Here is a 56,956-nt window from a genome sequence, read left to right on the forward strand (position 1 = left end):
GTGATAAGTGCCGGCCGCCCGTCGACAAGTTCTCCGCATCTCGATTACTATTTATTAATGATAATGGTAATCATTCCTAACGGGTTGCCGACTGGTGTGGTGCGTGAGTGGGAAGCCTCCGTGCGGTGGAGATGGCTCGGCTTGCGTGTTGACAACTGACCTTGGCGACGGTGAGCCGCATGCAGGTGAGGATCGTGTCAGCGGCGACAGGGGGATTGTGTTGCAGCGCCACATGCCGCTACCGGTATCGCCGTCGGGCGCTGCTATCAACGCAGCGGGGGAGTTGCTTCGCGCCATCGCGGCCCCCGTGCGAATCGCAATTGTGTTGCAACTCAACGAATCCCCATGTTGTGTGCACGAGCTCGTTGATGCGCTGCAAACGCCGCAGTCGCTGGTGAGTCAGCATCTGCGGATCCTCAAAGCCGCCAGGGTTGTCGCCGGTGAACGTGCCGGGCGGGAAGTGGTGTATCGCTTAGTGGACGATCATCTGGCCCGTATCGTGGTCGCCGCGGTGGTTCATGCGGCCGAGGATCCGGCGATCAGGTGAGCTGCTGGTGGGGCCCATGTGCGGGGCCACTTGCCGACCGGGGAATAGACACCGTCCTACCCCTGCTGCGCGACCTCGCCATCGTGGCTGTTTCCCCGCAGCACTGTGCGGTGTAGGGCACGCACGGGGCGCACCCACAGTGCCGCGATCACGACCAGACCGACGGCGGTGATCGCCACGGTCGGGCCGGCGGGCAGTCCGGCGTGATAGCTGACGAGCAGCCCGACGGTGCCGGCGCAGACCCCTGAACCGATCGCGATGAGCAGCATGGTGTCCAGTGACCGGGCGAGCAACCGTGCGGTGACCGCGGGTGCGATGACGAGTGTCACCGCCATCAACACCCCGACCGTTACCATTCCGGCGACCACGGTCAGCGACAGGATAACCAGCAGTGTGGAGTCGACCAATCCGACGCGGATGCCCACGGTCCGCGCATGCACGGCGTCAAATGTGGTGGCCAGCAGCACCGGTCGCAGTGCGGTGACCGCGAGTACGACAATCAGTGCCAGTGCGGCATCGATGACCACGTCCGTGCGGGTGACGGTGAGCGGGTTGCCGAACAGGATGTGGGCGAGTGCCCGGGGATCACTTTGCAGCGATACTCCGATCACGCCGAGTGCAAAGAGTCCTTGCCCGACAACGCCGATTGCCCCGTCCTCGGGTATATGTGCCCGCACGACCAGTACCGAGACGATCAATGCCATCGCCACGGCGGCGACCAGTCCACCCAGCAGGAGGCTGCCGCCGATGATCGACGCAGCGGCCACACCTGCCAGGATGCCGTGACTCATCGCATCGGTCAGGTACACCAGCCGGCGTGACAGCGCCCATATTCCGCACATCGGTGCCGCGATGCACACCGCGAGGGTGGCTATCGTTGCACGCACCATGAAGTCGTAGCTGAACGGGTCGGCAAGCCACGACCACCAGTTCACGCGGTCGCCCGGCGGGTGAAGATGTGGTCGACACCTTCAGTGCTGAGCACCTCCGCGGTGACACCGCCGGCGAGCACGGTTCCCTGTGCCAGGGCCACCGTCTTGGTGAACGACGTTCGCGCGACATCAATCTCGTGCAGCGCGCACACGAGCGCCCCGCCAGCGCGGGTGAATGCTCCGAGTAGTTCCATTACTGCCTCGGCGGTGGTGAGGTCCAGCCCGGTCAGCGGCTCGTCCAAGATCATGATGTCGGGCTGTTGCACCAGTGCCCGGGCCAGCAGCACCCGTTGCGCCTGGCCGCCGGACAGCTCGGTGACGGGCCGCTTCGCGAGGTTCGACAGGTCGACGGCCGCCAGTGCCGCGGCGACGGCGTCACGGTCGCGCCGACCGGGGCGTTGCCACCACCATCGGTGGGGACGTCCCGCCGCCACGACATCGCCGATGGTGAACGGCAGATCCCATCGGGCGTGTGATCGTTGTGGTACGTAAGCGATTTCGATGGTCGTTCGCCGGTGGTGGCAAGCTTCGGCGTGCAGGATGACTTCACCGCCCGCCGATGGCTCCAGGCCGGCCAGGGCCCGCAGCAGCGAGGACTTGCCGCTGCCGTTGTGGCCCACAACGGCGAGGGATTCGCCGGGGGCGACGGTCAGGTCGGTAGGCTTCAGCGCTTGTCGCTCACCGTACGTAACGGTGAGAGCCCGAGTCTCGATCAGCGGCATCACGATCGAGTTGGGGCGGGTATGTGGGCGACGACGGTGGCGTCGGACCAGCCGGCGAGCAACCGGCCGGTAGCGTCCCAGCAGATCGCTGTGGCCGGGGCCTGTTCACTGAGAGCGTCCAGTGCCGCCAGCGGGCAACCCGGCAGACCGCGGCGAGGTTCCCATATCGCCACTTGACCGTCGCCTGCGGCGGCCGCGAGCAAGTCGCCGCGAGGAGACCACGCCAGGGCGGTGACGGTGTCGTGGTGTGCCCGCAGAATCCGCGGTGTGCGGCCTCGCGGGCCGGGGCCAGTGAAGTCCCAGACGGTCACATCCGTTCCACCGCCCGAGGCAAGCAACGAGGAGTCGGGCGAAAATTCGAGGGTGCTGATTTTCGTTGGGTAGCCCGACATTTCGAGTTCGTCGTTGCTCCGGCCGATCCGCCATACGTGTAGCGTCGCGTCCTGGTTTCCGCTGGCTGCCCACCGCCGATCCGGGCTGATGGCCAGGGCCAGAAGCGATCCGGTGAACGGCAGAACGTCCGATGGCCCGGCCGAGGACGTGTGATACACGTGCACCCCGCCGTATGCGGCGGTCGCGACGCGCCGGTTGATCCAGGAGACGGCGGTCACCGTGCTGTCGCGTTCGGCGCTGAACAGCTCGTTGCCGTTGGCGTCGAAGATCACCACGCGGCGCCCCACCCCGGCGGACAGGCGGGATCCGTCGAAGCTCCACGCGACCGATGCGCACCAGCCGCGCCGCTGGCTGCCGATGACCGTGCCGTCGGCGTCGAGGATATCGACACCGTGGATCGATCCGACCGCGATCCGGTCCCCGGCGGGTGACCACTCCACCGCCAAACAGCCCAGCGAGAGATCTCGTCGGCGTTCGACAATGCCTTGTGCCGAGAGCAGCACGACAGACCCTTCGGCGCCTGCAACGGCGACTCGGCCGTCGGGTGCCGCCGACAGGGCCACGACCGCGTCATCGACGTTGATCCGCCACGAATACGCCGGCAGGACTGTCGCGTTCATCGCGCCGGCACCAGGCACTGCCGGAAACTGGACTCAAGTTCGGCACGGTCCAGGTTGCGACCGATGAACACCAACCGGTTGCTGCGAGGTTCTTCGTCATGCCAGCGCCGGCCTACATCGCCGTTGAAAAGCATGTGTACGCCTTGGAAGACATACTGCCGCGGCTCCTCGTCCAGAGCGAGAATCCCCTTGCTGCGGAATATGTCCACCCCTTTTGTCGCCAAGAGTTCACCCAGCCATGCGTTGAGCTTGTCGATATCGACCTCACCGTCGATGTGGATACCGACCGACGTCACGGTTACGTCGTGTTGGTGGTCGGCCTGTTCCAGGAAAGCGGGGTCGTCGGTAAGCACTCGCTGTAGGTCGAAGGCACCCACGTCAAGGATGCGGTTGAGGTCCACCTTGGCATCCTGGGCCCGCACGATCTCGGCGCCGCGGTTAATGCCGCGCAACCGGTTCTCGACGGTGGCGAGATGCTCCGCGGAGACCAGGTCGACCTTGTTGAGGATCATCCGGTCGGCGAAAGCCACCTGCTCGACCGCCTCATTCTCGACACCCTGAGGCTTGTCCTCGTCGAGATGGTCGAGTACGTGGGCGGCGTCGACCACGGTGACGATCGCATCCAACCGCAACTGGCTGCGCATCTCGTCGTCGACGAAGAACGTCTGGGCGACCGGCGCCGGATCGGCCAATCCGGTGGTCTCGATGAGGATGTGGTCGAAGCGGTCCCGGCGGTGCATCAACGCGCCGAGGATCCGGATGAGGTCACCACGCACCGTGCAGCAGATGCAGCCGTTGTTCATCTCAAAGATTTCTTCTTCGGCGTCGAGAACGAGCGCGTCGTCGATGCCGACCTCGCCGAATTCGTTCTCGATCACCGCGATCCGTTTGCCGTGCTGCTCGGTGAGGATTCGATTGAGCAAAGTGGTCTTGCCCGCGCCGAGGAACCCGGTGATCACCGTTACCGGCACGCGGTCGTCAGTCATGGTCGTCTCCGTGGGGGTGGTTGAGGAGCTCGGCGCGCAACTCCGCAGCCGAGATGTCGATGGTCGGTTTGGGGAACTTCCAGGTCCGCCGCGGCGGACCGAGTACGGCGACGACAGTCTCCACCGGTGGACAGCCCGGCTCGGCGCACGCCAGCTGCTGTACCAGCACGGGCGCCGCGGCCTCGAGCTGTGCGACCGCGCGCACGACGTCCTTCAGCCGAGTGATGTGCTCTGAGCTTGGTGGGAAAGCCGCTGCGCCACCGAGGTTTATGAGCCCGCGCATTGCAGGCCCTTCTCCAGACGATCCAGGTTTGCCCGCATCACGGTGACGTAATCCTGATCGGGGCCCAGTGAGCCCCGAGGGTCGAACTCCAATGCCGAGAGCAGGCTGACCTGCGCCCCGATCTCGTCCGCAACCGTCTGAGACAGGTTCTTGGGCAACGCGTCCTCGAAGAACACCGTCGTGACGTGGCGTTGCCGGGCCACTTCGGCGATCGAACGCAGCGTCTGCGGGTCGGGTTCGTCCTCGGGAGTCACTCCGGCGATCGGCACCTGCTCAAGCCCGTATTCGTGGGCCAAATACCCGAAGGCGGCATGGCTGGTGACCAGCACCGGTGTGGCACACCCCGTGAGTCCATGGCGGTAGTCGGTGTCGAGGCCACGCAAGGCCTGTTGTACCTGCGGCAATGCCGTCTCGATGCGACCGTGTAATTGCGGGGCGCCGGAGATGATCGCGGCCGCCGCCGCGTCGGCCATCGCGATCATCTCGGCCGGAGACAACCACACGTGCGGATCCTTATTGCCGGCCAAGGCTTCCTTGCCGATATTGTCGGCGGTCAGCAGCTCGACACCGGGCGCGGTGAGCAGGTCCAGCGTGGTGACATCCGGGCTGAGCTGTGCGACCGCCCGCTGGACGTCGGGCTGGAAATCGGCGCCCAGGTACAGCACGACATCAGCTCTGCCAAGAGCCTTCTGCCCGTTCGCATCGACGGCGAGATCGTGTGGCTCGGTGCCCTCCGGAGTGAGCGAGACAACCTCGGCGTCACCACCGGTGAGTGCCGTCGCCAGCCACTGAATCGGATAGAAGTTCGTCACGATAACCGGCTTGACCTGCTGCGCCGAGTGTCCGCCGTCGGTGTCGCCGTCAGACGAACATCCAACCGCGGAACACAACATCGCAGTCGTGAGTATCGCGACGATACCCCGTGTCACCATGAACACCCCTTCTTGAAAATGATTTTCAATAAGGTAACACAGCGGTGTGTTCAAAGCGATGCGCTTGGACGCGCATGCCAAGGGCTAGCGACAACCGAATTCAGGGTCTGCCCGATGTATTCAGAGAGAGCCTGTGATCTAGGGAAACCGTCGATTTACCACGGCATCGGGTTGTAGAGATCACGGGCGTAGTCGTCGCCGAAATGGTCGTGCAGTTTGCGCAGCACTGCCGCGCATGCGGCTCGTTCGTCGGCGTCGATGCTGTCGAGCACGCGGGTCAGCTCCCGACGGCGCCGGGTGCTGACCCGCCTGACCAGCTTGCGGCCCTGAGTGGTGAGCTCGAGTGTGACGATGCTGCGGTTGGTCGGATCGGTGCCGCGGACCAGGTGCCCGGAGCTGTGGAGCCGGTCGGCCAGGCGGGTGACCGACGAGCCGGCGACTCCGAGCGCCCGTGCGCAGTCCGACGATGTGGATCGGCCGATCTCGGAGAGTGTCAGCAGCAGTCGGAACTGCGGTAGGGAAACCTCGAGTTGCTCGACGCTGCGCAGTGCCACACCTACCAGGTCCCGCGTGGCGACCTCGAATGCGACGAGCTCGTCGACCGGTGTCTTCGTTGACGCAACCTCATTCGCCGTGGCCATGACAGAAAGTATCCCACGCCCGCGGCAGTTGGAGGCCGTCCGACTTCCGCGGACCAAATGATTTGCATAGCACAAGACTTGCATTATGCAAGAAAACGGCGGAGTCTGGGAGACAACAGATCCCACGGATGGGAGGGAGGCGCGGTATGACGCTTTGGCGGGACGAGTTGCGGGCGGCTGGGTTGCGGGTGACCGAGGCGCGGCTCGCGGTGCTCGCCGAGGTGGGTGAGTCGCCACACGCCGCCGTCGACGAGATCATCGCCGGCGCGCGTGACCGCATCGGATCGCTGTCGGTACAGGCCGGATACAACGTGGTGTATGCGCTGACGAAGGCGGGTCTGCTGCGCCGGATCGAACCGGCCGGCTCGCCCGCGCGCTACGAAATTGAGACCAACGACAACCACCACCACGTGGTGTGCCGTCAGTGCGGCGCGATCGTAGACATCGAATGCGCTGTTGCGAGCGCGCCGTGCCTGCGCATCGACGCCGAGATCGGCTTCGTGATCGACGAGGCCGAAGTGACTTTTTGGGGCACGTGTCCCGAATGCCAAGTCGGTAACAGCACCACTGATCGGAGATTCGCATGACCGCAACAGAATCCACGGGCTCGACCACCGGCACCGGTGCTCCGGCCGCGAGTGATCGCAACTCACTGACCGTCGGATCCAACGGCCCGATTGTGCTGCACGATGTGCACTTCCTGGAGCAGATGGCGCATTTCAACCGGGAACGTGTGCCTGAGCGCAGCCCGCACGCCAAGGGTTCGGGCGCTTTCGGCGTCCTCGAGGTCACCGAGGATGTCTCGCAGTACACCAAGGCCGCCCTGTTCCAGAAGGGTGCCAACACCGACCTGCTGGTCCGCTTCTCTACCGTCGCCGGCGAGCAAGGCAGTCCGGACACGTGGCGCGACGTCCGTGGCTACGCGATGAAGTTCTACACGTCCGAAGGTAACTACGACATTGTCGGCAACAACACCCCGGTGTTCTTCCTGCGCGACCCGATCAAGTTCCCACACTTCATCCGCAGCCAGAAACGTCTGCCGGATTCAGGGTTGCGCTCGGCCCAGATGCAGTGGGACTTCTGGACGTTGAACCCCGAATCCGCCCACCAGGTCACCTATCTCATGGGCCGCCGCGGGCTGCCCAGGACGTGGCGGCATATGAACGGCTACGGCTCACACACCTATATGTGGGTCAACGCGGCAGGCGAGAAATTCTGGGTCAAGTATCACTTCCACACCCATCAGGGCGAAGAGTTCCTCACCAACGCCGAGGCCGCGGCCTTGTCGGGTGCAGATGCCGACTTCCACCGCCGGGATCTGTTCGACGCCATCGCCCGGGGTGACTACCCGAGTTGGCGGGTCTCGGTACAGGTGATGCCCTACGCCGAAGCGGCCGACTACCGGTTCAATCCGTTCGATCTGACCAAGGTGTGGCCGCACGCCGACTACCCGTTGATCCCGCTGGGCATCTACACGCTCAACCGCAACCCGGAGAACTTCTTCGCCCAGATCGAACAGGCCGCATTCTCGCCGGGTAACACCGTGCCCGGTACCGGACTGTCGCCGGACAAGATGCTGCTCGGCCGGGCCTTCGCTTATGCAGACGCCCAGCGGAACCGGATCGGTACCAACTTCCACCAGCTACCGGTGAACCAGCCACGTGCAGGCGTGCCAGTCAACACCTATCTATTCGACGGTCAGATGACCTACCACCACTGCGGTGCGGCAGCGGTATATGCGCCGAACAGCATCGGGCGCCCCTGGTCGGACGATACCGGCCCGGCCGAGGACGGCTGGGAGGCTGACGGCGAGCTGTTGCGCGCGGCATACGCACTGCATGCGGAGGATGACGACTTCGGCCAGGCCGGCACCTTGGTGCGGCAGGTCTGGGACGACGCACAGCGGGATGCGGCCGTGAGTCAGGTGGCCGGCGCGCTGGGGGCGGTCACCGGTGAGGTGCTCGACCGAGCGCTGCAGTACTGGCGCAACATTGACAGCGAGCTGGGTGCGCGCATCGAGAAGGCTGTGCGCCAAGGGGACTGATCTCATCGGCTCGTGGCGCGTGAGCCTCCTTCAGTTTTTGCCGCGTCCGCCCTCGGGGTGTGGGCATCCCGTCGTAGCCTGGTGCCATCTTCGGAACCGGAGGGGACGTGGCCGAACTGACCCGAGTCCGCGCCGACGAACTGGCTGCCCTGGAGTTCTTCTCCGACTGTCGGCCAGCGGATCTGATACCGCTGGCCGCGCAGTTGCGGCCGCTGGCGGCGGTGCCCGGTGAGGTCCTGATGAGGCAGGGCGAGCGTGCCGTGTCTTTCCTGGCGATCCGCGTCGGGCACACAGATGTCGTTCACACCGGTGATGACGGGACGACGACGGTTGTCCAGATCGGTCCGGGTCTGATCGTCGGGGAAATCGCCCTGCTGCGTGACTCGCCGCGAACCGCTACGGTCCTGGCCGCCGAGCCGTTGCTCGGGTGGGTTGGGGACAGGGAAGCGTTCGCCACCCTGCTCGAACTTCCCGGCATGCTCGACAAGCTGGTGCGGATCGCGCGGCAGCGGCTGGCGGCGTTCATCACCCCGATCCCGGTGCAGGTGCGGAGTGGGGACTGGTTCTATTTACGCCCCGTCCTGCCCGGTGATGTCGAACGCACCATGAACGGGCCTGTCGAGTTCTCCGGCGAAACCCTCTACCGGCGGTTCCAATCGGTGCGCAAGCCGACCAAGGCGCTGTTGGAGTATCTGTTTGAGGTGGATTACGCCGATCACTTCGTCTGGGTGATGACCGAAGGGGCCCTCGGTCCTGTGATCGCCGACGCTCGGTTCGTGCGGGACGAACACGATTCGACGACGGCGGAGGTGGCGTTCACCGTCGGTGACGACTATCAGGGTCGTGGCATCGGCACCTTCCTGATGTACGCGCTGGTGGTGTCGGCGGAATATCTTGGTGTTCAACGCTTTACCGCTCGCGTGCTGAGTGATAACTACGCCATGCGACACATACTCGACCGGCTCGGAGCCGACTGGCATCGCGACGACCTGGGTGTGGTGAGCACCGAAGTGGTTGTGCCGACCCCGGATACGTTACCGTTCCCGTCAACGCTCATCGGGCAGATCCGTGACGCCACATGTCAGGTCATCCGGGCGGTGAGCCAGTGATGACGGCCGATTCCGGTAGCGGGACGCCGCTGAATCGGCGGCGAGCCGTCGCGATCAGGGCGTGATGGTGGTCTGCTCGTCGATCACGGCGGTGGCATCGAGCAGCGCACCCATCTGGTCTTCAAGCCCATCTGCGTTGAGCTGCAACACATACAGGCCATCCTGGCCGGGGATCACCACGGTCTTCTGGGCGACCACCCGCTTGACGCCCTCGCGCACGTAGCCGCCGCCGAACTGGAACGCTTGGAACCCGCCGAGGGTGCTGCTGGAGCCGTCGCCCAGTGCCTCGTAGCCGGGCAGGTTTTTGATCTCGTTCGGCGCGTACTCAAGGATCTTCGCGGGGTCGACGTTGCCGGTCAGCCTGGACATCAGTGCGATGACCGACGGCGGATCTGCCGCGAACTCTGGGTCGTCGGAGACGATCGCGTCCCAAGCCCATTCCGGCGTCTTGTCACCGGCCGGCGACCAACCGGGCGGAACCGGCAGATCCAGTGCCGGCGTGCCCGGATCACCGCGGTGGACCGCAGTTTGGACCAGATTGTTGTCCCGGATGTAGTCGACGATGGTGTAGTTGGGGCCAGCGGAGGCTGCTGGCGACGGTTCGCCGCTTGGGCCCTGCTTGTCCGGCGTCGTTGTCGCGGTGCTGCTTTCAGTAGACGTCGACTTGCTGGTGTCCTGCGACTTGTTGCCGGAACCGCAGCCGGCTAGCGAGATGGCGAGCGCGACAGCGGCGATGGCGATGCCGCCAGACCGCAGGGACTGCGAAATCGAGGTCATCAGGTCTCCGATCGGTTGGTCGGCACGGTTTCGGCAGGCACGCGCGGTGGTCGCCCGTTGAAATCGGATTGGAACACACAGCGGCTTGCCACGCGGCAGCATTCGACATTTGCCGGAGTGGCAGTTTCTGGGCTGCGCTTGCGTTATCAAGGATTTCTCGTTGTGAAATCAAGAAACATTCCAGTTGCGCTCCCATGGCCTGGCCTCGTATGGGCGTCAGCACCTGGCGGTGAGCAGCACCATCGGTCTCATCACGGGTAACGGTTGCACCGAATTCACCGTGCATCGCTCCAGCGGAGCGGCGCCCTGTCCGGTCACCACCACCTGGTAGCCGTCGTGCTCCAACTCGGCCATGGTGTCCTGCGCTGACCCCACACCCGATGGTGAAGCCATTGCCGGCGCTGCGAGACCGAGCGTGAACGCGGACAGCGCGCCCCCGGCGATCGTCGCATATGCCAACCCATGCACTGTCTTGCCTTCCTGAGTGTTGTCGTCGATTGAGGGTTTACATGTTCAAACCGAGGGTCCCGGAGTTTAATTCCACTGAATCCCAACAGTTGTCAAATGATTGGCGACTGAAAATCGGTTGACAGTCGTGCTAGACAGGTGGTCGTGCGGAAAGCGGCGGCCGCATTGGCCATGACGTGGGGTGTGACGGCGTGTGCTGGACCGCCTGCACCGAGCACGGTGCCCACGTCGTTAACGACCGTCGGCCCGGCCATGATGAATCCGGCGAGGATCGACCGAGTGCGCCAGAATCTGCCCACCGGCTATGAGATCGCCGCGATTGACAAGCGCGTCACACCGATGGCCCTTTGGGGATTCGGCTCACAGTGGACGGCCGATCCGCCGCAGTGCGCGGCGTTGGCAGCACCGGCGGTGGATCCGGCCACCGCACGCGGTTGGTCGGGTTCGGGTCCGGGCGGAATCGTCTATGCCGTCGTGGCGCGGACAACGGCGCAACAGGATCCGGCTCTCGGCGAACAGTGCGAAGAGTGGTCTGTCAGCGGCGGCCACAGCAACGGCACGGTGATGACCGTTGCCGCACCAGCCATCCCCGATGCCCGCACCACCGGCATGACGACCGCGATCTCGACCGTCGTCGAGGGTGGCAACGAAACCCGTTCGCACGCCGACACGTTCACCGCCGATCTGGGTGAGTTTCACTGCTTCGTCACCGTCGTCGCCGACCCGGGCTCGCCGTCCCCGCCACTCGGCGCGGACTTCGCTGCGGACCTGTTGGTGAAAACGGTGTCGGCGATGCGTGGCTGAGCCGGTAGCTCCCGGTAAGTTGGCAGCGATGCCGAACCGGAACGTGCTACCTGTCATCGCAGGCACCGTCGTCAGTGCCTGCACTTTGGTGGCCTGCAGTCACTCGGACAAGCAGGCGTATCCCAATGCCGACATCGCCAACGTGACCCAGGTGAAGACGGATTTTGGGCCCGAGTTCAAGGTGACGGACATCGCGCCCACGGGGATCGATCCGAAAATACTTGCGCCACAGAAGATCCCGCCAGGAATGGCCTTTGAGCCCGCTGACTGCTCGAAATTCGCCGAAGGGCAGACTTTTCCCCCCGGGCTCAAGGGCAATATGGCCGCCTCGGTGGCCGAGGGGGCCGGTCAGCGGTTCATCGTGCTCGCCGTGGAAACCTCCGAGCCGATCCCGGTGAACCACCCCGGTGACGAGTGTAAGCAGGTGAAGTTCGCCGGACCGGGTTCGCGCGGGCAGGTGGACGTGGTCGAGGCGCCGAAGATCGACGGCGTACCCACTCTCGGCACGCACCGGGTGGTGCAGACCTGGGTTCAGGGGCATTCCCGGACCGGCGAGCTGTACAACTACGTGGCGAGCTTCGGGCCCTACCTCGTGATCGTCACCGCCAACCCGCTGGTGCTGCCCGAGAAGCCGGTGACGCCCGTCGATACCGGAAAGGCGCGTGACCTGCTGACCGCCGCGGTCGCCGCGGTTAAGGGCTGATCCGCCGGTCAGCGCACGCCGTGCGGCCGGAACTGGATGCTGATCCGCGGACCGACCAGCCTGCTGGTCTTCGGTATCGAATGCTCCCAGGTGCGCTGGCATGAGCCACCCATGACCAGCAGGTCGCCGTGCCGGTGCTGTAACCGCAGTGCATGCCCGCCACCGCGTGGGCGCAGCGCGAAAACCCTTGTCGCACCGAGGCATACGATGGCCACCATGGTGTCCTCGGTGCGCCCGCGGCCGATGGTGTCCCCATGCCATGCCACGCTGTCGTTGCCGTCGCGGTACATGCACAGCCCGGCGGTCGTGAACGGTTCGCCGAGCTCACCGCCGTAGGTGTCGTTGAGCCGGCGCCGGATCTGCTTGAGCCGGGGATGCGGCACCGGTTCGTTGACCAGATGGTGAAAGCTGACCAGCCGAGGTACGTCGACCACCCGGTCGTACATCTCGCGCTGCTCGGCGCGCCATGGGATGGTGTCCATCAGGTCCTCGAACAGCGAATCAGCGTCGGGCAGCCAACCGGAACGCAGCTCCACCCAGGCCCCATTGCCGAGTCTGCGACGTTCCGCGTGCTCGAACAGCGAGCCTTGCAGCGCCAGCTCCATGGCCGCGAGTGTATCGCACAGACGTTCGATACGTCAGAGGCGAGAGGCTCCCGGGCCCTGCCCGGCCAACACGTCCCCGGGGTTGGTCAGCAGGCAGGTTTTCAGGCTCAGGCAGCCGCAGCCGATGCAGCCGGTCAGATTGTCCCGCAAACGTTGTAGATGCAGGATGCGGTCGTCGAGATCCTGCCGCCAGCCCGCCGAAAGTTTGGCCCAGTCCTTGCTGGTCGGTACCCGGTCGGTGGGCAGGGTGGCGAGCGCTTCGCGGATCCGGGCCAGCGGGATGCCGAGGCGCTGTGACATTCGGATGAACGCCACCCGGCGCAGTGTCTCGCGGGCGTATCGGCGCTGGTTGCCTGACGTGCGACGGCTGTTGATGAGCCCTTCGCGTTCGTAGAAGTGCAGAGCTGAGACCGCCACGCCGCTCCGGCGGGCCAGCTCGCCCGGAGTCAGCTCGTGCGTGTCCATGACACCTAAACCCTACTTGAGGTGATGCTTAGGGTTACCGTTCTCGTTGTGGCTGACGTTGTGCTGGGCTCCAACTCCGAGGTTGGCACGCTGCGGGTTGCTATTTTGCATCGCCCGGGGCCTGAACTGCAGCGACTGACGCCGCGCAACAACGATGCCCTGCTGTTCGACGGCCTGCCGTGGGTCTCCAAGGCGCAGCAGGAACATGACGCTTTCGCCGAGCTGCTGCGCTCGCGCGGCGTCGAGGTGCTGTTGCTGGCCGACCTGCTCACCGAGGCGCTTGCCAGCGGTGCGGCCCGGATGCACGGCATATCGGCTGCAGTGGACGGGCGCCGCCTGGGTCTGCCTCTGGCGCAGGAACTCTCGGTTTACCTGCGGACTCTGGGGCCCACCGCGCTGGCGCACGTGCTGATGGCAGGCATGACGTTCAACGAATTGCCGTTCAGTGGTTCGGAGATCTCGCTGGTGCGGCGAATGCACCACGGCGGCGACTTCGTCATCGACCCACTGCCGAACCTGCTGTTCACCCGCGACTCGTCGATCTGGATCGGGCCGCGCGTGGCCATTCCGTCGCTGGCCCTGCCCGCGCGGGTGCGGGAGACCTCGCTCACCGACCTGATCTACGCCCACCATCCACGATTCCTCGGGGTCCGGCGAGCCTACGAATCTCGGTCGGCCCCGGTCGAGGGTGGCGATGTGCTGCTGTTGGCCCCCGGTGTCATCGCGGTGGGAGTGGGGGAGCGTACGACGCCCGCCGGCGCGGAAGCCTTGGCGCGCAGCCTGTTCGATGACGATCTCGCCCACACGGTCCTCGCGGTGCCGATCGCCCAGGAGCGGGCCCAGATGCACCTGGACACCGTCTGCACGATGGTCGACGTCGATGCCGTGGTGATGTACCCGAACATTGTGGATTCGTTGTCTGCGTTCACCATTCACCGTGAAGACCGTGGCGTGCGGATCGACGACGCAGTGCCGTTCGTCCGCGCCGCCGCCGAGGCGATGGGCATCGACAAGCTGCGGGTGATCGACACCGGGCTGGACCCTGTCACCGCCGAACGTGAGCAGTGGGACGATGGCAACAACACCCTGGCGGTCGCGCCGGGTGTGGTGGTCGCCTACGAGCGCAATGCCCAAACCAACGCGCGGCTTGCCGATTCCGGTATCGAGGTGCTGGCGATCGCGGCCTCGGAGCTGGGCACCGGACGCGGCGGGCCGCGCTGCATGTCGTGCCCGGCCGCTCGGGACCCGCTCTAGGCTGTTTCGGCGTCGAGATTGCGCTCACGGCTGTGATCGATGCGAATTTACGACCCTCTGCGCAATCTCAACGCTTCGCGGACCCTGTGCAGAATGAATGCGCGGCTATGCTCGGCCACCACGTGGATGTCGATCCAGCCTTCACGGGCCACGAGTTCGTTGCGGCCGATGTCGTGGACATAGCGGGGGCGCTCCGTGGCGTGGTGTTTACCGTCATAGTCGACCCCGACCATCGGCTCGTCGTACCCCATGTCGATGAATGCTTCGTTGAAGCCGTCGGTCACTCGAATCTGCGTGCGTGGTCGCGGTAGGCCGTCATCGATCAAGATGAGCCGTGTTCGGGTTTCCTGGGGTGACTCGGCACCGCCGTCCATCAAATCCAGTGCGACCTCAGCCCGCCGCAATCCGCGTGCCCGTGGGTAGCGTTCGGCGAGCCGAAGAGCGTCCAGCGCCTTGACGTCAGTAGCCCGGGCGAGTGCGTCAAGATGTCTCACGGCCGTGTTCCGGTGTAGGTGACGCGCGAGATCCAGCGCGGTTCGCTGGGGCGTCGTCACTGGTAGGCCCGAGATTTCGACAATCTCGTCGGCGTCGATGCGCTCGTTGCGTACGACAATCCCCGATGGTGGGCGGCCGCCAGCGCCAGATAGACGTCGGGAAAGATCGCGGTGTAGTTCCATCGCAGGGCACTGCGAGTGAGGGCACCACGTTTGAGCATCTCGCTGCCGATGAAAACCTCTTGCATGTCGTGATGGTGGGATGCGAGACCGACAAATACTGGTGTCAACGTTGAAATTGCGCCCAGGGCTGTGGATAACTCGAAATCACGACCCTGAACGCAATTTCAAAACACGAAACCCACCTACCGCCAACTCGGCAGCACGATCTCCAGGTTCCACGTGCCCTGGGAGATCGGCAGCCCGGTGAGAATCGGGTACATCCACGCGAAGTTGGTGATGACCAGCGCAACATAGCCGCACACCACCATCAGGCCCAGCGTTCGGCGCTCGGGGTTCTGGTGTGGCTTGTACAGGATGTCGCCGAGGATCAGTGCGATGGCCAGCACCATGAACGGCGCCATCACCACGGCGTAGAAGAAGTACATCTGCCGGTCGATATCGGCGAACCAGGGCAGAAAACCCGCCGCGTAGCCGACAAGCACCACGGCGTAGCGCCAGTCGCGGCGGATGACGGCCCGCCACAACGCCCAGCCGATGACCGGCACCGCGATGAACCACATGGCCGGGGTGCCCGCGAGCATCACCGCCTTGACGCACGACTGCGCTCCGCAGCCCGGCACATCGTGGTTGTCGATCGCGTACAGCACGGGCCGTAGCGACATCGGCCAGGTCCACGGCTTGGATTCCCAGGGATGGTGGTTGCCCGCGGCATTCGTCAGCCCGGCGTGGAAGTGGTAGACCGTGTACGTGTAATGCCACAGTGAGCGGATCGCATCGGGCAACGGCAGCAGCGAATCCGGGCCGATCGACTGTCCGACCTCGTGGCGATCGACGGCGGTCTCGGAAGCGAACCACGGCCCGTACGAAGCGAAGTACACCCCGAACGGGATGAGGCCCAGCGCGTACACCGCCGGCCCCAGATCGCGTCGCAGCACGCCCTGCCACGGTTGTGGCACCTTGTACTGCCTGCGCGCGACGACGTCGAGCGCCAGCGTCATCACACCGAAGAACATCACGTAGTACAGCCCGGACCACTTCGTGGCGCAGGCCAGACCTAGCAGGACCCCTGCGCCGAACCGCCACCACCGGACTCCCAGGCGCGGGCCCCATGGCGTCTCGGCGATCCGGCCCTCGGCATAGGCGATGTACATGCGTTCCCGCACCTGATCGCGGTCGACCATGAGGGCGCCGAAGGCCGCGACCACGAACAGCACTTGGAATCCGTCCAGCAGCGCGGTGCGGGACGCGACGAAGGTGGCCCCGTCTGCGATCAGCAGCAGGCCGGCGATCCCGCCGACCAGCGTCGAACGGCTGATCCGCCGCGCAATCCGGGCCACGAGAACCACGAGGATCACCCCGCACACCGCGCCCGAGAAACGCCACCCCACGCCGTTGTAGCCGAACAGCGCCTCACCGAGGGCGATCAACTGCTTGCCGACCGGAGGGTGGACCACCAGGCCGTAGCCAGGATTGTCCTCGACCCCGTGGTTGAACAGCATCTGCCAGGCCTGCGGCGCGTAGTGCTTCTCGTCGAAGATCGGCGTGCCGGCGTCGGTCGGCGAGCCGAGGTTCAAGAACCGGCTGACCGCGGCCAGCGCGGCGATCACGGCCGTCATCGCCCAACCCTGCAGCCGGTCGACCGGCCCGAAATCGGCGGGCGGAATCAGCGGCGCCGGGCTTATGAGCGGAACCGCGTCCTGCGCCGTCGGGGTCTCGGTGGCGGTGGCGGTCACGCAAGCGATCGTAGGCTGTCGGGCGTGACACCCGGGAAACTGCTGATCGGCGCGACGCCGTTGGGCCAGCCATCGGATGCCTCCGCCCGGCTGGTTGCGGCGCTGGCAGACGCGGATATCGTGGCCGCTGAGGACACCCGCCGGATCCGCGTGCTGGCGCAGGCGCTGGGCGTCACACCCAAAGGGCGGGTGCTGAGTTTCTTCGACCAGAACGAGGCCGGCCGGGTGCCGGGCCTGGTCGAGGAGATCGCCGCAGGGGCGACGGTGCTGGTGGTCAGTGACGCCGGGATGCCGTTGATCAACGATCCGGGCTACCGGCTGGTGGCCGCGTGTATAGAAGCTGGGTGGCCCGTGTCTTGCCTGCCGGGCCCGTCGGCCGTGACGACCGCGCTGGCGGTGTCTGGGCTGGCGTCCGACCGGTTCTGCTTCGAGGGTTTCGCGCCGCGCAAGCAGGCCGCCCGCATGGCGTGGCTGCGCAGCTTGGCCGGCGAGCTGCGCACCTGCGTGTTCTTCGAATCCCCCCGCCGACTCGCCGACACCCTGCGCGATGCTGTCGAAATGCTGGGTCCGCAGCGACGCGTCGTCGTGTGCCGTGAACTCACCAAGACCCACGAGGAGATCAAGCGAGGCACACTGGCCGAGCTTGCCGAGTGGGCCGTCGACGGCGTGCTGGGGGAGATCACGGTGGTGCTCGCCGGTGCCACACCGAGCGCTGACCTACCCACCCTGATCGCCGAAGTCGAAGAGCTGGTCGACGCCGGAGCCCGGGTCAAGGATGCCTGCGCCGAGGTGATCGCGGCTCATCCGGGCGCACCGTCACGACGTGAGCTCTACGACGCCGTGCTGCGGGCCCGGGGCTGAGGTAGGGCCGGCATGACGATCGACGCAGCCTTGTGCAGGCACTCCTCCCATTCCCGGTCGGGATCGGAATCCGCGGTGATGCCGCCGCCGACGCCGAGCACAGCAGACCCGTCGGCGCCGAACTCGACGGTCCGGATCGCCACGTTGAGTTCGCAGCCCGCCACGGGAGACGCCAAACCGACTGTGCCGCAATAGACTCCGCGTCGCGTCGGCTCCCATTGCCGCAGCAGTTGACGGGCCCGGGCCTTGGGGGTGCCGGTCACCGATGCGGGCGGGAAGGTGGCCTGCAGCAATCGCGCCATCGGTACCTCGACGGGCACCTCGGCCGCGACCGTCGACACCAGATGCCAGACGCCGGGCGCGGGCTGCACCGACAGCAGTTCGGGCACAGTCACGGTGCCGATGGCGGCGACCCGGCCGAGGTCGTTGCGGACCAGATCGACGATCATGATGTTCTCGGCGACGTCTTTGACCGAGGCCAACAGATCCGCCGGATTCGCAGACCGGGGCAGCGTGCCCTTGATGGGGCTGGACGTGACATCGGTGCCACGGCGACGCAGGAACAGCTCCGGCGACAACGACGCGACCGCACCCCACGCGCCGGACAGGTAGGCCGCGCGGGAGGGCACGGTCCTGGCTGTCGCGTCGGCGAAGAAGTCCAGCGGATCCCCGTCGAGCTGTCCGGTGAAACGCGTGCACACACAGGCCTGGTACACCTCGCCCGCGGCGATTGCGTCGAGACATGCCAACACGCCGTTCCGGTGGACATCCCGGTCGGGTGGCGCCCAGTGCAGGGCATAGGGGCTCGCCTCCGGCGTCGGCAACACCGTCAACCAATCGGGAAGTACTGCGCCGGTGAGGCTTTCGTACCACCACCGGCCGTCGGAGTCCTGGCGCAGCACACAGTCCGACCAGCCGCCGGCTGCCTCGGGGATGCGTGGTGGCAGCTCGTCGGCCCCGGGATCCGGGTAGGCCAGATAGCCGAACCAGCCGCCGCCGATCTCCGGGCCGGCCGTGGTGGGATTCGGAGCCAACGGGAACGCCGAGACCGTTGGGACCGGCGCCGCCGCGAGTGACGGGGCGATCACGGCGCGGGAACCGAACCAGTCGCCGATCAGCGCCGCGGGTCCGGGCAGCCCGGCGCGGGCAGCCGCGGCGGCGACGGCCCGCAACACCACCGCGGGATCGCCCAGAGCGCCGAGCCGCTCGATCCGCATGCCACCAGCGTGGCAGAGCCTCAGCGGCTGATCGCCCGCGGGATGTCGATGCCCGTCAGCTTGTCCGGATTGCGCATGGCGTAGAAGTGCGTGATCTTGCCGTCGACGATCTCGATGGTGAACACACCCTCCAACCCGGCGTCGCTGTGAATGATGAACGCGGGTGCGTTGTTGAACACGGCTGTCTCGAACTGCAGACCCGGGATTCGCTCGGCGACCCGGAACAGGCCGGTCAGCATCGTCGCGACCTTCTGCGCTCCGACCACGGGCCGGCGGGCGGCGCTGGCCTTGCCGCCGCTGTCGGCCGTGTAGACGGCGTCCGGCGCAAGGAGCGCCAGTAGGCCGTCGACGTCGCCGGTGGCCGCGGAGTCGAGGAATTGTTGGGTGATACGGGTGGACTCGGCGATGTCGACGGGAGCGAACCGTTTACGCCGCGACTGCACGTGTTGGCGGGAGCGGTGCGCCATCTGCCGCACGGCGCTCACGGATTTGCCTACGGTCGAGGCGATTTCGTCGTAACCGAAGCCGAACACCTCGCGCAGGACGAACACCGCTCGCTCGTCGGGGCTCAGGGTCTCCAGCACCACGAGCATCGCCATCGACACCGACTCGGCCAGTACCACGTCTGCCGCACCGTCGCGGATTTCCAGCAATAGCGGCTCGGGCAGCCATGGGCCGACGTAGTCCTCGCGTCTGCGGGACTGAGCACGCAGCGCGTTGAGTGCCTGCCGGGTGACCAACTGGGCCAGATAGGCTTTGGTATCGGTCACGCTCGCCAGGTCGACCTCGGCCCAGCGCAGGTAGCTCTCCTGTAGCACGTCGTCGGATTCCGTTGCCGTGCCCAATATTTCGTAGGCGATGGTGAACAGCAACGGCCGCAGCATCGTGAACCGTTCGGCGTGCTCGGTCGAGTTCCCTGCGTTCGGTGTGTTCATGAGATGGTCCCGCTCCTCACGTCCCCACCGACCAGTGTCTCCTGGCGAGCGGCGGCGAGCTGAAGCTGCCTGTTGTCACCGCGGAACCAGAAGTACGAGCCCGGTTTCGCCGCTTCATGGCGGATCGCCCACAGCGTGGCCCGGCACACCTGCTCTTTGAGGTAGGCGCCGGTACGGCCGCCGAGGTAGACCTTCCGCGGGCTGTCGTCGGAGTGGCAGAGCTGCACGGTGCCGAGATTGCGCCCGACGCTTACGCATTGCCCGGCGAATGCCTGGTTGATCACCGCGGGCTCGGTTCCCGCGATGCGCGCCAGCACGGTGTTGGCCGCCTGGATGCCCAGCGGCCCAGCCGCCTGGCAGCTCATCCGCAGCGGGATGCCCGACGGGGAGGCGGCGTCACCTGCCGCCACGATGCGCGGATCGTCCACGCTGGTCAGGGTTTCGTCGGTGTGTAGCCTGCCGAGCTGATCGGTCGTCAGGCCGCTGGCAGCAGCCAAGCCGGGCGCCCTGAAGCCGGTGGTCCACACCGTTACCGCACTAGGTAGTCGGTTGCCGTCGGCCATGACCACCGCGTCGGTCTCGACGGCAGCGACCAGGATGTCGGGCCCGTCGATGATCGAGACCCCGAGCCGGGTCAGCCCTTTGACCACCGAACGGCGTGCGCCCTCGCCGAGGGAGGCGCCGACGACATCGGTCACCAGAGTGACGCGGCGCCCGGCCGCGGCGAACTCCGCAGCCGCTTCGATACCGGTCAGCCCGCCGCCCACGACGACCACCGGCGCGCCGAGCGCGACATCCCGGAGTCGGTTGCGCAGCCGGGTGGCCTGCTCGAATTCGCTTATCGGATAAGCGAATTCGGCAGCGCCCAGCACCGAATCCGGCACGCTCCCGGTGCTGCCGACGGCGTACAGGAGGTAGTCGTAGTCGAGCGTGTCGCCGGAGCCAAGGTGCACGCGCCGCGCCGCGGCATCGATGCGCTCGGCACCGTCGACCAGCAGCCGCACCCGGTCGCCCAGCAACGTGTCGTACGCCTCGGTGGCGTCGTCGTTGCCGGCGGCCAGTTGGTGCAGGCGAATTCGCTCGACGAACCGCGGCCGCGGGTTGACCAGCGTCACGGTGACGCCCGCGGCTCCCTGCAGCCGATTGGCGGCCAGCACTCCGGCGTAGCCACCGCCGATCACGGTGACACGAATGCTCTGCCCGGTCATGGTGTCTCCTTTCAATGGGCTTGTGCCCTCGAGACACCACGCGCGACCGGTTTGTGACACCACCGGCGACCAACGGGTTCGAATGTGGCTCAGATCACGTGTTACACCAACCCGAGCGCGAGCATGGAATCGGCGACCCGGATGAACCCGGCGATATTGGCCCCGGCCACGTAGTTGCCGGGTTGGCCGTACTCGTCGGCGGTGGTCAGGCAGCGGTCGTGGATGCGTCCCATGATCTCGGCCAGCCGCGCCTCGGTGTCCTCGAATGTCCACGAATCGCGCGACGCGTTCTGCTGCATCTCCAGGGCACTGGTGGCGACCCCGCCGGCGTTGGCGGCCTTGCCGGGCGCGAAGATGACGCCGGCTTCAGCGAAGAGCTTCACCGCCTCTGGCGTGCACGGCATGTTGGCACCCTCGGCGACGATCCGGCAGCCCGAGTTGATCAACAGCGCGGCGTCGGCTCCGGAGACCTCGTTCTGGGTGGCGCAGGGTAGTGCGATGTCGCAGGGCACCTCCCAGATGGTGCGGCCTTCGACGAACTGAGCTGCACCGGCGCGGGCTTCGACGTAGTCGGTGATCCGCCCGCGCTTGACCTCTTTGACCTCCTTGAGGACGTCGAGGTCGATGCCCTTCTCGTCGACCACGTAACCGCTGGAGTCCGAACACGCGACCACGGTGCCGCCCAGGGCGTGCACCTTCTCGATCGCGTAGATCGCGACGTTGCCCGAACCCGACAGGACCACTCGTTTGCCATCGAAGGAATCGTTTGCGGCACGCAGGATTTCGTCGACGAAGAACACCGTGCCGTAACCGGTGGCCTCGGTACGCACCTGGGATCCACCCCAGGTCAGGCCCTTGCCGGTGAGCACACCGGACTCGTAGCGGTTGGTGATCCGCTTGTACTGGCCGAACAGGTAGCCGATCTCGCGGCTGCCCACGCCGATGTCACCGGCGGGCACGTCGGTGTATTCACCGATGTGCCGGTACAACTCGGTCATGAAGGACTGACAGAACCGCATCACCTCGTTGTCAGAGCGGCCCTTCGGATCGAAGTCCGAGCCACCCTTGCCGCCGCCGATCGGCAGGCCGGTGAGCGAGTTCTTGAAGATCTGCTCGAAGCCGAGGAACTTCACGATGCCCAGGTACACCGACGGGTGGAAGCGCAGCCCACCCTTGAACGGGCCGAGCGCGGAGTTGAACTCGACGCGGAAACCGCGGTTGATCTGGACATTGTTGTTGTCGTCGAGCCACGGCACGCGGAAGATGATCTGCCGCTCAGGTTCGCACAACCGCCGGATCACTGCGTTGTCGGCGAACTCGGGGTGTTTGTCGACGACCGGCCCGAGGCTGGTCAGCACCTCGTAGACAGCTTGGTGGAATTCCTTCTCGCCGGCATTGCGCCGGGCCACTTCCTCATAGATGTCGTGCAGTTTGGGGTGTAATTCGCTCACGTCAATCCACCTGATATCGCGGGAACACTGCCGCGGGTGCGGGCAGCGTGACACCTGGCTTGAGCCGGGTGCTGATGGCGGCGAGGGCTCGCTCGCCGGCCGGCTGGCCGAGCAGGTCGAGCATCTTGCCCATCGATTCTGGCATCACCGGCTGGGTCAGCAGTGCGGCGATGCGCACTGTCTCCAGCGTGGTGTAGAGCACCGTACGGAAGCGCTGTTGGTCGCCCGCCTCGGCGGACTTGCGCAACACCCACGGTTCCTGTGCCGAGAAATACCGGTTGGCCGCACCGAGCACCGACCAGATCGCTTCCAGCGCAAGGTGCATGGCGGGTTCGGCGTAGTGTGCCCGCACCCGTTCCAGCAGCCCGTCGGCCGCCGCCAGCAGGGCGGTGTCGTCATCGGTGAACTCACCGGGATCGGGCACCACACCGTCGAGGTTCTTGTTGACCATCGACAGGGACCGCTGCGCCAGGTTGCCCAGTTCGTTGGCGAGGTCGGCGTTGATCCTGCCGATGATGGCCTCTTCGCTGTAGCTGCCGTCCTGGCCGAACGGCACCTCCCGCAGGAAGAAGTAACGCACCGGGTCGACGCCGAAGGTGTCGATGAGCGCCATCGGGTCGATCACGTTGCCCACGGACTTGCTCATCTTCTCGCCCTTGACGTTGATGAAGCCGTGGGCGAAGACCCTCCGTGGAAGCTCGATTCCGGCCGACATCAGGAACGCGGGCCAGTACACGGCGTGGAATCGGATGATGTCCTTGCCGATCACGTGCAGATCGGCGGGCCAGTATCGGCGGAAGTTCGCCGACGAGGTGTCCGGGAAACCCGCGCCGGTCAGATAGTTCGTCAGCGCGTCGACCCACACGTACATGACGTGATCGGGGTGGTCGGGGACGGGCACACCCCAGTCGAAGGTGGTCCGTGAGATCGACAGGTCCTTGAGGCCGCCGGATACGAAGCTGACGACCTCGTTGCGGCGGGCGTCGGGTCCGATGAACTCGGGGTTGTCCCGGTAGTGCGCGAGGAGACGATCGGCGTAGGCCGACAGCCGGAAGAAGTACGTCTGCTCCTCGGTCCACGTCACCGGGGTGCCGGTCTCGGTCGCGATGCGTGACCCGTCGTCCTTGACCTCCGTCTCATCCTCGGAGAAGAAGCGTTCGTCGCGCACCGAATACCAACCCTGGTAGCTGCCCAGGTAAATGTCACCGGAGTCGTTCATCCGGCGCCAGATCTCCTTGGAAGCCTCGAGGTGGTCGGCGTCGCTGGTGCGGATGAACCGGTCGAAGGAACTACCCAGCCGCTCCTGCATCCGCTGGAACACGTCCGAGTTCCGGTTGGCGAGCTCTGCGGTGGTGACGCCCTCTGCGGCAGCGGTCTCGGCCATCTTGAGCCCGTGCACGTCGGTGCCCGTCAGGAAGAGCACATCGAAGCCGTCGAGGCGTTTGAACCGGGCGATGGCGTCGGCGGCGGCTTTCTCGTACGCATGCCCGATGTGCGGCGACCCGTTCGGGTAGTCGATCGCAGTGGTGATGTAGTACGGCGTCTTGCTCATCGGGGGATCACTTTATGGTGTTGCAATGAGTTCCAAACGCTCAGGCAGGGGTAAGCCGCCCGCCCCGGAACCTTTGGCGCCGCTCGTCGATGCCCATACCCATCTCCATTCATGTGGCGCCGACACCGCCGACGACATCCACGCCATCGTCGATCGCGCGGCGGCGGTCGGCGTGGGGCGGGTGGTCACGGTCGCCGACGATCTGGCTGCCGCGCACTGGGCCGCCGGTGCCGCGGAGGCCGACGACCGGGTGTACGCGGCGGTCGCGCTGCATCCCACACGTGCCAATGCACTGGACGACGCGGCGAAAGCCGATCTGGAGCGGCTGGCTGCCCGTCCCCGCGTGGTTGCGGTGGGTGAGACGGGGATCGATCTGTACTGGCCGGAGAGGCTGGACGGCTGCGCCACGCCCGCGGAGCAGCGGGACGGCTTCGCCTGGCACATCGACCTGGCGAAACGGACCGGCAAGCCGTTGATGATCCACAATCGCGATGCCGACGCCGCGGTTCTCGACGTCCTGGCCGCCGAAGGTGCGCCAGAAACTGTGATCTTCCACTGTTTTTCGTCGGGTCCGGAGATGGCACGAATGTGTATCGATGCGGGCTGGATTCTGAGCCTGTCCGGCACGGTCAGCTTCAAAAATGCGGTTGACCTGCAGGAAGCCGCTCGGCTGATCCCGCCGGGGCAGCTGCTGGTGGAGACCGACGCGCCGTTTCTGACCCCACATCCGTATCGCGGAGCGCCGAACGAACCGTATTGCCTGCCATACACTGTCCGGGCACTGGCAAATTTGCTTGACCGGCCCGAGCAGGACCTGGCGGCCGAGACGGCAACCACTGCGGCTCGAGTGTACGGGCTGGACGAAAGTTGCCGTATGTAGGCCTTTTCGTTACCGTCTTGTGATCAACCGCTTGACGTGCAGTCGGTGAACTATGCCGTCAGTACCGGGAAGAGACGAATTTCGTATGGATGCGCTGAACAAACTTCATGAATCGCGCTCGCCGTTGCTCCGAGGTGTGGTCGGCGCGTTGCTGGTCACGCTGACCGCAGCGGGCGGCTACGCGGTCTCGACGCACAAGACCGTGACGCTCGACGTCGACGGGACGGCGATGACGGTGAGCACCATGAAGTCCAGGGTGATCGACGTCGTCGAAGAGAACGGCTTCGATGTCGGCGACCGAGACGACCTGTATCCCGCCGCGGATCAGCCGGTCCAGGATGCCGGGAACATCGTGCTGCACCGCAGCCGCCCGCTGGAGGTCTCCCTCGACGGTCAAAGCACCCAGCAGGTGTGGACCACCGCCTCGACCGTCGATGAGGCGTTGGCGCAGCTGCAGATGACGGACAAAGCTCCCGCGGCGGCCTCTCGCGGCACCCGCGTTCCGCTGGGCGGGATGGCACTTCCCGTCGTGAGTGCCAAGACGGTTCAGATCGACGACGGCGGCACAGTCTCGACCGTGCACCTGGCCGCCCCGAACGTGGCCGGCCTGCTCGAGGCGGCGGGAGCGCCGCTGCAGCAGAACGACACCGTCGTTCCCACGGCGGCTACGCCGGTGACCGAGGGCATGCACGTCCAGGTGACCCGGATGCGGATCGAAAAGGTCACCGAGCGGGTACCGCTGCAGCCGGACAACAAGCGCATCGAGGACACCTCGATAAACATGAGTCGTCAGGTCGTCGAGGACCCGGGCGCGCCGGGAACTCAGGACGTGACCTTCGCCGTGGCCAAGGTGAACGGAGTGGAAACAGGCAGGCTGCCAGTAGCCAATGTCGTCATTGCACCGGCCCGTGACGGTGTGCTCCGCGTCGGCGCCAAGCCTGGAACCGAAGTTCCACCTATTGCGAATGGAAGCACCTGGGATGCTTTGGCGCAGTGCGAAGCCGGAGGTAACTGGGGGATAAACACAGGTAACGGTTTCTACGGCGGCGTGCAATTCGATCAAAACACTTGGGAGCGGCAGGGCGGTTTGCGGTATGCTGCGAGGGCCGATTTGGCGACCAGGGAAGAGCAGATTGCGATTGCTACGGTGACGCAGGCACGGCAAGGATGGGGAGCTTGGCCAGTGTGTAGCGGGAGGATTGGGGCGCGCTGACTATTCGACTGCTCGGGCGGACCGAGATAAGACGCCTGGCCAAGGAGATCGACTTTCGGCCACGCAAGTCATTCGGACAGAACTTCGTGCACGACGCGAACACTGTCCGCCGTATCGTGTCGGCTTCAGGTATCCATCGCCATGACCACGTGCTTGAGGTCGGACCAGGCCTCGGTTCGCTGACGCTGGCTCTGCTGGACCGTGGGGCGCAGGTGACCGCAGTGGAGATCGATCCGCTGCTGGCGCGACAGCTGCCCACGACCATCGCCGATCATTCGCACAGCGAGATCAACCGGCTCACGGTGCTCAACCGCGACATCCTGACGCTGATGCCGGCTGATCTCACCGAGCAGCCGACCGCACTGGTGGCGAACCTGCCGTACAACGTGGCGGTGCCCGCACTGCTGCATCTGATGGCCGAGTTCCCGACCATCCGGACGGTGATGGTCATGGTGCAGGCCGAGGTCGCCGAACGACTGGCCGCCGAGCCCGGTGGCAAGGACTACGGGGTGCCCAGCGCCAAGGTGCGGTTTTACGGCAACGTGCGTCGCCACGGCATGGTGTCGCCGACGGTGTTCTGGCCGATTCCGCGGGTGTACTCGGGGCTAGTGCGCATCGATCGGCACGAGACGTCACCGTGGCCCACCGACGAGGCGTTCCGCGACGAAGTGTTCAACCTCATCGACATCGGGTTCGCGCAGCGTCGTAAGACGTCGCGCAATGCCTTCGCGGACTGGGCCGGCTCGGGCAACGAGTCGGCGGAGCGGTTGCTGGCCGCGAGCATCGACCCGTCCCGACGTGGTGAGACATTGGCCATCGCCGACTTCGTGCGGCTGCTGCAGCGCTCGAAGGAGGCTGCGCTGGAGGCCGTCGACGAGCAGGAACAGGTCCGCGCCACCTAGGTTTCACCGAGATCGACAAAAGGGTCGCTCACCGCGAAGGTGAGCGACCCTTTTGTCGATCTCGCCAGTCAGCGAAGTGCCCGCGTGATCAGTTTCATGAACTCTGTGCACGAGTCGTAGCGCATCTCTGGTCTTTTGGCCATCGCTTTGGTGACGATGGAGTCAACGGCACGTGGGATCCCGGAGATATATCTGGAGATCTTCGGTGGCGCGGAGTGCAGTTGATGCTCTATCAGTCCTGTGGCGGTGCTTGCGGTAAAGGGTGGTGAGCCGGTCATCAACTCAACGGCGGTGCAGGCCAACGAATATTGGTCGGTAGCAGCCGAGGGTGCTCGGCCGCTGAGGAGCTCGGGAGACGAGTAGGGCAGTGAGGCCTGGACCTGGGCCCGTGGCTCATGAGATGAGCGGGTTATTCGTCTGGCCGGGTCGAGGGTCAGGCGGCCGGTGTCGTGGGCGAGTCGGATGGCCACGTCTTCGGAGACCGAATGTGCGACCCCGAAATCGATCAGCACTGCTCTTGAAAAGGGCTTGTCGACCAGAATATTGGCCGGCTTGACATCGCAGTGCACGATTCCGTGCCGGTGCGAGTGGTCGAGTGCGCCGGCGATTTGGGTCAAAGCCGTGAGCTTGTCGGTCAGCGCCGCGAGCCCGCTGACCGTGCCGCCATCGATGAACTCCATGGCCAGCCAGGCCGGGCCGGCGTCGTAGACCGTGATGATGCTGGGGTGCGCGAGGCGGCGGGCGAAGTTGAACTCCCGCCGCAGCCGCGCCAGCTGATCGGGTTTGCGGTGCGATTCGTTGAGGACCTTGAGCGCGACAACGCGGCCATCGGAAGCGTGAGCGCGGTACACGACGGCCCAGCCTCCGCGGCCGAGGACCTCGTCGATCTCGAATTCCGCGGCGAACCCCTCACCGGGTGACACCACTGTCACAGCATAGGTTCGGTGACGGTTTGCCGTCGTCGGGGATAGTGTCGTGCCGTGTCCGCATCCGACGGCAGTACCGCATCCGAATGGGTCCCCACCGGGTCGGTCACCGTTCGTGTGCCTGGCAAGGTCAATCTCTATCTTGCGGTCGGCGATCTGCGTGACGACGGCTATCACGAGCTGACCACGGTCTTCCATGCCGTGTCACTGACCGACGAGGTCACCGTACGCAACGCTGACATGCTGTCGGTGACGATGTCGGGCGAGGGTGTGGAGTCGCTGCCCACCGACGAGCGCAACCTGGCGTGGCGAGCTGCCGTGTTGTTGGCCGAACATGTCGGTCGCGCCCCCGACGTCGCCATCACCATCGACAAGTCCATCCCGGTGGCCGGCGGGATGGCCGGCGGAAGTGCCGACGCGGCCGGTGTTCTGGTAGCGATGAATACCCTGTGGGAGCTGGGGGTGCCGCGACGGGATCTGCATGCCCTGGCCGCCCGGCTGGGCAGCGATGTCCCATTCGCGCTGCACGGTGGGACGGCTCTGGGCAGCGGACGCGGTGAGGAGCTGGCCACCGTGCTGGCCCGCAACACCTTCCACTGGGTGCTGGCGTTCGCCCAGCGCGGCCTGTCCACGCCGAAGGTGTTCGGTGAATTGGACCGGTTGCGCGCCGACACCGGCCGTGACGAGCCTCCGCGGGCCGAGGAGCCTGAACCTGTGCTGGCCGCATTGGCCTCCGGGGACGCCGGCGAACTTGCCTCGCTGCTGGGAAACGATCTACAGCCGGCGGCGCTGAGCCTGTACCCAGATCTGCGTCGTACGCTGCGGGCCGGTGTCGAGGCCGGGGCTTTGGCCGGCGTCGTGTCGGGTTCCGGGCCGACGTGCGCATTCCTGTGTGGATCAGCGACGGCGGCCGTCGACGTCGGGGCGGAACTGGCGGGCGCCGGGGTGTGCCGCACGGTGCGGGTGGCCAGCGGCCCGGTTCACGGCGCGCGGGTGGTGCCGGCGCCGTCGGCATCGGTCTGATGTCGCGTTGGTGTGACTCAGGACTCAATTCTCGCGATAGTTTGGCGGCTACTTAAGAGTCTCATAAGATGACCGATGGTGAATGCTCGTGGCCACGCGTCGTCGCCCGTCGTGCTCGGCGGGTGGTCGACGTGCGGTACCCGTCCGACGGCAGCCCCGTTGCAGGCGGCATCACCTAACCGAGACAAAACCGCTGCCCAATTGTGTGCGCGCGCCTGCACAATGGCGCTTTACCACAGGCGGAGCATGGAAATCCGGACGCTGTATCCCATGTCACCGGCGCTGCGGCTCCGGAAGCCGAGGAGGTCGTCGTGAGCAGGTTCACCGAGAAGATGTACCGCAACGCCCATGAGAGCTCTCGGGGCATGGTGACCGGTGAACCGCACGAGCCCGTCCGGCACACCTGGCTCGAGGTGCACGAACGTGCGCGACGCATCGCCGGTGGACTGGCCGCGGCCGGCATCGGCCCCGGTGACGCGATCGGCGTGCTGGCCGGATTCCCGGTGGAGATCGCCCCGACCGCCCAAGGCGTGTGGATGCGCGGCGCCAGCCTGACCATGCTGCACCAGCCCACCCCGCGCACCGATCTGGCGGTGTGGGCCGAGGACACCATGAACGTCATCGGCATGATCGAAGCCGCTGCCGTGATCGTCTCCGAGCCGTTTCTGGTCGCCATCCCGGTGCTCGAGGACAAGGGCATCAAGGTTCTCACGATCGCTGATCTTTTGGCCGCCGAGCCGATCGACCCGATCGAGACCGGCGAGGACGACCTCGCCCTCATGCAGCTGACCTCGGGTTCGACGGGTTCGCCCAAGGCCGTGCAGATCACGCACCGCAACATCCATTCCAATGCCGAGGCGATGTTCATCGGGGCTCAGTACGACGTCGACAGGGACGTCATGGTGAGCTGGCTGCCTTGCTTCCACGACATGGGCATGGTCGGCTTCCTGACCATCCCGATGTATTTCGGCGCCGAGCTCGTCAAGGTCACGCCGATGGACTTCCTGCGCGACACCCTGCTGTGGGCCAAGCTCATCGACAAGTACAAGGGCACCATGACCGCGGCGCCCAACTTCGCCTACGCGCTTTTCGCCAAGCGGCTGCGCAAGCAGGCCGAGCCGGGCCAGTTCGACCTCTCGACGTTGCGGTTCGCGCTTTCGGGCGCCGAGCCGGTCGACCCGGCCGACGTCGAAGACCTGCTCGACGCGGGCAAGCCGTTCGGCCTGGCGCCTGCGGCGATCCTGCCGGCGTACGGCATGGCGGAGACGACGCTGGCGGTGTCGTTCTCCGAGTGCAACGCCGGCCTGGTGGTCGACGAGGTCGACGCCGATCTGCTGGCGGCGCTGCGCCGCGCCGTGCCCGCCACCAAAGGCAACACGCGCCGGCTCGCGACACTCGGCCCGCTGCTGACCGATTTGGAAGCGCGTGTGGTCGACGAGAACGGCGATGTGATGCCGGCTCGCGGTGTCGGTGTCATCGAGTTGCGCGGCGAGTGCGTGACGCCCGGCTATGTCACCATGGGCGGTTTTCTGCCGGCCCAGGACGAGAGCGGTTGGTACGACACCGGCGATCTGGGCTACCTGACCGATGAGGGACACGTCGTGGTCTGTGGCCGCGTCAAGGACGTCATCATCATGGCCGGCCGCAACATCTATCCCACCGACATCGAGCGTGCCGCCGGTCGCGTCGACGGGGTCCGTACCGGTTGCGCCGTCGCGGTGCGGCTCGATGCCGGGCATTCGCGGGAGACTTTTGCCGTGGCTGTGGAGTCCAACGCCTGGCAAGACCCGGCCGAAGTGCGCCGGATCGAACACCAGGTGGCGCACGAAGTGGTCACCGAGGTCGACGTGCGGCCGCGTAACGTCGTCGTGCTCGGACCGGGCACCATCCCGAAGACCTCTTCTGGCAAGCTGCGCCGGGCCAACTCGGTCTCGCTGGTCACCTAGCCTGACGCGCAACGGATTACGCGACGGCGTCCTGGTCGCCTGGATCGCCAGGAAACTGTTCCGCGGGCTGCTGGCCTCGGTACCGATATCCGCGGCCTCGACCGAACCATCGAAATCCGGTAGGCCCCAACTCAAGTCCTGCTGACTCGAAAGAGGCTTCAAACCGGGCTGAAGAACAGGAAGAGTTCGCGGCAATCTGGGGGCCCCGGCGCTGGGACAATTATTGTCTGCGTCAATTCGGCCCTACTTGCTGAGAGATCGCCGTGGTCTGTATGTATACTTCCGCTGAACTTCATTAATGAGAGGACCGGCATGGCCAATACCCGTTTGGTTTCGGCGATCGTGGCGGCGGGCGTTATCGCCGCTGGGATCTCGGCGGGCACTGCATGGGCCGGTGGCCCGGGCGGATACGTCGAGAACGCTGCTGATGACATTTCCGCTGCCGTTGGTACCGGCGAATTCGAAGGCTCCCTAGTGGGTTTCACCGCGACTGGTGACACCAATGAGGAGGCTTCGGCGGCGGTCGTCGCAGCTTGCACGAACGCCGGTGGCGTCGAGTGCACCAGCGACGAGGTTACGAACGACAATCTTTGCATCGTCTCCGTCGCCGCAAGTGATGGCAGCGGTGTCGTGGCCGGTGGGGCCGGAGCGACTGTCGACGCCGCTCGTGCGGATGCCTTCAATCGGGCAGCCGCGAACAACACGCCCCTGGATCCGGGTGCCCAGGTCGTCGTATCGGCCTGCCCCTAATGAGGGACTCGATGTCTGAGCGCGCAGCGCATGACCACTCTGGTGCGGTTGAATCCCGGAAGGGGAATGGACGAATGATGAGTCGCGGCAAGGCAGCAGTTCTGATGCTGAGTTTGGCTGTCGTAGCGGGCATCTCGGCTCCTGTCGCGAGCGCCCGTCCGACCTGCCAGAGCACGGACTTCAAGACGATCTGCTCGACGAACGGCAGTACGTCGATCAAGGCACGGCCCGGCACGGTAGCGCCTCCCGCTAACATGCCGATGATCCCGTGGCTCGGCGCCCCCGGTCGCCGTCGCTGACTGAACGAAAATGGCCTATCCGTACGCGGATAGGCCATTTTCGGTCGCGGGGGATTTACTTCTCGCGCTGAGTCGCTACCAGGCGTGCACGGAGTTCTGGGCCGGCTCCAAGCCGATCTTCAACAGTAGTTCCGTAGCGTCGGCGGCCTGCTCGCAGATCGTCGGAACCTCTTTGCGTTCAACGGAATTGAACGGGTCGAGGACAAACGCCGCTGGGTCTTGCCGGCCGGGCGGTCTGCCGACGCCGATGCGGACGCGTTGGAAATCCTTGGTGCCCAGCGCTGCTGCCACCGAACGCAGACCGTTGTGGCCGCCCTCGCCGCCGCCAAGCTTGAGCCGGATCCGGCCGAAATCAATGTCGAGTTCGTCGTGAATGATCACGATGTCGGCCGGGGCGATTGAATAGAACTTGGCCAGCGGCCCGACCTGACGGCCGGACTCGTTCATGTACACCCGTGGTTTGGCCAGCACCACGGACCGGTCTCCCAACCGGCCCGTGGCGACTTCCGCTCCCGAGCGCTTGTGGACCTTGAAGGCCGAGCCCATGCGCCCGGCCAACAAGTCGGCCACCATGAATCCAAGGTTGTGCCGGGTCTTTGCGTAGACGGGACCTGGATTGCCCAAACCCACCACCAACAACGGCTCGGCCACGGCAAGGATCCCGATCTACTCGGCGGACTCTTCGGCGGCAGCCTCGGATGCTTCGGCGGGGGCTTGGGCCGTCTCGCCGGCGCCCTCGGAGTCGAGGTCCTCGGCGGTCGGCGACTCGACGACGTTGACGACCAGCAGCTCGGGATCTGAGATCAGACCGACACCGGCGGGCAGCGGGATCTGTCCGGCGGCGAACTGGGTGCCGGCCTCGGCGCCCTCGATCGACAGGGTCAGCTGCTCGGGGATCGACAGCGCCTCGGCCTCGATCTGGATGGTGTTGGCGTCCTGGGTGACCAGGGTGCCCGACGCGGGCTCGCCCTCGACAACGACGTTGACGTCGACGGTGACCTTCTCGCCACGCTTCACTACCAGCAGGTCGGCGTGCTGGATGTTGCGACGGATCGGGTGGACCTCCAGCGCCTTGGTCAGCGCCAACTCCTCCTTGCCGTTGATATCCAGGGTCAGCACCGCGTTGGTGCCCGAGTTACGGAGCACGGCCGCGAAGTCGTGGGCGTTGAGCTCGAGGTGCTGCGGGTCGGTGCCGTGGCCGTACAGCACGGCGGGCACCTTGCCGTCGCGGCGGGCCTGGCGCGAGGCGCCCTTGCCGGTACGGGTCCGCACCGAGGCGGTCAGCTTGTTGGGGGCCGAATTCTTGGCCATGTGTTGCTCCTTGTCCGGGGTACTGCGGTCAGATCGTCAGTACGGCCAGGGATGCAACAACTCGAATCTGGTTCCCGTCGATAACGGTGACCCATCGGATCCACCCTCGCCGTGACGCCTGGTCAGGGTAGCAAAGAACGCCCGCCGGCCAAAAATCTAGAGCGGGTAGGCGAGCCCAGGCTCACTTCTTGGTGACGTTGAACCCCGAGATGATCGCCTCGATGTCCGGCCCCTGCGCCTGGGCCTGGTCGGCGAACGTGGTGAGGGTGAGCTGGATCAGGTACCGCTGTGGCGGTTGCAGCCCGTCGGATGCGACGACGATGCGGTTGTAGCTCTGCATCCGTTGACCGTTGAGGTCGTAGGAGCCCTCGATCATCGCCGACGGGTAACCGTGCCAGTCGGCGGTCGAGGCGTTGAGCTGTTTGAAGTTCTCCGACAGCTGGGCGTCCGCGTAACCGTGATCCTTGATGGCTTTCGCGACGTCGAAGTCCCCGTGCAGGCTGAAGGCCAGCAGCATCGCGGTGGGGTAGGTGTTGCCCTTGGCGATCATGCGGGTGCCCGGCGCCAGGTTCGGGCTGGAGTAGGGGTGCCAGCCCGGCGGGGTGGGCATTGTGACGGTCAGCGTCGGGATCTTCTCCGGCGCGATCGGCTCCCCACTGACACCGACGCTTTCCAGATAGGTCGAGATGGGCACCGGAGGCTGCGCGCTGGTCGGCGTGGTCGTGGTGGTGCTGGTGGTCCAGATCGACTGGTAATCAGGGGTTTTCGCGCCACAAGCGGCGATCAGCACCGCGGTGGCCAGGGCAACCCCGGCGGCGATCGGCCGATTCACAGAATCTCGTGCACCGCTTCGATCGGTCGGGCCAGCCGGGTGCCCTTGGCGGTGACGACGAACGGGCGCTCGATCAGAATCGGATGTTCTGCCATGGCGTCGAGCAGCTCGTCGTCGGTGGCATCGGCCAAACCCAGTTCGGTGTAAAGCGATTCGCGCTTGCGCACCGCGGTACGCACGTCGATCCCGGCGTCGGCGATCATCTTCTTCAGCTCCGCACGGCTCGGCGGGGTCTTCAGATACTGCACGATCTCGGGTTCGATCCCGTTCTCGCGCAACAATTCCAGCGTCTTACGCGAGGTCGAGCACTTCGGGTTGTGGAAAATCGTCGGCACCATATTTGATTGCTCCTCGCGCACGCGCTCGTCGCTACGCGGACCCGTCGAACAGGCCCGTCACCGAACCATTCTCGAACACGGCGCGGATGGTGCTGGCCAATAGCGGTGCGATGGACAGCACGGTCAGTTGTGCGAACTGCTTATCCTCGCCGATCGGCAGGGTGTTGGTGACGATCACCTCGCGTGCGCCGCACTCGGCCAACCGCTGCGGCGCGGGATCGCTGAGCAGACCGTGGGTCGCAGCGATCACCACGTCCTTGGCACCGTCTTGGCGCAACAGTTTCACGGCGCCGGCGATGGTGCCGCCGGTGTCGATCATGTCGTCGGTCAGGATGCAGGTTCTGCCCCTGACGTCACCGACCACGCGATTGGACTTCACCTGGTTGGGCACCAGCGGGTCGCGCGTCTTGTGGATGAAGGCCAGCGGCACGCCACCCAGCGAGTCGGCCCACTTCTCGGCCACGCGCACGCGACCAGAGTCGGGGGAGACCACGACCATGTCCGAGCCTGCGTACTTGTCGGCGATGTAGCCGCACAGCAGTGACTGCGCCCGCATGTGGTCGACCGGGCCGTCGAAGAAGCCCTGGATCTGATCGGTGTGCAGGTCGACGGTCAGGATGCGGTCCGCACCCGCGGTCTTGAGCAGATCAGCGACCAGGCGGGCGGAGATCGGCTCGCGGCCACGGTGCTTCTTGTCCTGCCGGGAGTAGGGATAGAACGGCAGGACCGCGGTGATGCGCTTGGCGCTGCCACGCTTGAGCGCATCGATCATGATCAGCTGCTCCATGAGCCACTGGTTCAGCGGCCATGGATGGCTCTGCAGTACGAACGCGTCGCACCCGCGCACAGACTCCTCGAACCGCACGAAGATCTCACCATTGGCGAAGTCCCTCGCGGTCTGCGCAGTGACAGCGACGTCGAGTTCCTTGGCTACCTGTTCAGCGAGTTCAGGGTGAGCGCGACCCGAGAACAGCATCAGGTTTTTTCGATTGTCGGTCCAGTCCGTGGCCACTATGGCTGCCTTCGCGGTCGGAGGTCGATACGGCGCAATCGTACGTAGCGTTTCCAGGTGCGCGTTGCCGGGTTACCAAAGTGACAACACAGGGCGTCGAGTCACTCGTCCTCGCGGGCTTTACGAGCAGCCTCTGCAGCCGCCGAGCCGGGTCGTTTGCGCTCGACCCAACCCTCGAAAATGCGTTGCGCGTTGTCCGAGACGGCCAGCGCACCCGGCGGCACATCGTCGCGCAGCACGGTCCCCGCACCCGTGTAAGCACCGTCGCCGACGGCGACAGGCGCGATGAACATGGTGTCCGAACCGGTCCGGACGTGGGAGCCGATCGTGGTGCGGTGTTTGCTCTCGCCGTCGTAGTTGACGAACACGCTCGACGCCCCGATGTTGCTGTGGGCACCTATGTCGGCGTCGCCCACATAGGTCAGGTGCGGCACCTTGGTGCCCGCACCGATTGTGGAGTTCTTGGTCTCGACAAATGCGCCGAGCTTGCCGTCGGCACCCAGGATCGAGCCGGGCCGCAGGTAGGTGAACGGTCCGACAGTCGCGCCGGCCCCGATGACGGCGAGCAGGCCGTGCGTGCGCACCACCGACGCGCCGTCGCCCACCTCGACGTCGGTCAACGTGGAGTCCGGACCGATCTCGCAGTGGGCGCCGATCTCGGTGGTGCCGAGCAGTTGCGTACCCGGACGGACGACGGTGTCTCGGCCGATGGTGACGTCGATGTCGATCCACGTGGTGCCCGGGTCGACGATCGTGACACCCGCCCTCTGATGGCCTGCGATAATGCGGCGGTTCAGTTCTGCGCCCAGGTTGGCCAGCTGGACCCGATCGTTGATTCCGGCCACCAGCGCGCTGTCGTCGACGTGGCGGGCCCGCACCACTCGGCCGTCTTGGCGCAGGATGGCCACGACGTCGGTCAGGTAGAGCTCCTGCTGGGCGTTGTTGGAGCGCAACCGGCTCAACGCCGACCTCAAGTCGGTGATGTCGAACGCATACACCCCGGCGTTGATCTCCCGGATGGAGCGTTGCGATTCGGTGGCGTCGGTCTGCTCGACGATGCCGATGACCTCGTTGTCCTGGGTGCGCAGGACGCGACCGTAACCCCGGGGATCGGCCACCGTCGTCGTCAGCACCGTCGCCGCGGCGGTGGCGCTGGCATGTCCGGCGATCAGGTCGGACAGGGTGTCGGAGTCCAGCAGGGGGACGTCACCTGAGGTCACCACGACGGTCCCCGTGAAATCTTCGGGCAGCGCACTCAGCCCGCAGCCGACGGCGTGGCCGGTTCCGCGCTGCTCGTCCTGGATGGCGATGTCGATAGTGCGGTCCAGCTTGCCGGCGAGCTCACCGACGGCGGGGGCGATGCGCTCGCGGTCGTGGCCGAGCACCACCACAAGGTGGCGGACCGGCACACCGGCGACGGCGTGCACCGCGTGCGCGAGCATGCTGCGCCCACCCAGGGTGTGCAGCACTTTGGGGGTGTCCGAGTGCATCCGGGTTCCCGCGCCGGCGGCCAGCAGGATGATTGCGGCCTCGGTTGATGCGGTCACGTTTCCCCTTTCACCGCGAGCGTGCGCGTCTGTTCCTCGACACACCGCACCGAGCATGCAATTCGCGCACGCTCGTCGGCACCAATTGCTCCGTCGCCAGGACTCGAACCTGAACTATCTGAACCAAAATCAGAGGTGCTGCCGATTACACCACGACGGACCGATCAATCCGTGACTCTAGTGCAAGTCGATACGCTGGTCTGCGTGGCAGCACCCGAGAAGGAAGTGCGTGCACCCCGCGCCCGGATGACGGGCAGCGAGCGGCGGCAACAGCTCATCGAAATCGCCAAGTCGCTGTTTGCCGAACGCGGGTATGACGGCACCTCGATCGAAGAGATAGCGCAGCGCGCCAACGTGTCCAAGCCCGTGGTCTATGAGCACTTCGGCGGCAAAGAGGGGCTCTACGCCGTGGTCGTCGACCGGGAGATGTCGGCCCTGTTGGACGGGATCACCTCTTCGCTGACCAACAACCGCTCCCGGGTACGTGTCGAACGGGTGGCGCTGGCGCTGCTCACCTACGTCGAGGAACACACCGACGGCTTCCGCATCCTGATCCGCGACTCGCCGGCGACCATCACCTCGGGCACCTACGCGTCGCTGCTCAACGATGCCGTCAACCAGGTGTCCTCGATCCTGGCGGGCGACTTCTCCCGGCGCGGCCTGGACTCCGAACTGGCGCCGCTGTACGCCCAGGCCCTGGTCGGTTCGGTGTCGATGACCGCGCAGTGGTGGCTCGATGTGCGCGAACCCAAGAAGGAAGTCGTGGCAGCTCATGTGGTCAACCTGGTTTGGAACGGCCTGACCCACCTGGAGCCTGACCCCGTACTGCACGAGGAGTAACGCTCCATGCTGCCTTGGTTTCGTTGCCACGGGGCGTCATGACAGTCCCTCGACGCTGGCTGGGCCCGATTCTGGCGGAACTGAGGCCCCCTTAGAATGGCCACATCATGACCGCACCGGGGCACACCCATGTCCAGACCCCGATCGCGGGTCTCATCGAGCTGGCTTTGTCCGATCCGTCCCTGCAGGACGTCGTTCACCGCGCTGCCGATCGGCCCGCCGATATCGCGCTGGTCGGACCGACCAGTGCGCGTGTCCTGGTCGCGGCCGCGCTGGCCCAGAACGGCCCGCTGCTGGTGGTTGCTGCGACGGGGCGCGAGGCCGACGACCTGACCGCCGAGCTGCGCGGGGTATTCGGCGACGCCGTCGCGCTGTTCCCGTCCTGGGAGACGCTGCCCCATGAGCGGTTGTCGCCCGGTGTGGAGACCGTCGCCGCCCGATTGCTGTTGCTGCGCCGGCTGGCCCGCCCCGACGACGCGACACTGGGGCCACCGCTGCGGGTCGTGGTGACCACCACCCGGTCACTGCTGCAGCCGATGTCGCCGGATGTGGTCGAGATCGAGCCCGTCAGCCTGTCGTTGGGTGCCGAGGCAGATTTCGACGACGTGATCGCGCGCCTGGTCGATCTGGCATACACCCGCGTCGACATGGTGGGTAAGCGCGGTGAGTTCGCGGTACGCGGCGGGATCCTCGACGTGTTCCCACCGACAGCTGAGCATCCGGTACGGGTCGAGTTCTGGGGCGACGAGATCTCCGATATGCGGGCCTTCTCGATTGCCGACCAGCGGTCGATCCCCGAGGTTCCGGTGCAGACGCTGGTCGCTGTGCCGTGCCGCGAGCTGCTGATGACCGCGGACGTGCGCGAACGCGCGGCGATCCTGTCCGCCGAGCACCCCACCCACGAGAACAGCGTGCCCGGCAGTGTGCCGGAGATGCTGGCCAAGCTGGCCGAGGGCATCCCGGTCGACGGTATGGAGTCGCTGCTGCCGCTGCTGCACCCGGTCGAGCCGACGACGCTGACCGCTCATCTACCTGACGGTGCCCCGGTGCTGGTGTGTGATCCGGAGAAGGTGCGGACCCGCGCGGCCGACCTGATCAAGACCGGCCGCGAGTTTCTTGAGGCGTCGTGGTCGACGGCGGCGGTCGGCGGCGACGCGCCCATTGACATCGAGGCACTCGGGTCATCGGGGTTCGTCCCGTTCGATGAGGCACGCGCCGGCGCGGTGGCCGGAGGGCACCCGTGGTGGACGCTGTCGCAGTTTTCTGATGAGTCGGCCACCGAGCTCGATGTGCGGGCGGCGCCCTCTGCCCGTAGTCGGCAGAGTCTTGACGAGATCTTCGCCATGCTGCGGGCCCATGTCGCCACCGGCGGTTGTGCGGCCGTCGTGACGCCGGGTACCGGCACCGCGCACCGTGTCGTCGAGCAGCTCGGCGAATCCGAGGTGCCCGCAACAATGTTGGAGCCGGGCACGGCGCCCAAGGCCGGCGTTGTCGGCGTGATCAAGGGGCCGCTGCACGACGGCGTGATACTCCCGGGCGCGAACCTGGTGATCATCACCGAGACCGACCTGACCGGTAACCGGGGCACCGCGACAGAGGGCAAAAAGCTTGCGGCCAAACGGCGTAACGTCGTCGACCCGTTGGCGCTGACGGCCGGTGACCTGGTGGTGCACGATCAGCACGGCATCGGCAAGTTCGTCGAGATGACCGAGCGGGTGGTCGGTGGTGCCCGCCGTGAGTACCTGGTGCTGGAGTACGCGTCGGCCAAGCGCGGCGGTGGGGCCGACAGGCTGTACGTGCCGATGGATTCCCTGGATCAGCTGTCGCGTTATGTCGGAGGCGAGTCACCGTCGCTGTCGAAGCTCGGCGGCAGCGACTGGGCGAACACGAAAACCAAGGCGCGCAGGGCGGTTCGTGAGATCGCCAGTGAGCTGGTGGCGTTGTACGCCAAGCGCCAGGCCGCCCCGGGGCATGCCTTTGCCCCGGATACGCCGTGGCAGGCCGAGATGGAAGACGCGTTCGGCTTCACCGAGACGATGGACCAGATGACGGCCATCACCGAGGTCAAGGCCGACATGGAGCGGCCGGTGCCGATGGACCGGGTGATCTGCGGTGACGTCGGTTACGGCAAGACCGAGATCGCGGTGCGGGCAGCGTTCAAGGCGGTACAGGACGGTAAGCAGGTAGCCGTGCTGGTGCCGACGACGCTGCTGGCCGATCAGCATCTGCAGACCTTCACCGCCCGGATGGCCGGCTTCCCGGTCACCGTGAAAGGACTGTCCCGGTTCACCGATCCGGCTGAATCGCGTGCCGTCCTCGAGGGCATGAAGGACGGTTCGGTGGATGTCGTGATCGGCACCCATCGGCTGTTGCAGACTGCGGTTACGTGGAAAGACCTGGGCCTCATCATCGTTGACGAGGAGCAGCGGTTCGGCGTCGAGCACAAGGAGCACATCAAGTCGATGCGCACCCACGTCGACGTGCTGACCATGAGTGCGACACCGATCCCGCGCACGCTGGAGATGAGCCTGGCCGGCATCCGCGAGATGTCGACGATCCTCACCCCGCCCGAGGAACGCTATCCGGTGCTCACCTATGTCGGTCCGCACGACGACAAGCAGGTGGCCGCGGCATTGCGTCGTGAGCTGCTGCGCGACGGGCAGGCGTTCTACATCCACAACCGGGTGCGCACCATCGACCAGGCCGCCGTCCGGATCCGCCAGCTGGTGCCCGAGGCGAGAGTCGTTGTCGCACATGGCCAGATGAACGAGGAGATGTTAGAGAAGACCGTCGAGGGCTTCTGGAACCGGGAATACGACATCCTTGTCTGTACCACCATCGTCGAGACGGGACTGGACATCTCCAACGCCAACACCTTGATCGTCGAGCGGGCCGACACGTTCGGCCTGTCTCAGCTGCACCAGCTGCGCGGACGCGTGGGCCGTAGCCGGGAGCGAGGCTACGCCTACTTCCTGTACCCACCTGAGACGCCGCTGACCGAGACGGCCTACGACCGGTTGGCCACCATCGCGCAGAACAACGATCTGGGCGCGGGCATGGCGGTGGCGATGAAAGACCTCGAGATCCGCGGTGCGGGAAACGTACTGGGTGCCGAACAGTCCGGGCACGTCGCCGGAGTCGGTTTCGACCTGTACGTGCGACTGGTCGGGGAGGCCGTAGAAGCGTATCGAGCGGCGGTCGACGGCAAAACCGTTGCGACAGCAGAAGAACCGAAAGAGGTTCGGATCGACCTACCGGTCGACGCCCACCTGCCGCCGGAGTACATCGGCAGTGATCGGTTGCGGTTGGAGGCCTACCGACGATTGGCTGCCGCCGCAGACGAGGGCGCTGTGACAGCCGTCGTGGACGAACTCGTCGACCGCTACGGTCCGCTGCCCGAGCCCGCTGAGCGCCTCGTCGCGGTGGCTCGGCTGCGGCTGCTGTGCCGTGAGTTCGGGATCACCGAGATCGGTGCGGTGTCGGCGTCGACGCTGCGGCTCTCGCCGATGGTGCTGCCGGATTCGGCGCAGCTGCGGCTCAAGCGGCTCTACCCCGGGGCGCATTACCGGGCGACCACCTCGACTGTGCAGGTGCCCATCCCGCGGGCCGGCGACAGCATCGGTGCGTCCCGCATCCGCGATCTCGAACTTGTTCAGATGGTGGCCGCTCTGGTGCTGGTACTTAATGGGAAAAGCCAGGAATCGGCTGATATCGCCAAGTTCGGAGGGAGGCAAAACCGATGACCGTTGTCCTCGTTGATCCGCGCCGCCCCTCGCTGGTTCCCGTCGACGCGATCCTGCACCTTGCCGGTGACGTGCAGTACACCGAGGAGATGCCGGTCAAGGTGCCGTGGTCGCTGCCCGCGGCGCGGTCTTGGCTCTCTGGCTCGGTGGAAGGAGAAGCCGCGCCCGTCCTGTTGTCTTCCGACCCCGAGCATCCCGCGGTTACAGCCCGGATCGCTGCAGGCGAGACGGTGATCTCAGCGCCCAAGGCCGCAGCGGGTGAGCGACTGGTCGACGCGGTGGCGATGATGGACAAGCTGCGCACCGACGGGCCGTGGGAGAGTGAGCAGACCCACGATTCGCTGCGTCGTTATCTGCTGGAAGAGACCTACGAGCTGTTCGACGCGGTGCGCGGTGGCAATGCCGACGAGCTACGCGAGGAGCTCGGCGATGTGCTGCTGCAGGTGTTGTTCCACGCCCGCATCGCCGAGGATGCGCCGGTGCACCCGTTCAACATCGACGACGTCGCCGATGCGCTGGTCCGCAAGCTCGGTAACCGCGTGCCGGCAGTGCTTGCCGGGGAGACGATTTCACTCGACGAGCAGCTGGCCCAGTGGGAGGAACGCAAAGCTGTCGAGAAACAGCGGAAGGTCGGGAATGCGCTCGTCTCGGCCATGGACGACGTGCCGACCGGTCAGCCGGCTCTGGCGTTGGCGCAGAAGGTGATCTCCCGGGTGATGCAGGCCGGTCTGCCTGCGGATCTGGTACCTGCGACCATCACTTCGGTCGCAATCACGGCCGACACTGACGTCGAAAATCAGCTTCGTACGGCAGTGTTGGAGTTCATGGATACCGTGCGGCGGGTGGAGGCCGACGTCGCTGCGGGCCGTCGCGGTGGCGATGTCCCCGAAGCGCTCGATGTCTGCCCGTTGGGCACCATCACCGAGAACGAATGGCGAGACTACTGGCCCGGGTCTGAAGCCGGCGATCGCACTACCGACTGACCGTCGTCAGTTCGGCAGCCTTGGCGCGCAGCGTCAGCACTCGCTCACGAATGCGGTATTCGGTGGAACGCGGCATCCAGGCCGGGCGATACCGACCGTGCCTGATCCGGAACACTCGACCGTGGGTGATCTCGCATCGAAGCGCATCCGATATCGCCTTCGACGGTCGACCTTTGGTGGTGAACCCGTAGGCATCGAGTGCATCGACCAGGTCGGCGACTGACTGTTTTCCATGTTGGAACAGGTGCAGCGTCAGCACGTACCGGAGTTCGATTCCCTTGAGCAGCAGCTTGTTCGACATGACCGCACGATGCCACCGACCACCGACATGTCCGGTGTGCAGTCACATCTGTCACGCCAGTCCCCGCTTGGGAATCATGTACGTTGTGCCCGGCTGTTAGCGACAAAGTCGCGTAAATCACCTCAGCTGCAACGCATTTCACTGGAGCACCACGTCGCGAGTCTCGTCTGAACTAGCAGTAACAGCGGCCGCATCAGCAACAGAATATTCTGTGCCCGCATATCAGCGACTTTGTCGCTTGCAGCGCGGGCGTCCTGTTGCCTCATGTCAATATGCCCGCGGGGGGATTCGTTGCCTCAATTGGACAATGCCCGGCGGTGATCGTTGCCTCAATTGGTGGTGTCCGGGTTCAGGCGTTGGGGGTGGAAATATTCGTTGCCTCAGCCACCGGTGCCCGCCCCAGGCGGGCGATCGGTCGGGGACCGGCTTTGCTGGTGGTCACCGTGAGCAGCTCAGCGCACAACGCTTGAATGTGACGTTGCAGGGCGGCGGGATTGAGCCCGGCGTAGATCTCGGCCAGGTGTTTGACCTCCTCGGCGGTGACCACCGCATGGGCCTGGGCCCGACGGTACGGGGTGGCGGCCTTGTGATACCTCTTGGTCACCTTGGAACCCCGACGGACCTTCGACTTGAGTTTCTGCTGCGGGGAGAAATAGTTGCCCAACAACGACTGCAATACCCAGATCTTGTTGAGTAACACCACCTCTGCGGCCGTGTCGTAGCGGTGATAGCCCACCAGGACCCGCACCGTGGTCCAGTTCTTCTGCTCGACGTGACAACCATCGTTCTTGTTGCCCACCCGCGACCGAGTGAAGGTGATATGCCGCGTTCGGCACCACTCCAACAGGGTGAAGTTGATGAACTCCGACCCATTGTCCGAATCCACCCCCCGGATCGGGAACGGCATCCCCGCCGCGATCTCACTCAACGCGACCATCACCCGTTTCTCGCCTTTGCCCAACACGCTGCGGGTCTCGGTCCAACCGGTGGCGATGTCGGTGACCGTCAACGTGTAGGCATGCACCCCGGTGACCACCCCACCGTCATGGCTGACCAGATCGATCTCGACGAACCCCGGCACCGCATCGTCCCACGCCGCCCAAGTGCGCACCGGGATCTGACTCTTGAGCAACGTGCCCGGTTTCGTCCGGCAACGACCCTTAAGCTGGTGTTTCTTCCGTTCCGGAGCCAGTCGACGATCAATGGTGGCCGCCGACATCCCCGCCAACAACCCTGCCGTGGCATCGTCGATGACCAACTCCCCGCACCGGCGCAGTACCACCACCAACTCACCCAAGACCTCCGCCAACCGCTTACCGGCCGGCATCCCCACCACCTTCCAGCACAACACCGGGGCCTCAATGACTTCCGGGCCATAGGTCGGGGGCCGGGGCCGCCGCGCCCGCACCACCCGCGGCCGCAGCGCACCCCGCAACGCCTTGCGGGCATGATCGCGATGCCAGCCCGTCGTGGCACACAACTCATCGAGAATCCGGGACTTCTCGTCCCGACTCGCCTGCACATACCGCACCGCGATCGCCCTGGTCACCGCCGTGCGCTCCGTCAACGTCAACCCCATCCCCCGGCGCTAACCCACCCCCACCCCACCACCGCAACGACACGCCGCAACCGGGCACTGTCACATGAGGCAACGAATCAACGAAACGGACATTTTTGATGAGTCAACGCGCAAACCCAAATCTGGGACTGCCGCGGCTGGCGGTACTGCCGTGGCCAGTGGGATTGACGGGTTGGGTCAGCAGTGAATGGTGGTACTCATGAGGCGTTTTCCGCGACTTTGTCGCTAACAGCCGGGCGCAACGACTATGAGTCGGAAACGGGTGCTGCTGTGACTGTTGTGACGCCAGTGCGGTGAGAGGCGTACCTGTCACAAACCGGCAACGGCCGGGTCTCGGCTCGGTCTGGGCACCCTGTGCCGAGGCTGGACCTACACCCGCCGCACTACGGTGACGAGGGCATGAGTGAAGGGGTGAGGCGGTGAGGGTTCGGTGGTTGGCTGCCGTCGTCATGGCGCTGTGCCTGGGAACCATCGCGCCGCAGGCCAACGCCGATTGTGCGGCTACCGGTTGTGATCTACGCTCGCGCCTCGCCGCGGCGGACAACTACCTGGCGTCGCGACCCGGCACAGTGGGTTATGTGCTGCGGGATCGCGCGACGGGTGCGCGTTTCGCCAACGCCAACTCGAACGCGATGATCTGGACGGCCTCCACCATCAAGCTGGGAATGGTCGTCGACCTGTTGACCAGGGAGCGGGCTGGCGCATTGCGACTGTCGGCCAACGACCGGCAGCTCATGGTGAACATGTTGCGGGACTCCGACAATGACGCAGCTGACTCGTTGTGGAGCCGTTATGGCGGGCCGGACCACCGGGTGTTCAACGCCGACTTTCCGCGCTACGGCATGACGGATCTGCGGCCGCAGCCCGGTTTCGGAGACATGTTCCCGTACTGGGGGTTCCAGAAGTCGACCACCAACGACCTCGACCGGCTGATGAATTACACACTGACTCAACTGAATCCGTCTGATGCGGCGGCGGTCATCGCGGAAATGCAGAAGGTCAGCTCGGACCAGCAGTGGGGTGTGTGGGGCGCCGGACCGTCGATGGCGCCGGGCAACAAGAACGGATGGTCCGAGGAACAGGGCGGCTGGGTCATCAACTCGGTCGGCTTCGCCGGCCCCAACCAGCGCTACACGCTGGCCATCATGAACGGACTCAATGGCCAGGGTGGTTATGACGACGGCGTCGCCACCACCACCCGACTCGGCCAGATCTTGTTGAGTCCCAACGGCTGAACGCGCAAACCATCGTTCAGTTGAACAGCGTCGAACCCCAGTAACCTGAATCGTCACCCTCGGCCAGCCCCGGCGGGCACGCGAAGATCCCCGATCCGGTATGGGTGATGTATTCGTTGAGCGCATCCTTGCGGGCGAGTTCGCGCTGCATCGGGATGAATTGTTTCTCGGGGCTGCGGACGAACGCGATGAAGAAAAGTCCGGCGTCGAGGTGGCCGAATCCGTCTGACCCGTCGGTGAAGTTATAGCCGCGGCGCAGGATCTCGATGCCACCCAGATGCTGCGCCGACGCCAAGCGGACGTGCGCGTCCTTGTCGATCAGCGGATCGCCCTTGTCGTCGGCAATGTCGAAGTCGAGTTCCTCGAATTCCTGCTGCAACCCCATGGGTGCGCCGCTGCCCTTCTGTCGGCCGATAACGCGCTCTTGCTCCAACAGCGTGGTGCGGTCCCAGCTTTCGATGAGCATGCGGATCCGGCGGGATATCAGGTAGGAGCCGCCGGTCAGCCAGGCCGGCCCATCGCCGTCGGCGACCCACACGTTCTGGTTGAGCAGATCTGTCTCGTCGGCCTTGAGGTTGGCCGTTCCGTCCTTGAACCCGAACAGGTTTCGCGGGGTCGCCTGGTCGCGGGTGGTCGACGACGTGCGGCCGAATCCCAATTGGGAGTAGCGCACCGCGACGGTGCCGAAGCCGACGCGGGCCAGGTTGCGGATGGCGTGCACGGCGACCTGGGGATCGTTCGCGCAGGCCTGCACGCAGATGTCGCCGCCGCAGCGCGCCGGATCCATCGTCTCGTTGGGGAACTTTGGCAGGTCGACCAGCTCGGCGGGACGCTGCTTGGCAATGCCGAAGCGGTCCTTACCGTCCTTGAGAAAGAACGACGGTCCGAAACCGATCGTCAGCGTCAACTGTGACGCCGGCAGTCCCAACGCTTCGCCGGTATCCGACGGCGGGGCATAGGGATTGCCGTCGACCGCTCCGCCGACTTCGGTCTCCTCGCCGAGAGTCATGCGCTCGGCCATTCGAGTCCACTGCTTGAGCAGGTTGACGACGTCGGCGCGACTGTCGGTGGTGACGTCAAAGGAGCAGAAGTGCATCCGGTCCTGCGCCTCGGTGATGATGCCTGCCTGCCGGTCGCCTCGAAATGGCACAGGACGGGTCAGATGATCACCATGCGGTGCGCTGGCCGCCGAGGCTCGGCCGGCCAGCGCACCGGCGCTGGCCGCGCCGACTACCGCCGCGGTGACCCCGGCCGCGCCGAATAGCTTGCGGCGAGAAAAGCCGCCGGCATCCGGTGTGGCATCGGGATCAGGGGACAGGGTCTCACTGGTGGGCGATGACACCTTGCACCTGGCTCACCTCATTGCTGAGTGCGTCGATGGCGCGAGACAGTTCCTGGCGCTGGGCCTCGGTCACCTTGTCGTACGCCACGAAACCGTCGCCCTCACGGAACTTCTCGAGGAGCTTTTCCACCTCGGCGAACCGCTGATCGACACGTTTGCCCAGCTCGGCGTTGCGCTCATCGAGGATCGGTCGCACCGAGGCGACCGCAGTCTGTGAGCCCTCGACGTTGGCCTGGAAGTCCCACAAGTCGGTGTGACTGAAGATGTCCTCTTCACCGGTGATCTTGCTCTTGGAGATCTCGTCGAGCAGGCCCTGCGCACCACCGGCGATTTGGGTGGAATCAATCGTCCACGTCGGCGCCTTCACGCCTGCGTCGAGCTCCTTGACATCGGCCACCAGCTGATCGGCCAGCGCGTCAGCGTCGGGCTGCAGACCCGTGACCCACAGCTGCTTTTCCAAGGCGTGGAACCCAGTCCACTTCTGGCCCGGTTCGAGATCGGCTTCACGCAGGTCGATGCGCGGATCGAGATCATTCGGGAACGACTCGGCGACCGGCTCGATGCGCTCGTAGTAGGTGCGGGTCGTCGGGTACAGCGCCTTGGCCTTGGCGACGTCCTTGGCCTTGACTGCCGCCGCGAACGCCTCCGTAGCGGGCACCAGGGCATCGGTCTGGCTGTTCACATACCGCTTGTAACTGTCGGCGGCTTCCTTGAACTTGCCCTCGGTGTCGATCTGGATCGCGTCACCGGTGACGGTGAAATCGCCGCGGATACCCTCACCGACCATGCCGGGACGGCACGAGGTCTGATAGGTGCCCGGCTCGGTGAGCTGCACGATCAACTGGCGTTTGAGGCCAGGAGAGATGTTCTCCACCTCGCCCATCACGCGTTCGCCCTCGCCGTAAACGTAGAACTCGGTGACCTTCTCACCACTGTTAGTCACCACGAAGGTGGTCGGCCCTGTCGTGGCGGTCGTGCCCGAGAGCTTGCACGCGCTCTCGGAAGCGTCGACCGTGATCGGCGCGGCCTTCTCCTTGCCTTCGGCGCTGGGGCTGGACTCCTTGGCTTGACAGCTGGCCAGCGAGAGCCCGGCCAACACGGCGGCGGTCGCCGCGAATCCGGTCTTCACGGCAGGTGTGAACTTCACTTGGTCGACCTTTCGGATGAGGGAGAGGATTCCGGGTCGGCAGGCGACTCGGCAGTGCTAGAAGCATCGGAAGGGGCCGGCTTGGCCGCCGCTGAGCCGGTGGGACGGAAGAACAAGGCCAGGACCACGACGAGGTAGACCAGCCACGCCGTGAACTGCAGCACCGTCGGGGTCGGGTCGATGTTGAAGACGCCTTGGATGATCTCGCCGTACCAGGTGGACCAGTCGAATGCGCCGCTGATATCGAAGGCGACGGTGCCGAGACCGGGCAGCCAGCCCACCGTCTGCAACGCCTTGATCCCGTAGGCCAGAATGCCGGCGGCGACGACGATCAGGAAGGCGCCGGTGTAGGTGAAGAACTTGGCGAGGTTGATGCGGACCGCACCGGCATACATGCCGTATGCGATCGCCGCAGCGATCAGAACGCCGACGATCAGCCCGATCAGCGGCCATACGGTCTCGGCTTCGGCGTAGCCCACCATGAACAGTGCGGTCTCCACGCCCTCGCGACCCACCGCGAAGAACGCCAGCAGTGCGACTGCGACTCCACCGGTCTCCAAGGCCTGCGACATACCGGTGCGCAGCTCGCCGGATATCGATGCGGCGGCCTTGCGCATCCACAGCACCATCGTCGTGACGATCACAACGGCAATCAGCGACGCGACCCCGGCGATGGCCTCGGCACTCAGCCCGCTGATGGTGTTCTCACCCAACTGGATCACCAGAAAAACGGCAATCGTCATGGTGATTGCTGCGCCGACTCCCAGCCACACCCATTTCAGCGCGTCGCGACGATCCGATTTGACCAGGAATGCCACCAGGATCGAGACGACGATCGCGGCTTCGAGACCTTCGCGCAGCCCGATCAGACCGCTGCCGAACAGCTGCGATGTGATGTTGGGTGCTGCCAGGATGGTGGTCGCAGGGTCTGCGCCGGCAATCATGATGAGCGTCCTCGCTAGACCGGGTATAGAGACATAGCCTTGGCTTGCCATAGCAAGGCGTGCCTCACCTTAGCAGGAGCTGGGAATCACCTGCGCGGCTTCTCGTGAGGAATGCTCGGGCGCAGCCCGGCGTGCAGCCGTCCGCTCAGCTGAACAGCGCCTGGCCGATGTAGTGGCCCTCTTCTGGCGACGGCGGGACCGCGAAGATCGCTGAACCGATGTGCCGGATGTACTCGTTGAGTAGATCGTTGGCCCCGAGCCGGTTCTGCAGGGTGATGAAGTGCGCCGGATCGTTCTGGTAAGACACGAACAGCAGGCCCGCATTGAGCTGGCCGGTCGCGTCGAGCCCATCGGTGTAGTTGTACGACCGCCGACGAATCATCAAGCCGTGGTTGTTTTCCCGCGCCGCCAAGGCGACGTGCGAGAGCGGGTTGATGACAGGGGTTCCGTCTTTGTTCTTGGCAGCGAAGTCTGGTGTGTCCATTTCGTGTGTGCCGGTGAGCGGTGCGCCGCTCTCCTTGAACCGGCCGAAGATGTCCTGCTGGTTGCCGATCCGGTCTGTGTCCCAGGTTTCCAGCAGCATCCGGATTTTGCGCACCACCTGGTAGGTGCCCCCGTTCATCCATGGCTGGTCGCGATCGGTGACCCACACGAATTGGGAGTATTGGTCGTCGGTACCGACATTGCGCGTTCCGTCCATGAACCCCAGCAGGTTTCGCGGCGTCTCCAGTCCGGGCCCGGCCGAAGCGCGGCCGAAGCCGAGCACCGCCCACGCCGGAGTCACAGCCCGCCTGCCGATGCGAGCCAGGTTGCGCACGGCGTGGTAGCAGACTTGCGGGTCGTCCGCACACGCCTGGATGGAGAGGTCACCCCCGGTGAAACGCGGATCGAGGTTGTCGCCGTTGAGTATCGGAAGCTCGGCCAGCAGAGTGGGCTTGTGCGCGGCCAGGCCGAAACGGCTCCCGAAGATCGATGGGCCGAGGCCGATGGTGACGGTGAGACCGGCGGGACTGAGCCCGAAGGCCTCACCGGTGTCGGAAGGCGGTGCCACTTCGCTGGTCGGCTGCACCGCGCCCACCGGGTTGCCCTGCTGCAGCACCGACGCCGCTGCCGACCAGCGGGCCAGCAGCGTCTGTAGGTCTTTCCGAGTGGCGCCTTCGGCGAGCGTGAAGGACATGAACACGCAGTGACGTTGCGGTTCTGTGGCCACCCCGACGGGGTGTGTCTGGCCGTAGAACGGATAGCTGCGGTTGAGGTCGATCGTGTCGTTGTCGTCGTGTCGTACCGACGACGCCTGGGCCCACCCTGCGGCAGCTCCGCCCGCGGCGCCCAGTGCCAGACCGCCGACACCCGCCCACAGAGCACCGCCGAGTACCCGACGGCGAGGCACCGCCGGGGAGGCGGCGCTCGCCGCATCCCCAGCGGTGCTCTGCTCGGGCGGCAGAGGATCGTCAGCCGCGGCCATGTCAGCCGGCCGTCGCGACCTTCTGAGCGACAGTGGACAGGCTGTCGTGCAGCGGTTGGATCACAGCTGTCAGTTTAGGAGCATCGGCGGCTTGCAGCTGCGGGGTCCACAGCATGAACCCGCCCGGCGCCGAGGGGTCGCGGTAGGCGTCGAGCGCGGTCTGTACGGCCTGGAACTGTTGGTCGATCTGCGCGACGAGGGTGGGATCGATCTTCTCCAGACCCGGCCGCAGCGAGGCGTACGCCTGCTGTGCGCCTTCGACGTTGCCGGCGAAGTCCACCAGGTCGATGTGGCTGAACTGCTCTTCCTCACCGGTGATCTTGGTGTTCTGCACCTCTTCGAGCAGATCGGCCGCGCCGTTGGCGAGGTCCTCGGGCTTGTACTGCAGGTTCTTGACGACCCCGTCGAGCTTGCCGACGTTAGCGACCAGCTCGGTGCTCAGCGCCTTGGTCTGGGGAGTGATGCCGGCGCCCCACAGGTCCCGCTCGATGGCGTGGAAGCCCTTCCAGCCCACCTTCTCATCGACCGGGGTCGACTCGCGCATGTCGATGAGATAGTCGAGGTTGCCGGCGTTGTCGTCGACTGAGAAGCCGGGAAGCACGAAGCCCTCGACACTCGACTCGGAGCGCTCGTAGTACGGCCGGGCCTTGGCGTATGCGACCTTGGCTGCCTCGACATTGCCTGACTGAACGGCCGCGTCCAGCTGTTTGACCGCATCGTTGAGCTGGTTGATCTGGCCCACGATGTAGGCCGCGTACTCCTTGGTGCCGTCATTGAGAATGGTCTGGGTGGAGCCGGTCGGGGTGGGCGCTGCCTGTCCGGTGACGGTGAAGTCGACGAACTCCGTCCCGGCGCCGGGGCAGTACAGCTGGTACTTGCCGCCGTCGAGCGTGACGGTGAAGGACACCGGATCCAGACCGGGAGCGAGGTTCTCCTTCTCGCCGAGGATGCGCTGCTCCTTGATCAGCTCGACTTCGCTGATGCCCGCCGCGTCCTTGTTGGTCACGTTGAACGTCACGGGCCCGGCGGCGACGCTGCCGTTGTCGACCGTGCAGGTGTCTTTGCCGCCCTCGTTGGCCATCGTGATGTTGACCGTGGCAACACCACCATTGGCCCCGGTGGTCGGCGCGGCCGAACTCCCGGTGGAATTGGTGTCGCCGCCCGAACTGCATGCCGTTGCGGCGACCGCGATGGCGGCGACCAGAACCGGCGTTGCCAGCCAGCCGTTAGGACGTGGCAGCGTGGTCTCGCTGAGTTTCTTCACCATGATTCCGTTGTTTCCTTTCGTTTCCACTGGGAGTGCGGGTGCTACGAAATCCCGAGAAGGCGCTGACAACGGCTCCGATTGCGAGCACTGCCGGCAGCCAGGCCTTCCACAACATTCGTTCGGCGCGCGCCTGGCCGGCCTGTGCGATCTGCGTCGCGACGGACTGATCTTCGTTGCCGGCGGTCGCCCATCCGCCGGGCGGAGCTCCGACGCTGACCGTTTTGACCGATGGGAGGCCGCCACCGTGCAGTGTGGCGATACGGGAGTTGGTCGCTTGGGCGTGTACCAATGCCTCGCCGTGGGAGAACACGTTGTAGGCCGTGGTCGCGGCCCACTGAACCTGGAACGGTCCCGGTGTCCGGGCGGCAGCCAATCCCACCGGCAGTCGTCCGCCGGTCAGATGGGCCAGCTCATCCAGGGTGACGGTGGTGGACTTCAGGCCCGGGTCGGCGGGCACCTTGGCTTGCCATACGTCGACGGTCAGACCGTCGACGGTCTGCTGGCCCGCAGCTTCGAGCTTGACTTGCGCGCCGTCGCCGACGGTGAGCGATCGGGCTTCGCCGTCGGCCCGCAGCGTTACGGGCACGCTGTGTCCGTCGGCTCCCGTGGCGGTGCGGGTCGGCCCGGGCAGCTCACCTGCAGAGGGGACGAAGATCGCCAGCGCGGCAGCGGCGGCTCCCAGCGCGCCCGCGGTTGCCAGCAGCAGCCGGCGACGCGCGTGCGGCTCGGCCGCGAGCCGCGGTGGCCATAGGAAGATGATCAGTACGGGCACGGCGTAGAGCACCCAGCCGAGGACTTCGATGAGACGCGGGTCGGTGGGTATGCCGAACATCCCGGTGATCAGCGCGCCCAGCACGGACCGGGCGGGCATCCACGAGGAAAAGTCGAAAACCCGTTGTTGGCCGATCGTCACCCAGCCGGCCTCGTGCGCGGTGCGGAGGCTGGTGAGCACAAGGCCTGCCGCGATCAAGACCAGGAAGACACCGGTGAGGCGGAAGAACCGGGCCAGGTTCAGCTTTAGCCCGCCGTAGTAGATCCCGACACCGATGGCGATCGCTACGCCAATGCCCACGGTGGCGCCGAGCAGAGCCCACCAACGGCTTTCACCCGAGGCCTGGGCCGCCGCCAGCAGGAAGACCGCGGTTTCAAACCCTTCCTTGAGTACTGCCAGGAACGCCATGAGCGCCAACGCGAGCGATCCGCCGGTATTGATCGCCTGTTGTGCCTCCCGCTCCAGTTCGCCCTTCATCTTGAAGGCGTTGCGGTTCATCCAGATGATCATGGTGGTCACGAACACCACGGCGATCACGCCGATGACCGTCTCGAGCATCTCCTGCTGGCGTTGCGGCAGGCTTTCTGACAAGAGATTCAGCCCGACGCCTACGCCGATACTGATCGCGACGGCGACGGCGACGCCGGCCAGCATGGGGCGTGTCGACCTGCCGTTACGTTTCAGGAAAGCGGCAACGATACTGACGATCAGCGTTGCTTCCAGGCCTTCCCGCAGTCCGATCAGAAAGGTGCCGACGAAGATGCCCTGCATCTGTGCCCCTAATCGATTGGAAGACTATGTGTACCCGAGGTATGCCTAACCTTGCTGGGCGCGCAGAGCGAGGTTACACCTCTGCCGATCGCACCGGTGAAGCTCTGACTTTCATGGGCATGGGACGATGGGGCCGAGTAGAGCAGGGGTTGAGGGAGTCCAGTGTCGCCGGTTCGATGGCTGCGGGCTGTCGCAGTGATTGTGGCGACGGCCCTGCTGATGGCTTCAAGCTGTTCGTGGCAGCTCGGTATCCCCATCCCGGATGGAGTACCGCCGCCCGCGGGTGATCCGGTGCCGGCCGTCGACACTTATGCCAAAGGCCGACCGGCTGATCAGTTGCACGAGTGGGCCGCTGAGCGTGCACCCAAGCTGGGCATACCGATCAACGCGCTGGAGGCCTACGCGTACGCGGCCCGGGTGGCCGAAGTCGAGAACCCGAACTGCAAGCTGGCCTGGACCACGCTGGCTGGAATCGGGATGGTGGAGAGCCACCACGGCACCTATCGCGGCGCGATGATCGCGCCGAACGGTGACGTCACGCCTCCGATCCGGGGAGTTCGGCTCGACGGCACCGCGGGAAATCTGCACATCGCCGATACCGATCACGGGCTGCTCGACGGCGACGCCACATTGGACCGAGCGATGGGGCCGATGCAGTTCATCCCGGAGACCTGGCGCCTGTTCGGGGTGGACGGCAACAACGACGGCAAGGTCAGCCCCGACAACTTCGACGACGCCGCGTTGTCGGCGGCCGGCTATCTGTGTTGGAACGGCAAGAATCTGTCCACGCCCCGTGGCTGGATGAAGGCGCTGCGGGCTTACAACTACTCCGACCAGTACGCCCGTACGGTGCGTGACTGGGCGACCGCGTACGCAAGCGGTCACCCCCTCTGATACACCGCGGTCCCGGTCAGGCTCTAGGCTCAACCGTAGGCTTACTCAGCAAGCACGACGCAATAACGACGCAATAAGGAGCAGCCAGTGCCCATCATCGAGCAGGTTGGAGCCCGCGAGATCCTCGATTCGCGCGGCAACCCGACGATCGAGGTCGAGGTCGCCCTGACCGACGGCACGTTTGCGAGGGCCGCGGTGCCCTCCGGTGCGTCTACCGGCGAGCACGAGGCGGTCGAGTTGCGCGACGGTGCTGCCCGCTACGGCGGTAAGGGCGTCGAGAAGGCGGTCGAGGCGGTGCTCGACGAGATCGCCCCCGCCGTGATCGGGCTCGGCGCCGACGATCAGCGCCTGGTCGATCAGGCCTTGCTGGATCTCGATGGCACCCCTGACAAGTCTCGGCTCGGTGCCAATGCGATTCTCGGTGTCTCACTTGCGGTTTCGAAGGCCGCGGCGGAGTCGGCCGGATTGCCGCTGTTCCGCTATCTCGGCGGCCCGAACGCCCACATCCTGCCGGTGCCGATGATGAACATCCTCAACGGTGGCGCGCATGCCGACACCGGCGTGGATGTCCAGGAGTTCATGGTGGCCCCGATCGGGGCCCCGTCGTTCAAGGAGGCGCTGCGCTGGGGCGCTGAGGTCTACCACTCGCTGAAGGCGGTGCTCAAGAAGCAGGGCCTGTCCACCGGTCTCGGTGACGAGGGCGGCTTCGCTCCCGACGTGGCCGGCACCAAGGCCGCGCTGGACCTGATCTCATCGGCCATCGAGACCACCGGTTTCAAGCTCGGCACCGATGTGGCCCTGGCCTTGGATGTGGCCGCCACCGAGTTCTTCACCGCTGGAACGGGATACGCCTTCGAGAAGGAGACCCGCAGCGCCGAGCAGATGGCCGAGTTCTACTCCGGGCTGGTGGACAGCTACCCGCTGGTGTCGATCGAGGACCCGCTGGACGAGAACGACTGGGACGGCTGGGTATCGCTCACCGCCGCGATCGGCGACCGGGTCCAGATCGTTGGCGACGACCTCTTCGTCACCAATCCCGAGCGTCTGGAAGAAGGCATCGAGAAGGGTGCCGCCAATGCTCTGCTGGTGAAGGTCAATCAGATCGGCACGCTCACCGAGACCCTGGATGCCGTGGCGTTGGCCCACAACAGCGGCTACCGGACCATGATGAGCCACCGCAGCGGCGAGACCGAGGACACCACCATCGCCGATCTCGCGGTTGCGGTAGGCAGTGGCCAGATCAAGACCGGGGCGCCGGCGCGCAGTGAGCGGGTGGCCAAGTACAACCAGCTGCTGCGCATCGAAGAGCTCCTCGGCGATGCCGCCCGCTACGCCGGTGATTTGGCTTTTCCGCGGTTCGCTGTGGAGGCCAAGTAATCAGGTCCGGCCTGATGCGGTGGTGATCTAAAGACGATGCCCGAAGCGAAACGACCTGATCCGAAGCGACGGTCCCCGGCCTCCCGGCCGGCCGGGCCGGGCAAGAACGGCGGGTCGAATCGTCCCCGCGCCGGCCAGGCGCGGCGGCGGGCGTCGGAACCACGCGTCCCGGCACCGGAACCGGTGGCCGAGGAGACCATCACCAAAGCGATTGCGGTACAGGCGGAACAGCAGGCCGAACTGCAGTCCGAGCAGCGATTCGGGTCGGCCGCGCGGCGCGCGGCGATCCTGGCTGCGGTGGTGTGTGTGCTGACGTTGACCATCGCCGGGCCGGTACGCACCTATTTCGCGCAGCGCACAGAAATGAACCAGCTCAAGGCGACCGAGGAGCAGTTGCGGTCGCAGATCGCCGATCTGGAACAGCAGAAGGTCAAGCTGGCGGACCCGGTTTTCATCGCGGCCCAGGCCCGTGAGCGACTCGGCTTCGTCATGCCCGGCGATACGCCGTATCAGGTGCAGCTGCCGCCCACGGCCGCGGTGCCGAACTCGCCGGGGCCGATCGCTCCCGGCTCCACCACGCCTGCGGGCCAGCCCTGGTACACCTCGCTGTGGCACACCATCGCCGATCAGCCGCACGGGGTTTCGCCGACCATCGCCCCGGCCCCGCCGGCTCCCGGTGAGCCGGGAGCACCCGGTGAGCCTCCGGCCCCGCCGCCCACGGTGCCCGGTGGTTGAGCCTGCCGACCTCGAGGCTGTCGGCCGCCAGTTGGGGCGTGAGCCACGAGGTGTCCTCGAGATCGCTTATCGCTGTCCGAACGGTGAGCCCGGTGTGGTCAAGACCGCGCCCAAACTGCCCGACGGTACGCCGTTTCCGACCCTGTACTACCTGACTCATCCGGCGTTGACAGCCGCGGCCAGCAGGCTGGAATCGGCGGGCACGATGCGCGAGATGACCGAACGTCTGCAGCGGGACCCGGATTTGGCTACCGCGTACCGGCGTGCGCACGAGTCGTATCTGGCTGAGCGCGATGCCATCTCGTCGCTGGGTACCACGTTCACGGGCGGCGGCATGCCTGACCGCGTGAAGTGTCTGCACGTGCTGATGGCACATTCGCTGGCGAAGGGCCGGGGTGTCAACCCGTTCGGCGACGAGGCACTGGCGATCCTTGCTATCGAGCCGGGAATGGTTGGGATTCTGGAGCGTGATACATGGGTGTGAACCGGGTCGGCGCGATTGATTGTGGCACCAACTCGATTCGGCTGCTCGTCGCCGACGTCGTCGACGGCACTCTGCGTGACGTGCATCGGGAGATGCGTATCGTTCGGCTCGGTCAGGGTGTGGATGCGACCGGTCAGTTCGCGCCGGAAGCATTGGCGCGCACCGGATCTGCACTTACC

Annotated in this window: 55 protein-coding genes, 1 tRNA gene and 1 pseudogene (1 of these 57 only partly in view); 23 read left to right on the plus strand and 34 right to left on the minus strand. The window is 65.7% G+C overall.

From position 1 onward, the window contains the following. Positions 1–232: 232 nt before the first annotated feature. The gene (locus B133_RS0100505) at positions 233–547 is read left to right on the plus strand and encodes a helix-turn-helix transcriptional regulator (RefSeq protein ID WP_018598748.1); all 315 of its coding nucleotides are present in this window, start codon (positions 233–235) and stop codon (positions 545–547) included. Positions 548–603: 56 nt separating this feature from the next. Here the strand turns inward: B133_RS0100505 and B133_RS22190 are convergent, their stop codons facing one another. The 7 genes from B133_RS22190 to B133_RS0100540 all read right to left on the minus strand — a co-directional run bounded on the left by B133_RS22190 (position 604) and on the right by B133_RS0100540 (position 6,056). Then, the gene (locus tag B133_RS22190) at positions 604–1,482 is read right to left on the minus strand and encodes a metal ABC transporter permease (RefSeq protein WP_018598749.1); all 879 of its coding nucleotides are present in this window, start codon (positions 1,480–1,482) and stop codon (positions 604–606) included. Then, on the minus strand, positions 1,479–2,201 hold the full coding sequence (locus B133_RS0100515) for a metal ABC transporter ATP-binding protein (RefSeq protein ID WP_018598750.1): 723 nt from the start codon (positions 2,199–2,201) through the stop codon (positions 1,479–1,481). The genes B133_RS22190 and B133_RS0100515 overlap by 4 nt, the downstream gene beginning before the upstream one ends. Then, positions 2,201–3,214, minus strand: a complete 1,014-nt coding sequence (locus tag B133_RS0100520) for a WD40 repeat domain-containing protein (protein ID WP_026255803.1) — start codon at positions 3,212–3,214, stop codon at positions 2,201–2,203. The genes B133_RS0100515 and B133_RS0100520 overlap by 1 nt, the downstream gene beginning before the upstream one ends. Beyond that, positions 3,211–4,200, minus strand: a complete 990-nt coding sequence (locus B133_RS0100525; RefSeq protein WP_018598752.1) for a GTP-binding protein — start codon at positions 4,198–4,200, stop codon at positions 3,211–3,213. Before B133_RS0100525 ends, B133_RS0100520 begins: the two co-directional genes overlap by 4 nt. Further along, on the minus strand, positions 4,193–4,483 hold the full coding sequence (locus B133_RS22195; RefSeq protein ID WP_198290963.1) for a hypothetical protein: 291 nt from the start codon (positions 4,481–4,483) through the stop codon (positions 4,193–4,195). Before B133_RS22195 ends, B133_RS0100525 begins: the two co-directional genes overlap by 8 nt. Further along, positions 4,468–5,415, minus strand: coding sequence for a metal ABC transporter solute-binding protein, Zn/Mn family (locus tag B133_RS23230; protein WP_157625762.1), 948 nt, complete (start codon positions 5,413–5,415; stop codon positions 4,468–4,470). The genes B133_RS22195 and B133_RS23230 overlap by 16 nt, the downstream gene beginning before the upstream one ends. 155 nt (positions 5,416–5,570) lie before the next feature. Then, positions 5,571–6,056: a MarR family winged helix-turn-helix transcriptional regulator gene (locus B133_RS0100540; RefSeq protein WP_018598755.1), complete on the minus strand. Its 486-nt coding sequence runs from the start codon at positions 6,054–6,056 to the stop codon at positions 5,571–5,573. 146 nt (positions 6,057–6,202) lie between these two features. Between B133_RS0100540 and B133_RS0100545 the strand changes: the two genes are divergently transcribed. From B133_RS0100545 to B133_RS0100555, 3 genes are all read left to right on the plus strand, one after another. Next, positions 6,203–6,643 carry a Fur family transcriptional regulator gene (locus B133_RS0100545; RefSeq protein WP_018598756.1) on the plus strand — a complete coding sequence of 147 codons (441 nt, stop codon included), beginning with the start codon at positions 6,203–6,205 and terminating at the stop codon, positions 6,641–6,643. Continuing rightward, the gene (locus B133_RS0100550) at positions 6,640–8,100 is read left to right on the plus strand and encodes a catalase (RefSeq protein ID WP_018598757.1); all 1,461 of its coding nucleotides are present in this window, start codon (positions 6,640–6,642) and stop codon (positions 8,098–8,100) included. The genes B133_RS0100545 and B133_RS0100550 overlap by 4 nt, the downstream gene beginning before the upstream one ends. Positions 8,101–8,207: 107 nt before the next feature. Further along, positions 8,208–9,209: a GNAT family N-acetyltransferase gene (locus B133_RS0100555; protein WP_018598758.1), complete on the plus strand. Its 1,002-nt coding sequence runs from the start codon at positions 8,208–8,210 to the stop codon at positions 9,207–9,209. Between the two features lie 54 nt (positions 9,210–9,263). Here B133_RS0100555 and B133_RS0100560 read toward each other — a convergent pair whose 3' ends face one another. Together B133_RS0100560 and B133_RS0100565 are read right to left on the minus strand one after the other, a co-directional pair. Further along, positions 9,264–9,977, minus strand: coding sequence for an LpqN/LpqT family lipoprotein (locus B133_RS0100560; RefSeq protein WP_026255804.1), 714 nt, complete (start codon positions 9,975–9,977; stop codon positions 9,264–9,266). 225 nt (positions 9,978–10,202) lie between these two features. After that, the gene (locus B133_RS0100565) at positions 10,203–10,454 is read right to left on the minus strand and encodes a hypothetical protein (protein WP_018598760.1); all 252 of its coding nucleotides are present in this window, start codon (positions 10,452–10,454) and stop codon (positions 10,203–10,205) included. A gap of 138 nt (positions 10,455–10,592) precedes the next feature. Here B133_RS0100565 and B133_RS0100570 point away from each other — a divergent pair, with 138 nt between their 5' ends. Both B133_RS0100570 and B133_RS0100575 read left to right on the plus strand, forming a co-directional pair. Beyond that, positions 10,593–11,258 carry a DUF5642 family protein gene (locus tag B133_RS0100570; RefSeq protein WP_018598761.1) on the plus strand — a complete coding sequence of 222 codons (666 nt, stop codon included), beginning with the start codon at positions 10,593–10,595 and terminating at the stop codon, positions 11,256–11,258. A 28-nt stretch (positions 11,259–11,286) separates the two neighbouring features. Further along, positions 11,287–11,961: a DUF5642 family protein gene (locus tag B133_RS0100575; RefSeq protein ID WP_026255806.1), complete on the plus strand. Its 675-nt coding sequence runs from the start codon at positions 11,287–11,289 to the stop codon at positions 11,959–11,961. Between the two features lie 8 nt (positions 11,962–11,969). Here the strand turns inward: B133_RS0100575 and B133_RS0100580 are convergent, their stop codons facing one another. Both B133_RS0100580 and soxR read right to left on the minus strand, forming a co-directional pair. After that, positions 11,970–12,566, minus strand: a complete 597-nt coding sequence (locus B133_RS0100580; protein WP_018598763.1) for an alpha-ketoglutarate-dependent dioxygenase AlkB — start codon at positions 12,564–12,566, stop codon at positions 11,970–11,972. Positions 12,567–12,599: 33 nt separating this feature from the next. After that, complete coding sequence (soxR, locus tag B133_RS0100585; RefSeq protein ID WP_018598764.1) at positions 12,600–13,031, minus strand: redox-sensitive transcriptional activator SoxR; 432 nt, start codon at positions 13,029–13,031, stop codon at positions 12,600–12,602. 24 nt (positions 13,032–13,055) lie between these two features. Between soxR and arcA the strand changes: the two genes are divergently transcribed. Continuing rightward, positions 13,056–14,285: an arginine deiminase gene (gene arcA / locus B133_RS0100590; protein ID WP_198291021.1), complete on the plus strand. Its 1,230-nt coding sequence runs from the start codon at positions 13,056–13,058 to the stop codon at positions 14,283–14,285. Positions 14,286–14,332: 47 nt separating this feature from the next. Here the strand turns inward: arcA and B133_RS22205 are convergent. Further along, a pseudogene (locus tag B133_RS22205) lies at positions 14,333–15,027 on the minus strand (type IV toxin-antitoxin system AbiEi family antitoxin). A 117-nt stretch (positions 15,028–15,144) separates the two neighbouring features. Next, the gene (locus tag B133_RS0100600; protein WP_018598766.1) at positions 15,145–16,695 is read right to left on the minus strand and encodes a dolichyl-phosphate-mannose--protein mannosyltransferase; all 1,551 of its coding nucleotides are present in this window, start codon (positions 16,693–16,695) and stop codon (positions 15,145–15,147) included. Positions 16,696–16,719: 24 nt separating this feature from the next. Here B133_RS0100600 and rsmI point away from each other — a divergent pair, with 24 nt between their 5' ends. Continuing rightward, positions 16,720–17,556 carry a 16S rRNA (cytidine(1402)-2'-O)-methyltransferase gene (gene rsmI / locus B133_RS0100605; protein WP_018598767.1) on the plus strand — a complete coding sequence of 279 codons (837 nt, stop codon included), beginning with the start codon at positions 16,720–16,722 and terminating at the stop codon, positions 17,554–17,556. On the opposite strand, the gene B133_RS0100610 is transcribed toward rsmI, so the two are convergent. The 5 genes from B133_RS0100610 to metG all read right to left on the minus strand — a co-directional run bounded on the left by B133_RS0100610 (position 17,526) and on the right by metG (position 23,919). Continuing rightward, a complete protein-coding gene (locus tag B133_RS0100610; RefSeq protein ID WP_018598768.1) occupies positions 17,526–18,773 on the minus strand; it encodes an aminodeoxychorismate synthase component I in 1,248 nt (415 codons plus the stop codon). The two genes, rsmI and B133_RS0100610, sit on opposite strands and share 31 nt — an antisense overlap. Positions 18,774–18,793: 20 nt before the next feature. Then, complete coding sequence (locus tag B133_RS0100615) at positions 18,794–19,708, minus strand: RNA polymerase sigma-70 factor (RefSeq protein WP_018598769.1); 915 nt, start codon at positions 19,706–19,708, stop codon at positions 18,794–18,796. Then, positions 19,705–20,916 (minus strand): NAD(P)/FAD-dependent oxidoreductase, encoded by a 1,212-nt coding sequence (locus tag B133_RS0100620; RefSeq protein WP_018598770.1) that lies wholly within the window; start codon positions 20,914–20,916, stop codon positions 19,705–19,707. The genes B133_RS0100615 and B133_RS0100620 overlap by 4 nt, the downstream gene beginning before the upstream one ends. A gap of 101 nt (positions 20,917–21,017) precedes the next feature. Then, positions 21,018–22,367: an NADP-specific glutamate dehydrogenase gene (gene gdhA, locus B133_RS0100625; RefSeq protein WP_018598771.1), complete on the minus strand. Its 1,350-nt coding sequence runs from the start codon at positions 22,365–22,367 to the stop codon at positions 21,018–21,020. Position 22,368: 1 nt separating this feature from the next. Continuing rightward, complete coding sequence (metG, locus tag B133_RS0100630) at positions 22,369–23,919, minus strand: methionine--tRNA ligase (RefSeq protein WP_018598772.1); 1,551 nt, start codon at positions 23,917–23,919, stop codon at positions 22,369–22,371. Positions 23,920–23,944: 25 nt separating this feature from the next. On the opposite strand from metG, the gene B133_RS0100635 reads away from it, so the two are divergent. From B133_RS0100635 to rsmA, 3 genes are all read left to right on the plus strand, one after another. After that, positions 23,945–24,799 carry a TatD family hydrolase gene (locus tag B133_RS0100635; RefSeq protein ID WP_026255807.1) on the plus strand — a complete coding sequence of 285 codons (855 nt, stop codon included), beginning with the start codon at positions 23,945–23,947 and terminating at the stop codon, positions 24,797–24,799. 85 nt (positions 24,800–24,884) lie between these two features. Continuing rightward, a complete protein-coding gene (locus B133_RS0100640) occupies positions 24,885–26,012 on the plus strand; it encodes a resuscitation-promoting factor (RefSeq protein WP_018598774.1) in 1,128 nt (375 codons plus the stop codon). After that, a complete protein-coding gene (gene rsmA / locus B133_RS0100645; RefSeq protein WP_026255808.1) occupies positions 26,009–26,914 on the plus strand; it encodes a 16S rRNA (adenine(1518)-N(6)/adenine(1519)-N(6))-dimethyltransferase RsmA in 906 nt (301 codons plus the stop codon). The genes B133_RS0100640 and rsmA overlap by 4 nt, the downstream gene beginning before the upstream one ends. Positions 26,915–26,982: 68 nt before the next feature. Here the strand turns inward: rsmA and B133_RS0100650 are convergent, their stop codons facing one another. Next, positions 26,983–27,840, minus strand: coding sequence for a serine/threonine-protein kinase (locus B133_RS0100650; RefSeq protein ID WP_018598776.1), 858 nt, complete (start codon positions 27,838–27,840; stop codon positions 26,983–26,985). 54 nt (positions 27,841–27,894) lie between these two features. Between B133_RS0100650 and B133_RS0100655 the strand changes: the two genes are divergently transcribed. From B133_RS0100655 to B133_RS0100665, 3 genes are all read left to right on the plus strand, one after another. Beyond that, positions 27,895–28,863 (plus strand): 4-(cytidine 5'-diphospho)-2-C-methyl-D-erythritol kinase, encoded by a 969-nt coding sequence (locus B133_RS0100655; protein ID WP_018598777.1) that lies wholly within the window; start codon positions 27,895–27,897, stop codon positions 28,861–28,863. A 311-nt stretch (positions 28,864–29,174) separates the two neighbouring features. Then, on the plus strand, positions 29,175–30,809 hold the full coding sequence (locus tag B133_RS0100660) for a fatty acyl-AMP ligase (protein ID WP_018598778.1): 1,635 nt from the start codon (positions 29,175–29,177) through the stop codon (positions 30,807–30,809). 312 nt (positions 30,810–31,121) lie between these two features. After that, positions 31,122–31,559, plus strand: a complete 438-nt coding sequence (locus B133_RS0100665) for a hypothetical protein (protein ID WP_018598779.1) — start codon at positions 31,122–31,124, stop codon at positions 31,557–31,559. Between the two features lie 374 nt (positions 31,560–31,933). Here the strand turns inward: B133_RS0100665 and pth are convergent, their stop codons facing one another. From pth to B133_RS0100700, 7 genes are all read right to left on the minus strand, one after another. Continuing rightward, a complete protein-coding gene (gene pth, locus B133_RS0100670) occupies positions 31,934–32,509 on the minus strand; it encodes an aminoacyl-tRNA hydrolase (RefSeq protein WP_018598780.1) in 576 nt (191 codons plus the stop codon). Positions 32,510–32,524: 15 nt separating this feature from the next. Further along, positions 32,525–33,169 carry a 50S ribosomal protein L25/general stress protein Ctc gene (locus B133_RS0100675; RefSeq protein ID WP_018598781.1) on the minus strand — a complete coding sequence of 215 codons (645 nt, stop codon included), beginning with the start codon at positions 33,167–33,169 and terminating at the stop codon, positions 32,525–32,527. Positions 33,170–33,350: 181 nt separating this feature from the next. Beyond that, entirely contained in the window at positions 33,351–34,001 is a 651-nt protein-coding gene (locus B133_RS0100680) for an LpqN/LpqT family lipoprotein (RefSeq protein ID WP_018598782.1), read from the minus strand. Next, positions 33,998–34,339: an arsenate reductase (glutaredoxin) gene (arsC, locus tag B133_RS0100685; protein WP_018598783.1), complete on the minus strand. Its 342-nt coding sequence runs from the start codon at positions 34,337–34,339 to the stop codon at positions 33,998–34,000. Before arsC ends, B133_RS0100680 begins: the two co-directional genes overlap by 4 nt. A gap of 31 nt (positions 34,340–34,370) precedes the next feature. Next, complete coding sequence (locus B133_RS0100690) at positions 34,371–35,351, minus strand: ribose-phosphate diphosphokinase (RefSeq protein ID WP_018598784.1); 981 nt, start codon at positions 35,349–35,351, stop codon at positions 34,371–34,373. Positions 35,352–35,452: 101 nt separating this feature from the next. Next, complete coding sequence (gene glmU / locus B133_RS0100695; RefSeq protein WP_018598785.1) at positions 35,453–36,898, minus strand: bifunctional UDP-N-acetylglucosamine diphosphorylase/glucosamine-1-phosphate N-acetyltransferase GlmU; 1,446 nt, start codon at positions 36,896–36,898, stop codon at positions 35,453–35,455. Positions 36,899–36,986: 88 nt separating this feature from the next. Continuing rightward, positions 36,987–37,058 (minus strand) — tRNA-Gln (locus B133_RS0100700). An 86-nt stretch (positions 37,059–37,144) separates the two neighbouring features. Here B133_RS0100700 and B133_RS0100705 point away from each other — a divergent pair. The 3 genes from B133_RS0100705 (at position 37,145) to B133_RS0100715 (ending at position 42,464) form a co-directional block, all read left to right on the plus strand. After that, positions 37,145–37,738 carry a TetR/AcrR family transcriptional regulator gene (locus tag B133_RS0100705; protein WP_036418841.1) on the plus strand — a complete coding sequence of 198 codons (594 nt, stop codon included), beginning with the start codon at positions 37,145–37,147 and terminating at the stop codon, positions 37,736–37,738. A gap of 107 nt (positions 37,739–37,845) precedes the next feature. Continuing rightward, the gene (mfd, locus tag B133_RS0100710) at positions 37,846–41,481 is read left to right on the plus strand and encodes a transcription-repair coupling factor (protein ID WP_018598786.1); all 3,636 of its coding nucleotides are present in this window, start codon (positions 37,846–37,848) and stop codon (positions 41,479–41,481) included. Beyond that, a complete protein-coding gene (locus B133_RS0100715) occupies positions 41,478–42,464 on the plus strand; it encodes a nucleoside triphosphate pyrophosphohydrolase (protein ID WP_018598787.1) in 987 nt (328 codons plus the stop codon). Before mfd ends, B133_RS0100715 begins: the two co-directional genes overlap by 4 nt. On the opposite strand, the gene B133_RS0100720 is transcribed toward B133_RS0100715, so the two are convergent. Together B133_RS0100720 and B133_RS0100725 are read right to left on the minus strand one after the other, a co-directional pair. Next, positions 42,454–42,765 (minus strand): hypothetical protein, encoded by a 312-nt coding sequence (locus tag B133_RS0100720; protein ID WP_018598788.1) that lies wholly within the window; start codon positions 42,763–42,765, stop codon positions 42,454–42,456. The genes B133_RS0100715 and B133_RS0100720 overlap by 11 nt on opposite strands. A gap of 349 nt (positions 42,766–43,114) precedes the next feature. Then, complete coding sequence (locus B133_RS0100725) at positions 43,115–44,344, minus strand: DDE-type integrase/transposase/recombinase (RefSeq protein WP_018598789.1); 1,230 nt, start codon at positions 44,342–44,344, stop codon at positions 43,115–43,117. A 449-nt stretch (positions 44,345–44,793) separates the two neighbouring features. Here B133_RS0100725 and B133_RS0100730 point away from each other — a divergent pair, with 449 nt between their 5' ends. Next, positions 44,794–45,579 carry a hypothetical protein gene (locus B133_RS0100730; RefSeq protein ID WP_018598790.1) on the plus strand — a complete coding sequence of 262 codons (786 nt, stop codon included), beginning with the start codon at positions 44,794–44,796 and terminating at the stop codon, positions 45,577–45,579. A 16-nt stretch (positions 45,580–45,595) separates the two neighbouring features. On the opposite strand, the gene efeB is transcribed toward B133_RS0100730, so the two are convergent. From efeB to efeU (B133_RS0100760), 6 genes are all read right to left on the minus strand, one after another. Then, on the minus strand, positions 45,596–46,921 hold the full coding sequence (efeB, locus tag B133_RS0100735; protein ID WP_018598791.1) for an iron uptake transporter deferrochelatase/peroxidase subunit: 1,326 nt from the start codon (positions 46,919–46,921) through the stop codon (positions 45,596–45,598). Then, positions 46,902–48,068, minus strand: a complete 1,167-nt coding sequence (gene efeO / locus B133_RS0100740; protein WP_018598792.1) for an iron uptake system protein EfeO — start codon at positions 48,066–48,068, stop codon at positions 46,902–46,904. Before efeO (B133_RS0100740) ends, efeB begins: the two co-directional genes overlap by 20 nt. Continuing rightward, on the minus strand, positions 48,065–49,012 hold the full coding sequence (gene efeU / locus B133_RS0100745) for an iron uptake transporter permease EfeU (RefSeq protein WP_018598793.1): 948 nt from the start codon (positions 49,010–49,012) through the stop codon (positions 48,065–48,067). Before efeU (B133_RS0100745) ends, efeO (B133_RS0100740) begins: the two co-directional genes overlap by 4 nt. A gap of 145 nt (positions 49,013–49,157) precedes the next feature. Continuing rightward, positions 49,158–50,477 (minus strand): Dyp-type peroxidase, encoded by a 1,320-nt coding sequence (locus tag B133_RS0100750; RefSeq protein WP_018598794.1) that lies wholly within the window; start codon positions 50,475–50,477, stop codon positions 49,158–49,160. Position 50,478: 1 nt separating this feature from the next. Then, positions 50,479–51,744 (minus strand): iron uptake system protein EfeO, encoded by a 1,266-nt coding sequence (gene efeO, locus B133_RS0100755; RefSeq protein ID WP_018598795.1) that lies wholly within the window; start codon positions 51,742–51,744, stop codon positions 50,479–50,481. After that, entirely contained in the window at positions 51,704–53,287 is a 1,584-nt protein-coding gene (gene efeU, locus B133_RS0100760; protein WP_018598796.1) for an iron uptake transporter permease EfeU, read from the minus strand. Before efeU (B133_RS0100760) ends, efeO (B133_RS0100755) begins: the two co-directional genes overlap by 41 nt. Positions 53,288–53,449: 162 nt before the next feature. Between efeU (B133_RS0100760) and B133_RS0100765 the strand changes: the two genes are divergently transcribed. The 5 genes from B133_RS0100765 to B133_RS0100785 form a co-directional block, all read left to right on the plus strand. Next, complete coding sequence (locus B133_RS0100765) at positions 53,450–54,181, plus strand: lytic transglycosylase domain-containing protein (RefSeq protein ID WP_026255812.1); 732 nt, start codon at positions 53,450–53,452, stop codon at positions 54,179–54,181. An 87-nt stretch (positions 54,182–54,268) separates the two neighbouring features. Beyond that, positions 54,269–55,558 (plus strand): phosphopyruvate hydratase, encoded by a 1,290-nt coding sequence (eno, locus tag B133_RS0100770; RefSeq protein WP_018598798.1) that lies wholly within the window; start codon positions 54,269–54,271, stop codon positions 55,556–55,558. A gap of 36 nt (positions 55,559–55,594) precedes the next feature. Then, the gene (locus B133_RS0100775) at positions 55,595–56,293 is read left to right on the plus strand and encodes a septum formation initiator family protein (RefSeq protein ID WP_026255813.1); all 699 of its coding nucleotides are present in this window, start codon (positions 55,595–55,597) and stop codon (positions 56,291–56,293) included. Continuing rightward, positions 56,286–56,777 (plus strand): DUF501 domain-containing protein, encoded by a 492-nt coding sequence (locus tag B133_RS0100780; RefSeq protein ID WP_018598800.1) that lies wholly within the window; start codon positions 56,286–56,288, stop codon positions 56,775–56,777. Before B133_RS0100775 ends, B133_RS0100780 begins: the two co-directional genes overlap by 8 nt. Further along, a protein-coding gene (locus tag B133_RS0100785) for a Ppx/GppA phosphatase family protein (protein ID WP_018598801.1) crosses the window boundary here: on the plus strand, positions 56,768–56,956 show its 5' end (the start). It continues 762 nt past the right edge of the window; only the first 189 of its 951 coding nucleotides appear in the window; its start codon is at positions 56,768–56,770; its stop codon lies beyond the right edge, outside the window. Before B133_RS0100780 ends, B133_RS0100785 begins: the two co-directional genes overlap by 10 nt.

The sequence above is a fragment of the Mycobacterium sp. 155 genome, from assembly GCF_000373905.1.
GTDB lineage: Bacteria > Actinomycetota > Actinomycetes > Mycobacteriales > Mycobacteriaceae > Mycobacterium.

Excerpts from the sequence above, each read along its gene's own strand:
- B133_RS0100725 (WP_018598789.1), bottom strand. The coding sequence starts at position 44,344 with ATGGGGTTGACGTTGACGGAGCGCACGGCGGTGACCAGGGCGATCGCG.
- B133_RS0100540 (WP_018598755.1), bottom strand. The coding sequence starts at position 6,056 with ATGGCCACGGCGAATGAGGTTGCGTCAACGAAGACACCGGTCGACGAG.
- B133_RS0100775 (WP_026255813.1), top strand. The coding sequence starts at position 55,595 with ATGCCCGAAGCGAAACGACCTGATCCGAAGCGACGGTCCCCGGCCTCC.
- B133_RS0100610 (WP_018598768.1), bottom strand. The coding sequence starts at position 18,773 with ATGCGGATCGAGCGGCTCGGCGCTCTGGGCGATCCCGCGGTGGTGTTG.
- soxR (WP_018598764.1), bottom strand. The coding sequence starts at position 13,031 with ATGGACACGCACGAGCTGACTCCGGGCGAGCTGGCCCGCCGGAGCGGC.
- B133_RS0100730 (WP_018598790.1), top strand. The coding sequence starts at position 44,794 with ATGGCGCTGTGCCTGGGAACCATCGCGCCGCAGGCCAACGCCGATTGT.
- arcA (WP_198291021.1), top strand. The coding sequence starts at position 13,056 with ATGCTTAGGGTTACCGTTCTCGTTGTGGCTGACGTTGTGCTGGGCTCC.
- B133_RS0100640 (WP_018598774.1), top strand. The coding sequence starts at position 24,885 with ATGGATGCGCTGAACAAACTTCATGAATCGCGCTCGCCGTTGCTCCGA.
- B133_RS0100615 (WP_018598769.1), bottom strand. The coding sequence starts at position 19,708 with ATGAACACACCGAACGCAGGGAACTCGACCGAGCACGCCGAACGGTTC.
- efeU (WP_018598796.1), bottom strand. The coding sequence starts at position 53,287 with ATGCAGGGCATCTTCGTCGGCACCTTTCTGATCGGACTGCGGGAAGGC.
- B133_RS22195 (WP_198290963.1), bottom strand. The coding sequence starts at position 4,483 with ATGCGCGGGCTCATAAACCTCGGTGGCGCAGCGGCTTTCCCACCAAGC.
- B133_RS0100505 (WP_018598748.1), top strand. The coding sequence starts at position 233 with ATGCCGCTACCGGTATCGCCGTCGGGCGCTGCTATCAACGCAGCGGGG.
- B133_RS0100705 (WP_036418841.1), top strand. The coding sequence starts at position 37,145 with ATGACGGGCAGCGAGCGGCGGCAACAGCTCATCGAAATCGCCAAGTCG.
- arsC (WP_018598783.1), bottom strand. The coding sequence starts at position 34,339 with ATGGTGCCGACGATTTTCCACAACCCGAAGTGCTCGACCTCGCGTAAG.
- B133_RS23230 (WP_157625762.1), bottom strand. The coding sequence starts at position 5,415 with ATGGTGACACGGGGTATCGTCGCGATACTCACGACTGCGATGTTGTGT.
- B133_RS0100720 (WP_018598788.1), bottom strand. The coding sequence starts at position 42,765 with ATGTCGAACAAGCTGCTGCTCAAGGGAATCGAACTCCGGTACGTGCTG.
- B133_RS0100665 (WP_018598779.1), top strand. The coding sequence starts at position 31,122 with ATGGCCAATACCCGTTTGGTTTCGGCGATCGTGGCGGCGGGCGTTATC.
- B133_RS0100550 (WP_018598757.1), top strand. The coding sequence starts at position 6,640 with ATGACCGCAACAGAATCCACGGGCTCGACCACCGGCACCGGTGCTCCG.
- B133_RS0100620 (WP_018598770.1), bottom strand. The coding sequence starts at position 20,916 with ATGACCGGGCAGAGCATTCGTGTCACCGTGATCGGCGGTGGCTACGCC.
- metG (WP_018598772.1), bottom strand. The coding sequence starts at position 23,919 with ATGAGCAAGACGCCGTACTACATCACCACTGCGATCGACTACCCGAAC.
- B133_RS0100635 (WP_026255807.1), top strand. The coding sequence starts at position 23,945 with ATGAGTTCCAAACGCTCAGGCAGGGGTAAGCCGCCCGCCCCGGAACCT.
- B133_RS0100715 (WP_018598787.1), top strand. The coding sequence starts at position 41,478 with ATGACCGTTGTCCTCGTTGATCCGCGCCGCCCCTCGCTGGTTCCCGTC.
- mfd (WP_018598786.1), top strand. The coding sequence starts at position 37,846 with ATGACCGCACCGGGGCACACCCATGTCCAGACCCCGATCGCGGGTCTC.
- B133_RS0100575 (WP_026255806.1), top strand. The coding sequence starts at position 11,287 with ATGCCGAACCGGAACGTGCTACCTGTCATCGCAGGCACCGTCGTCAGT.
- B133_RS0100515 (WP_018598750.1), bottom strand. The coding sequence starts at position 2,201 with ATGCCGCTGATCGAGACTCGGGCTCTCACCGTTACGTACGGTGAGCGA.
- B133_RS0100750 (WP_018598794.1), bottom strand. The coding sequence starts at position 50,477 with ATGGCCGCGGCTGACGATCCTCTGCCGCCCGAGCAGAGCACCGCTGGG.
- B133_RS0100525 (WP_018598752.1), bottom strand. The coding sequence starts at position 4,200 with ATGACTGACGACCGCGTGCCGGTAACGGTGATCACCGGGTTCCTCGGC.
- efeU (WP_018598793.1), bottom strand. The coding sequence starts at position 49,012 with ATGATTGCCGGCGCAGACCCTGCGACCACCATCCTGGCAGCACCCAAC.
- B133_RS0100520 (WP_026255803.1), bottom strand. The coding sequence starts at position 3,214 with ATGAACGCGACAGTCCTGCCGGCGTATTCGTGGCGGATCAACGTCGAT.
- B133_RS0100675 (WP_018598781.1), bottom strand. The coding sequence starts at position 33,169 with ATGGCCAAGAATTCGGCCCCCAACAAGCTGACCGCCTCGGTGCGGACC.
- efeO (WP_018598795.1), bottom strand. The coding sequence starts at position 51,744 with ATGGTGAAGAAACTCAGCGAGACCACGCTGCCACGTCCTAACGGCTGG.
- B133_RS0100580 (WP_018598763.1), bottom strand. The coding sequence starts at position 12,566 with ATGGAGCTGGCGCTGCAAGGCTCGCTGTTCGAGCACGCGGAACGTCGC.
- B133_RS0100545 (WP_018598756.1), top strand. The coding sequence starts at position 6,203 with ATGACGCTTTGGCGGGACGAGTTGCGGGCGGCTGGGTTGCGGGTGACC.